Below are 57,489 nucleotides of genomic sequence, written 5' to 3' on the forward strand. Positions count from 1 at the left end.
CGAGCGCGGACCCGGCCACGGGCGCGGCGCGGGCACAGGCGCGGCGCGTTGCGCCCGGGTCGGCGCGTTGCGCCCGGGTGAGCGCTCGCGTTGCGCCCGGGTCCGAGGGCCCAGGCCCTGCGCCGACCGCGCCTCACGCCCACGCGCCTTGCATGTGCGTCGCGCCGTTTGCGTCGGGCCGTATGTCTCGTGCCGCATGCCTCGTGTCGGGTCCCCGTGCCCCATGCCCCGCGCCTCGCGCCTCGCTCCGTCTAGCGCCGTGCGCCCGCGATCCCCGCCTCGGTGTCCGGGGCTTGGACTCTCGATCCGAGCCGGTCCGGTTCATCCCCACGCCCAGGCGCCTGCGAGACCCCCTTGCCCTTGCCGCGCGCCGTCCCACGCCCCCGCTCGCCCCCATCGCCGAATGCGTCAGGCCAAGATCCGAGCAACTTCAGGGATGTAGCTACCTCCAGCGCTCGCGAGGCGACAACATCCCTGAAACTGCTGCCTTGACTGTGGGCGGGAGCGGGGCGGGGCCGATGAGCGCCGAGGCAGGGCCGGCGGGCAGAGAGCTACGGGCGGCGGGCCGCGGGCATCGCGTGGAGCCACCTCGGCACGATGTGCCCTGGCGCCAAACGCCAAACGTCCGGCGTTGACCGACGATCACACATCGGCGTCTGAGGGGCCCCGGCTTATGCGACTCGCGCCGGAACCCGGCCGCCGAGGGCCCGCCCAATCCGCCGCCCACCCCGCCGCCGCGGCCTCGTGGCCTGCCGAGCAAAGGGTGGTCCCGTCGAGTCCGGGCACCGTCCTGACGCTCGACGCCGGCACCGTCATCGCCGACGGGTGCGAGCGGGCTCGCGGGCAACGAACGACTGACCAAAAAGTTATCCACACCGGTTGTCCACAGGCACCCCCTGTTTCACGTGAAACACCGCGTGGAACCGGGTGCCAGCCTGTGGATGACGGCCCGTGTTCAGGATCTCGGCAGCCTGTGGATATCCCTTCACCGGTGCTTCGGTGGTCCACACATCGATCGACGGTGAGCGCTGATCGGGTGGACCCCGAAGGGATCAAACTGGTAGGGACAGCGGTGCCAGACTCGGTTAGGGTCAGCGTCGTGCACGACACCCCTCCCTCAGTCCCGGACTTCACCCAGTGGCCCTCGTTCCCCTTCGAGGGCGAGCTCCGTGTGAAGCAGCTCGACGATCCGGTCCCGGTCGAACCGCCACGCAAGGGCGAGGGCCTCCGGGAATGCACCGCCTGCAACGCTCCTGACGACGCCTACATCTGGGTGGGTGAGCGGTGGCGGGTACGCGCCATGGACCGGCCCACCGGCCTGCCCATGGTGCTCATCCTGGAATCGCGGACCCATCTCGACCTGGGTGACCTGCCGAACCTGCTTGCCGCCGAACTGGGCGTGATGACCGTCCGTCTGGAGCGGGCCATCCGATCCTTGGACGGCGTGGCACGGGTGCACGTCAACAGGTGGGGTGATGGCTCCGCCCATCTGCACATGTGGTTCCTCGCCCGGCCGTACGGGCGGCTTCAGCTGCGGGGCACCTTCCTGTCGCTGTGGGACTCGATCCTGCCGCCGATCTCCGAGGCGCAGTGGCGGGAGAACCTGGCGCTCGTCGCCGCCTGGCTCGCCGAGTTCGGTGGCCGGCCGCTGGCCGAGCCGCCCCGCATCCAGTGGCAGGCACCGTCCAGCCTGCTGGCGCAGTCCGCCGCTGCGGATGCCGCTGCGGCCGCGGCGGCGGCGGTCTCGGTCATCGAAGCGGCGGAGGAGATCCCCGAGCCAGCGCCCGACGCGGACGACAGCACCGACGCGGACGACAGCACCGACGCGGACGGCGACACCGACGCGGACGGCGACACCAAGACGGACGGCGACACCGACCCGGACACCGGAACCGCGCCCAGGGCCACTACCGCCGATCCGGCAACCGGAACCAACGCCGCGACCACCGACCCGGCAACCGAACCAGCTGGCGCATCAGCACCCGGTCCGGCGGACGTGGCTGGCCCCGCCGGCCGCACCGCCACGGCCGGCACCCAACCCACCAGCAACCCCAGCACCTCCGAGGACGCCCCCACCGCACGCTGACACCCGACTGGATCATGAGGTTGACGGCGACCGCAGCGCCGTGCGCACCCGCCAACCTCATGATCGATCGGTCGGGAGGGACCGCGCGGGAGCCGGGCGCGGAGTTGGGCGCGGCAGCGGGGAGCTCAGGACGTGGTAGGGCGCGCGGCGGCGCGGCTGACCAGGGAGCCGAGGAGTCGACCGAAGTCCAGGCCGGCAGCCTGCACGGCGAGCGGGAGTAGCGACGTCTCCGTCATGCCGGGCGAGACGTTGACCTCCAGCACGTGCGGCTGACCGTCGGCGTCGACGATCACGTCGACCCGGGAGAGGTCACGCAGGCCGAGCGCGGTGTGCGCGGCGAGGGCCACGTCGGCGACCTGGGCGGCTGCCTCCGGCTCCAGCCGGGCCGGGGCGTGCCAGGTGGTACGCCCGGCGGTGTAACGGGCGGCGTAGTCGTAGACCCCGTTACGCGGCACGATCTCCACCGGCGGCAGCGCCTGCGGTCCGTCGCCGAGGTCGACCACGGAGACCGCCACGTCCATGCCCGGCACGTACCGCTCCACCAGCGCCGTGGAGTCGTACGCGAAGCAGCCGACCATCGCGGCCGGCAGCGACGCGGCGTCGCGAACCACGGCGGCGCCCAGCCCCGACCCGCCCTGCGCCGGCTTGACCATCAGGGGCAGGCCCAGCCGGTCGGCGATCCGGTCGAGCACGGCCACCGCACCCAGCTCGGAGAAGCGGTCGTGTGGCAGGGCCACCCAGTCCGGCGTCGGGATGCCGGCCTCGCGGAGCACCGCTTTGGCCGAGGGCTTGTCCCAGGCGAGCCGGGAGGCGCGGGCGTCGCAGCCGACGTACGGGACGCCGCACAGGTCCAGCACTCCGCGCAGCGAGCCGTCCTCGCCGGTGGCGCCGTGCAGTGCGATCACCACGGCGTCCGGCGGGTCGACGGCGAGCGCCGGCAGCAGGGCCACGTCGGCGTCCCGCAGCTCGGCCTCCACGCCGACAGCGCGCAGCGCGTCGAGCACCCGGCGGCCGGAGCGCAGCGAGACGTCCCGCTCGTAGGAGAGCCCACCGGCGAGTACCAGCACGCGCAGGTCGGCCGCGACGGCGGATTTGGTCACGTGGAGGCGCTCGGCAGCGGTCGTACCCATGCCGGCATCATGCCAAGTCGGGTCCCGGCACGTCGGAGCCGGCCTGGCCGCGTCGTCCGGCAGCGCCACCCACGGCACCGAAGACCCGGCGCATCGAGATCTCCTGCTCCATCACTCCGGCCAGCCGGCGGACGCCCTCGCGGATCCGCTCGGGCGGCGGGAAGCTGAAGTTCAGCCGCATGGTGCCGGTGCCCGTGCCGTCGGCGTAGAAGCCGGTGCCGGGCACGTAGGCGACCCGGGCGGCGACCGCGCGCGGCATCATGGCCTTCGAGTCGAGCCCGTCGGGCAGGGTGGCCCAGACGAAGAGGCCGCCGGCCGGGGTGGTCCAGCTGGTGCCCTCGGGCATCAGGTCGGCCAGGGCGTCGAGCATGGCGTCCCGGCGCTCCCGGTAGACCTCGCGGTAGACCTTGAGTTGCTGCCGCCAGGGCATGGTGCCCAGGTAGGTGGCGACCGCGGCCTGGGCGTAGCCGCTGGGGCAGAGAATCTGCGCCTCGCTGGCGATGACCAGCTTGTCGCGGACCGCGTGCGGCGCCAGGATCCAGCCGACCCGCAGCCCGGGCGCGAAGGTCTTGGAGAAGGTGCTGAGGTAGAACACCCCGTCCCGACGACGGGCCCGCAACGGTGCCGGCGCCTCGCCCTCGAACCCCAACTGGCCGTACGGGTCGTCCTCGACCACGAGCAGGCCGGCGCGCTCACAGATGTCGAGGACGCGCTCCCTGCGCTCCTCGCTGAGCGTCACGCCGGTCGGATTCTGGTAGGTGGGGATGGTGTAGAGGAACTTCACCCGCCGGCCCGCCCGGGCCAGGTCGTCGATGGCGGCCTCCAACGCCTCCGGGATCAGCCCGTCGGCGTCCATCGGCACGTGCGCCACCTGCGCCTGGGCGGCCTGGAACACCCCGAGCGCGCCGACGTACGTCGGGCCCTCGGCGAGCACCACGTCACCCGGGTCGAGGAAGAGCCGGGCCACCAGGTCCAGCGCCTGCTGCCCGCCCACGGTGACCACCACGTCCTCCGGGGAGGCGCCGCCGCCGGCGTCGATCCCGGAGAGCGCCATCACCTCGCAGATCCGTTCGCGCAGCTCGAGGGTGCCCTGGCCGATGCCGTACTGGAGGGTGGTCACACCGTGCTCGGAGCCGAGCCGGCCGAGCATCTCGCCGACCGCGTCGAGCGGCAGGGCGGCGATGTACGGCGCCCCACCGGCGAGCGAGACGACCTCCGGCCGGCTGGCCACCGCGAAGAGCGCTCGGATCTCGGAGGCGGTCATCCCGCGTACCCGCCGGGCGTACCGGTCGGTGTAGTCGTCGAGCGTCGTGCCGGTCATGACCTCACCTCGATCGCTGCTCGGGTGGCTCCCCCGGGGTACCCCGGACGCTGGCGACCATGGCGGCGGGGACACCGATTGTCGATCCTAGTCCGCCAGCGCCGGGGCGCCGGCCTGCTGCGCCGTACCGTCCACATCCCGGACCGGTCCCCGGTGTCCCCCGCCGCGGTGAGCATCTGCGCGTCCCCTCCCGTACCGTCGATCGGCGGCGTACGATCGCTCGTCGGGGGCAGGAAGGCGGCGCTGTCGTTCCGTGCCGGTCTCACCACCGAGCCTATTGTGGGGATGCGCCATATGTCGCGACGTCTGGTCAGCCTGACCCTCGACACGTTGGAAGACCTTCCTCGCCCATGCCGACAGTGCGTCTACTGGGAGTTGGATCCGGTCTCCGCCGACCGGGCCTGCGCCGCCGGCGATCCGGGCCTGGAGAAGGAGGCGTGGGTCTCCCAGACGCTGCTGGAGTGGGGCTCGTGCGGCAAGCTCGCGTACGTCGACGGCATGCCGGCGGGCTTCGTGATGTACGCCCCGCCCGCCTACGTCCCCCGCTCGATGGCTTTTCCCACGTCGCCGGTCTCCGCCGACGCGGCGCTGTTGATGACCGCCAACGTGGTGGCCGCGTTCGCCGGTGGCGGGTTGGGCCGGATGCTGGTGCAAGGTGTCGCCCGGGACCTGACCAAGCGGGGGATCAAGGCGATCGAGGCGTTCGGCGATGCCAAGTTCGGCGACGCCGACGACCCGGCGGGTGGCTGCGTCGCACCGGCCGATTTCTTCCTCTCCGTTGGGTTCAAGACGGTCCGTCCGCATCCGCGGTTTCCCCGCCTGCGGCTGGAGCTGCGCACCGCGCTGAGCTGGAAGTCCGACGTCGAGTACGCGCTGGAGAAGCTGCTCGGCTCGATGAGCCCGGAGACCCTGCTCCGCCCGGTCCGCCCCGCCCCGGCCACCCGCGGCTGAGCGGACGTCGCCGAGCGCCCGGGCGGTCGACGAGCCGGCTCAGTCGATCACCGTCCCGGCGGTCACCACCGCCCGCAGCTCGCTGACGTCGATCGATCCGGTCGGCACGTCCCGCTCGATCGGGAAGTACATCCGCTGCACCGCGGCCACGATCGCCTCCACCACCCGGTCCCGGAACGCGGGGTCGACGATCCGGGCGCGGTCCGCCGGCGAGGTGAGGTAGCCGACCTCCACCCGGACCGCCGGCATCCGGGTCAGCCGCAGCAGGTCCCACGCCTTGGCGTGGGTGCGGCAGTCCCGCAGCCCGGTGCGCGCGACGATCTCCCGCTGCACCAGACCGGCCAGCCGCTCACCCGTCGCCGACGTCACCCCGTTGTTAGTGCCGTAGTGGTAGGTCGCCACGCCCTCCGCGTCCGGGTTGGCGTGCCCGTCCAGGTGCAGCGAGATGAACACGTCGGCGCCGAGTGAGTTGGCCAGCAGCGCGCGGTCGGTGTCCGGCAGGCAACTGTCGGGCGCCGGGCCCCGGGTGAGCTGCACCCGCACCCCGGACGCGGCGAGCCGCCCCTCCAGCCGGCTGGCGAGGTCGTGCATCAGGTCCGCCTCCGTCCAGCGCAGCGACCCGTCCGGCACCACCACCCCCGGGTCGGTGCCACCGTGGCCGGGGTCGATGACCACCGTCTTGCCGACCAGCGCCGGCCCGGACTGCCGGATCGCGTCGGACTCGCGTAGCCACTGGGGGCGGCCACCGACCACCTTGCGGCCGATCCGGCGCAGCGCGTTCATCGTGTGCGGTCCGCAGGAGCCGTCGGGGGTGAGCCCGACCTCGCGCTGGAACTGGGCCACCGCCCGGGAGGTCCGGATGCCGTAGATGGCGTCCGCCCGGCCCACGTCGTACCCCATCTCCAGGAGTCGCTCCTGGAGCGACCGGACGTCCTCGCCGGTGAGCGGATCGGGCACCGCGTGGTAGAGGGTGCGGGCGCCGAGCCGCCACCGTGCGGCGTCCAGGGCCCCCCAGGTCTCCCTCCCGACCCGGCCGTCCACGCTGAGCCCGCGGGACTGCTGGAACGCGCGGACCGCTCGCTCGGTGTCGAGGTCGAACTCGTCCGGGTGCGGGCCCGCGGCGGTGGCGAGCAGCTCGAGGCCGGTGAGGATGGTACGGATCTCCGTGACCGCGGGTCCCCGGTCACCGGGTCGAATCGGACGCACGCACGACCCCCTCTGCACGACGCTGGCTGGCCGGGCGGCCCCGGCTTGAGGCTATGCGTTCCGGCGCTGCGAGGTGGCTCGGGCGGAAAAAACGGCAGTGGCGTGGGCCCGGAAGACACCGAACCCCGCACCCGGTGACCGGGTACGGGGTCCAGTGACGTTCCTGCTGGTCAGAGTGCCGATTCGATGAGCCGGACCAGCTCGCCCTTCGGCTTGGCGCCGGCGATCGACTGCACCGGCTGGCCGTTCTTGAAGACGGTGAGCGTGGGCACCGACATCACCCGGTAGGCCCGGGCGGTCTCCGGGTTCTCGTCGATGTTGAGCTTGACGATGGTGACCTGGTCACCCATCTCGCCGGCGATCTCCTCGAGCAGCGGCGACACCTTGCGGCAGGGGCCGCACCACTCGGCCCAGAAGTCCACCAGAACCGGCTTGTCGGCCTGCAGCACGTCAGCCACGAAGCTCGCGTCGGTGACCGCCTTGGTTGTTCCCACTATGCCCCTCCTCCGGGATGTGTTCGATTATCAGCTGAGCGTCGCGATGAACCGCTCGGCGTCGAGCGCGGCGGCACAGCCGGTGCCGGCCGCGGTGATCGCCTGACGGTAGGTGTGGTCGACCACGTCGCCAGCGGCGAAGACGCCGGGCACGCTGGTCCGGGTGCTGGGGGCCTGGACCTTCACGTAGCCCTCGTCGTCCAGCTCGACCTGGTCGCGGAAGAGTTCACTGCGGGGGTCGTGACCGATGGCCACGAAGACGCCGGTCACGTCCAGCACCTTGGTCTCGCCGCTGTGCACGTTGCGGACCCGTACGCCGGTGACCTTGCCGTCGGCGCCCAGGACCTCCTCGACGGTGCTGTTCCACTCGACCTTGATCTTCTCGTTGTTCATCGCCCGGTCAGCCATGATCTTGCTGGCCCGGAACGAGTCGCGTCGGTGGATGATGGTGACCGAGTCGGCGAAGCGGGTGAGGAAGCTGGCCTCCTCCATCGCCGAGTCGCCGCCGCCGACGACCACGATGTGCTGGTTGCGGAAGAAGAATCCGTCACAGGTGGCGCACGAGGAGACGCCGTGGCCGAGGTACTCCTGCTCGCCGGGCACGCCCAGCGGGCGCCAGGCCGAACCGGTGGAGAGGATGATGGAGCGGGCCCGGTAGGCGGTCTCGCCGACCCAGACGGTGCTCACCGCGTCGGCGCCCGCATCGCCGGTGTCGACCAGCTCGACCCGGGTCACGTCGTCGGTGAGGAACTCGGCGCCGAACCGCTCGGCCTGCTTGCGCATGTTGTCCATCAGCTCGGGGCCGAGGATGCCGTCGGCGAAGCCGGGGAAGTTTTCCACCTCGGTAGTGGTCATCAGTGCGCCGCCCGACTGCACGCCCTCAATGATCAGCGGCTTCAGGTTGGCGCGTGCGGCGTAGACCGCCGCCGTGTAACCGGCCGGCCCGGAGCCGATGATGATCAGGTTGCGGACCTCGTCCACTGCCGTCTCCCGAGTTGTGTGTGTCGGCGTCGGCGCACGCACCGATGCTGATCCGAGTGCCGACGCCTGGAGGGTGCCGGCAGGTGACTTCCAGAACGTCATCGTACGAACCGGGGATTCCCGAGCCGGACCTCCGGTGGGTCAGGTCACGCGGACGCTCAGCTCGCCGGTGACCGCAGATTCACCCTACCCGCGCCGAATACCGGCTGTCCGAGCCGGACCCGGGGACGCCGCACTCCGGGCCGCTCACCCAGGCCCAGCGGGCGCCGGCAGCGTCGGTGAACCGGATGATGAGTGCCTGCTCGCCCCGGAACTCGGCGTAGTCGATCACTTCGACGACCAGCGGGGCGGATCCGTGCTCGGCCGCCACATCGGCCAGGCAGGTTTTCAGCGCGGCCTCGTCGGTCAGCCGGGCCAACTGGTCCCGCCCGCCCGACGCCGGTCGCCGGCCCTCCTCGGCGGACACCTCGGGCTGCCCGTCGGCGGAGGTGCTGGCCTGCCGCAGGGGGGAAGGACCGCCCGTCCTGTCGCCGAGGCTCTGCGGGTTGTAATCCGTGCCGCTGCGTAGGGACGGTCCGGTGGTGCGGACCACGCTGTCGGGCGCGCTGGCCGGCTGGTTCAGGGCGCTGGTGCCGGCGGTGTCCGAGGCGTCCATGGAGAGCTGGTTGAGGCCCAGCCCGCCCGCGACGACGGCGACCACCGCGACGGCCACCGGAGCGGCACGTCGGGCCCACCTGCGCCGGCGGCGACCCGGACCGGTTCGTGTGCCGCGCCCCGGCTCGGACGGGGACGGGCTGACGGCCCGGCGACCGGGACCGCTTCCGCCCTGTGCCGGCACGACCACCGGTGTGGCGACGCCGGCCTCCGGCTCCCCATCGCCGGTGCCCGCGTCGGCCGGGGTGCCGTTCGGTACCGGATCCGCCGCAGCCAACGCGGCAGCGAGACGGTCGGCGACCGCCGGCGGCAGCTCCGGGGAGGGCTCGGCCCACCGGGCCAGGTCGGCGCGGACCTCGGCCACCGCGAGGGCCAGCAGCGCGTACGCCTCGGCCCAGGCCGGGTCCGTGTCGACCAGCCGAGCGACCTCCGCCTGCTGCGGCGTGCCGTCCAACGCCCCGCCGAGGTAGTCAGCGAGCAGGTCGTCGTCGACCTCCCTGTACCCCTCGGTCGTCACGTGTCCTCCTGATTGGCGTCCCGCCGGTACCGGCCCGACCCTGATCCGACGCCCTCCGCCGGGCGTGGGTTCCCCGGCGTGACGCCGGGCACGCCCGCGACCGGTCCGGATGGCTCCGGGCGGGCCGTGGGCGTCGCCGTGCCGGCTGACGGGCGGAGGTGCCCGAGCAGCACCGCCAGCCGGGCCCGACCCCGGGCGCACCGGCTCTTCACCGTCCCCTCGGCGACGCCGAGGATGCGTGCCACCTCGGCGACCGGGTAGCCCTGCAGGTCCACCAGCACGAGGGCGGCGCGTTGTTCGACAGGTAGCGCCGCGAGCGCCTCGCGGACCACCAGCGCGGTGTCGTGGTCCTGCGCCGGTGCGGCCGGCTCCACTCCTGGCGTGCCCGACCCGTCCCCGGCGCGGTTGCCGTCGGGCAGCGGAACGGTGGGATGCGCCTGCCGGCGTCGGATCCGGTCCAGGCAGGCGTTCACCACGATGCGGTGCAGCCAGGTGGTGACGGCGGAGTCACCGCGGAACCGGGCGGCCGCCCGGTGCGCGGACAACAGCGCGTCCTGGAGGGCGTCGGCGGCCTCTTCCCGGTCGCCGAGCGTCCGCAGGGCCACCGCCCAGAGCCGGTCGCGGTGCCGGTGGAACAGTTCGGCGAAGGCGTCCCGGTCTCCGCTGGCGTGGGCGCGCAGCAGCTCCAGGTCGGTTGCGGCGTCGCGCCCGTCCATCACCACGTCCAGCGGATGCGGTGCCCTGGTGGAGGTGCCAAGCTCACGACCCCTGGACCGTGATCTCCTGCACCCCCAGCTTGAAGCCGCCCTCGGCCGGAGGCAGTTCGGTGATCCAGAACAGCAGGTACTGGTATTTCTTGTCCGCGTCGAAGCCGTTGAACGTCATGGTGGTGCCGTCGTGGTCCTCGAACGGCTGCCCGATGGCGGTCTTGTAGTTCGCCACCACCTGCTTGTCACCGTTGGAGGTCGACGGCGGGTTGCCGGTGCCGGCGAGGAGTTGGGCGGAGGCGCCGGTCGCGGAGAGCACCGCCTGCACCGACTTGACGCTGTGCGGCTCGCCCAGATCGAGCCAGACGCCCATGCCCTTCTTGAGGTTGCCGAAGTTGGGGCGGCGGTCGTAGGTGTCCGTCTCCCAGCCCTTGTCCTCGTCACCGTCAATGATCTTGTCGGCGTCGCGGAGCTCGTTGCGCTTCGTGCTGTCCGGGTCGATGATCCGGACGCCCGTCACGGTCAGCTTCCGCACCGTGGCGGCGGCCGGGGTGACCTCGCCGGCCGGGGCGCTGGCGGTGGGAGCGGCCCCCGCGCTGCCCTGCGGGTCCTCGTCATCGCCGCCCAGCGCGCTGATCCCGATCAGCAGACCGACCAGGGCGACCGCCAGCAGACCGGCGATGCCCACGGCGACCTTGCGACCGCCGGCCGCGGCCAGCGGCGACGGCTCCTCCTCGGTGTCGGCGGCGAACCGCAACGGCCCGCTGTTGTCGAGGTAGTGCTCCTCCTCGGCCGGCACGTCCAGCCGGGCCAACTCGGCGGCGAGCACGTCCGACGAGGGCGGGGCGATCTCGGCGTCGAGCAGATCCATGGTCAGGTCGTCCAGGTACGCGGGCACTCCGGCCCGAACCTGGCGGGGGGCCGCGATGCCGCCGCTGGCGTCCCGGACCGCGTCCGGGATCGCGGCACGGCCGTGCCCGGCGGTGGCGCCGTGCAGCGGAGCCTCGGCGTGCGGCCAGTAGCCGGTCAGGGCGAAGTAGAGGATCCCGCCGACCGCCCGGATGTCGTTCTCCTGGCTGTCGGCGCCGTCGGTGCGCGCGTCGGCAAGGACCACCCGGCCCTCGTCGCTGATCATCACGGTGCCGGGGTGCACGTTGCCGTGCACCATCCCGGTGGCGTGCACCGCGGCGAGCGCGCTGGCGACGGCGTTGCCGATCGCGGTGGCCCGGGCCGGGTCCAGCGGGCCCCCGGTCGCCAGGTCGCGCAGCGACTGCCCGTCCACCCACTCGCGCACCACGTACGCCCGCTCGGCCTCGTCGATCGCGTCGTAGACGCCGACCAGGTTGGGGTGGATGACCCGGCTGGCCGCGACGGCGGCCTGAAGCATCTCGGTGGCGGAGTCGCCACCCGGGTAGCGCAGCACCACCGCGACGGGACGGCGCAGGATGACGTCGATCCCACGCCAGACCAGCCGACCCGCGCTGTCGTTGTTGATGTGCTCGACCAGCTCGTACCGCTCGGCGAGGACTTCACCGGCCGTGGGAGCACCGAAGGTCATGAGCGGCGGAGCGCTCTCGTCCGCCTCCTGACCCTCGCCGACCTGGGTCACCCGTCCTCCCTCGGTGATCGTGTCGATCGATGGACCCGCACTGCTGGGCATGTGGCTTCCCGCTCTGCCGTCGAAGGAACCGGCCGACCGGTGTCGACGCGCAGCGTCGGCGCCTGCCGTACCCGTCGAGAGCGACCTTACCCGGGTTGCCCGTCTCTCCGACATGTCAACTTCCCGCCGTACCCGGCGGGGTGCCGGGAGTCGGAGAAGTCGTCCGGTTACGACCGTTGTCAGCCACGTTGCTGGCACATGTACTAGCCAATCTACGGCTTCACCGCAAGTGACCGACGCCGGGGCCGACCCAGGTTGGTGCTCCCGTCAGCGGGCGTGTTCCCGCCGATCGGATCGACACGCTCAGCCGTACGGCCAGTTATCCACAGGTGATTCGGCGGCTGACCGGCGAATCGCGGAGTTATCCACAGGTGCATCCCCAGCCTGGTGATCCGCGGTCACGATCCGTGCAGGTACGACTTTTCGTAGCTGGACGTTCGCGCTCACCGACCGATCCGGCGGCGGACCATGCCGACCACCTCGGTGATCTCCCCGATCCGCAGCAGCGTGGCCAGCCCCAGGTAGGTACCGCCGATCACCACGCCGCCGATCACGAGCTGGATAACGGCCTGGGCCCAGCTCGGCGTGTCGCCGCCAGGCAGCAGATTCACCACCAGCAGGCCGACCAGAGCGGAACCCAACGCGGCGAGCGCCACCCGGCCGAGGGTACGCAGGATCGCGCCCATCCCGATCCGGCCGATCCTGGGGCGCAGCAGCCACGCCGAGGCGAACGCCGCAGCCACATAGGAGACCGCGTTGCCGATCATCATGCCGGCCGCGGCGAAGTGAGCGGCGAAGGCGACGAAGAGCACCACCTGCACACCGATCCGCAACGCCACCACCGGAATGTTGATCAGCGCCGGGGTCCGGGTGTCGGGCAGAGCGTAGAAGGCGAAGGTGAAGAGCTGACTGATCGCGAACGGCACGAGCGCCAGCGCGGCCAGCAGCAGCACCAGGGACGTGTCCGCCGCGTTCTCGTCGCTGAACGCCCCGTAGCGGAACAGGGCCACGGCCAGCGGGGTGGCCAACACCGCGTAGCAGACCGCGATGGGTGCGAGCACCGCCGAGACGGTGCGGGTGCCGCGGGACAGGTCCGCGGCGACGTCGGCGTACCGCCCGTCGGCGGCGGCCGCGCTCATCCGGGGCATCAGCGCAGTGATGATCGAGACGGCGATGATGCCGTGCGCCATCATCAGCAGCAGGAACACGTTGTTGTAGATCAGCGGGCCGGCGGCGTTCTCCTTGCCCGCCCGGCTGAGCAGGTTGAACAGCACGATCAGGCCGACCTGGCTGACCGCGACGTAGCAGAACATCCAGCCGCCGAGCCGGCCCAGCTCGCGCAGCCCGAGGGACCGGAAGTCGAACCGGAACCGCCAGCGGAAGCCGACCTTGCGCAGCGCCGGCAGCAGGCCGATCGCCTGGATCGCCACACCGAGCAGGGTGCCGCCACCGATCAGCAGGACCCGCCCGGGGGTCATCGCCTCCGGCCGGATGATCTCGGCGCCGAAGATCGCGATGTAGAGCCCGGCGGTGGCGATCACCACGACGTTGTTCAGGATCGGCGCCCACATCGGGGCGGCGAAGTGCCCTCGGGTGTTGAGCATCGCGCTGATCAGGGCGCTGAGGCCGCTGAAGAAGATCATCGGCAGCATCAGGCGGGACAGTGCGGTCACCAGGTCCTGGTAGTCCTCGCCCGCCTTGTCACTGGCCGCCAGCGAGGTCAGCACCGGGGCGCAGACGACGGCCAACAGCGCCGCCGCGGCCAGGGTCAGCACCGCGAGGGTCAGCAACCGCTGGGCGTACGCCTGGCCAGCGTCGGCGTCGGACCGGCGACGCCGCACCAGCACCGGGATCAGCACGCTGGTGAGGATTCCGCCGAGCAGGAACTCGTAGACCATTCCGGGCAGGATCTGCGCGGTGGTGTACGCGTCACCCACCAGCGCGCCACCGAGCGCGGCGGTCAGCACCAGGGTCCGCAGGAAGCCCGTGCCCCGGCTGACCAGGCTGCCGATCGCCATGACCGCGCTGTTGGTCGCCGCGCTCGCCTCGGCCACCTGCTCCTGCGGTGGCGCGGTCGACTCCATGGCCGGCTGGTTCAGCGGCTCGGCGGAGATGAAGGTGGCGCCGTCCCCCGGGCGTGCGCCGGGCCCGCCGTCGTGCGCGGCGTTCGCGCTGCGGTAGAGCCCGCCGCTCATCTCCAGCCTCCCAGTGGGTACGTCGAGGCGGGCACCGACCCGCACGTCACAGACCTTAGTCAACCGGTGCCTGTTACCCGCGCCCGGCGGAGGGGATGCCGACCGGGCCCGATAGTCTGGCGATCCCATGTCCGAATCCTCCGCTCCACACGCCGCCGACCGCCGCGAACTCACCGGCGCCCAGCGCAACGCCGTCGCCGAACTGCTCCGGGTCTCCCCGGTCGCCGACGAGTTGGGCCGACGGTTCGTCCGTGCCGGTCACGAACTGCACCTGGTGGGCGGTTCGGTGCGGGACGCGCTGCTCGGCCGGCTCGGGGACGACCTGGACTTCTGCACCGACGCGCACCCCGACGAGACGCTGCGGATCATCAAGGGCTGGGCCGAGTCGATCTGGGAGACCGGTCGGGAGTTCGGCACCATCGGCGCACAGCGCGACGGCCTCCGGCTGGAGATCACCACCTTCCGCGCCGAGTCGTACGACCAGGTCACCCGTAACCCCGTGGTGGTCTACGGCACCAACCTCACCGAGGATCTGAGGCGGCGCGACTTCACCATCAACGCGATGGCGGTCAGCCTGCCGGAGCACCGGTTCACCGACCCGCACGGCGGGCTGGACGATCTCTCGGCCAAGGTGATCCGTACCCCCGCCGACCCCCGCGAGTCGTTCGGCGACGACCCGCTGCGGATGCTGCGGGCCGCCCGGTTCGCCGCTCAGCTGCGCTTCGCCGTGCACCCGGACGTGCACGCGGCGATGGGCCGGATGGCCGCCGACCTGGACCGGATCACCGCCGAGCGGATCCGCGACGAGTTCACCAAGCTGCTCTGCGGCGCCGACCCGATCACCGGGCTGCGGCTGCTGGTCGACAGCGGTCTGGCCGAGCGGTTCCTGCCGGAGCTGACCGGGCTGAAGCTGGAGATCGACGAGCACGCCCAGCACAAGGACGTCTACGAGCACACGCTGACGGTCGTCGAGAACGCGGTCTCCTTCGAGGAGGAGGGCTGCGACTTCATCCTGCGGATGGCAGCCCTCATGCACGACGTGGGCAAGCCGGCGACCAAGGCGATCGGCCCCGACGGCCGGGTCAGCTTCCACCACCACGAGGTGGTCGGCGCCCGGCTGACCAAGGCCCGGATGAAGGCAATGCGCTACCCGAAGGACATCACCGCGAAGGTGACCGCGCTGGTCGCGCTGCACCTGCGCTTCTACGGGTACGGCCGGGGCGAGTGGACCGACTCGGCGGTACGCCGCTACGTCGCCGACGCCGGTGACCTGCTGTCCCGGCTGCACAAACTGACCCGCTCGGACTGCACCACCCGCAACCGGCGTAAGGCCGCCCAGCTCGGCGCGGACTACGACGCGTTGGAGGACCGGATCGCCCGGATCGCGGCCGAGGAGGACCTGGCCCGGGTCCGCCCCGACCTGGACGGCAACGCGATCATGGAGCTGCTGGGCGTACCGCCGGGGCCGGTCGTGGGACGGGCGTGGAAGCACCTCAAGGAGCAGCGCCTCGAGCACGGCCCGCTGGACCGCGACGCCGCCGAGGCGGAGCTGCTGCGCTGGGCCCGCGCCGAGGGCCTGATCGACTGACCGGAGCCGACCCGCCACGACAGGCGCCGCCCCCGAACCCGGGAGCGGCGCCTGTCGGCGTACGGCGTCAGCGGGTCTCGACGGCCGTCCCGTCCACCGAAGTGGTGCCCTTGCCGGCCGAGGTGCCGTTGCTGACCGCGCTGGACGCCGAGCCGAGCCGGGCGAGCAGACCGGCCAGGTCGATCCCGGTCAGGTCGCTGCCCAGTTGGAGCCCCTGTGCCACGTTGCCGGCCACCGACTTCGTCAGCGACGACGCGCCGTCGGTGGAGATGACGGTCATTTTGTCGATCGCCCCGATCGGTGCGCTGGCCGCCTCGACAACCTGCGGCAGCACCTTGACCAGCAGGTCCAGCACCGCCGCCTCCCCGTACGCGGCGAACGCCTCCGCCTTGCGCGCCATCGCGTCCGCCTCGGCCTGACCCTTCGCCAGGATGGCCGCCGCCTCGGCCTGACCCTCCCGCTCCACCGCCTCGGCGATCGCGGAGCGCCGGCGCTGCTCGGCCTCACCCTCCTTGGCGCCCTCGATCGCGTTCGCCTCGGCGAGCGCGGCCCGCCGGGCCCGCTCGCCCTCACCGGTGAGCCGGGCCTGCTCCGCGGACGCCTGCGCGGCGGCGATGACCGCCTGCCGCTGCGCGTCCGCGTGCAGCACCGCCGCGTTGCGGGCCGCCTCGGCCTCCTGCTCCACCTTGTACCGGGCGGCGTCGGCCGGCTTGCGTACCTCGGTGTCCAGCTGGCGCTGCTTGAGCTCGGCGTTGCGCTCAGCCACCTTCTGCTGCTCGGAGAGGATCGCCTGGTCCCGCTCGGCCTGGGCGAGCGGCCCGGCCGCCGCCGACTTCGCCTTCGCCGCGTCGATCTCCGCCTGGATGCCGGCCTGCTTGAGGGACAGGTTCCGGTTAGCCTCGGCGATGGCCTCCTCGGCGAGCAGCCGCTCCTGCTCGGCCTGCTGCCGGGCCCGCGCCTCGGCGATCGCCGCGTCCTTGAGCACCCGGGCGGCCTCGGGCCGACCCAGGTCCTGCAGGTACGAGCCCTCGGCCAGGATGTCCTGGAGTTGGAACGTGTCCAGCACCAGGCCCTGGTTGGTCATCGAGTGCTCGGCCTCCTCCGCCACCGCGCTGGCGAACGCCGCCCGGTCCCGGATGACCTCCTCGACGGTGAGCCGGCCGACGATCGAGCGCAGCGCACCGGCCAGCACCTCCCGCGTGAAGTTGTCGATCTCGTCCTGCTGGTGCAGGAACCGCTGGGCGGCGGCCCGGATCGCATCCTCGGTGCCGCCGACCTTCACGATCGCCACGCCGTGCAGGTCGGCGCGGATGCCCTGCTTGCTCACCGCACCCCGGATGCCGACGTCGATCCGCCGGCTGGACAGGTCGAGCGACTGGAGCTTCTGCACCACCGGCAGCACGAAGACCGAGGCGCCCAGCACCACCTTCTGGCCGGACATGTCGGTCGACCGGCCGCCGTCGGCGGTCTGCGTGGTGCGGCCCTTGCGGCCGGTGACGATGAACGCCTCGTTCGGCCCGGCCACCTTGATCCGGGAGAGCACGAAGAACACCAGGACGAGCACGAGGAGGACCGCGCCGCCGATGGCGATTAACAGGGGCATGAAGGAGTCCCGTCTTCGAGAAGGAGTCAGTAGGTCTCGACGTGCACGCTGGTCTCGCTGAGCGCCTGCACGACGAAGACCTGGGCGCCGACCGGGATCGGCTGGTCGGCGCGGGCGTTGAGCTTGACCGGCTGGCCGGCGACCCGTACCCGGACCTCGCCGTAGCCGTCGGCGGGTACCGGGGTGACCACCAGGCCGAGCGCGCCGACCAGGTCGTCCCGGGTGGGGGTGGGGTCGGTGCGCATGTTCCGTGCCGCCCGGCTCAGCCGGGACGCCAACCACGCGGTGGGCACGGCGGCGACCAGGCCGCCGGCAGCGGCGCCCGCGATCACGCCGGGGGTACCCGCGCCGAGCAGTTCGTTCACAATGGCCCCGCCGAAGCCGAACGCCCCGGCGAAGCCGGCGACCGTCTCGGTCGAGATCGGCCCGTCCACGTCGGCGTGCCCGAAGTGCAGCAGCTCGCTGCCGAGCAGGGCGAGCGCCAGCACTCCGACACCCGCCCCGCCGATGATCAGAAAGATGAGCGTCCCCGTGGCCACGACCTGCACGGTATCGAAATCACGCAACATTTCGGCGGTCAGCGGGGCGCGAAGATGATCTCCCGATCCGGGCCGCTGGTGTTGATCGAAAAGGGGCAGCGCCGACGGACCTTGGCACGTTATCTTCTGCGCCGCCGGTTGATCGCTCCGGTCTGTCCGCAACGAGAGGGCCTGCCGTGGCTGTCGTGATCACCATCTACATCATCGGCCTGGCGCTGACCGCGGTCGTGCTGCTGGGCGTCGCGGTCACCTCCTTCGCCACCACCTCGCGGGTCGACCGGGTGCTGGCCGGTATCGGCGCTGTGCTCGCCGGCTACTACGCCTATTACCTGCTGGGCACCGGCGAGGGGCACGTCACGATCTTCTACGCGGCGTTGCTGCTGCCCTTCTTCGCCGGCCGCAAGCTGTACCTGGGCTTCCACGATCGCGACCGCGCCCGCGCCGAGCGGGCCGCTGCTGCTGCGGCGAACCGGGCAGCCGAGGAGTGGCGTTCGGCCCGACGCTGGTAGCCGGGCCGGCAAGGAAGTCCGCGACAGGGACAATGGGTGGATGCACTGGACCGTGCTCGACTCACCGATCGGCGAGTTCTCCGTGGCCACCGACGGCACGAGCGTGTGCGGCACGCACTTCGGCCGGGTGGACGCCGCGGTCGACGAACCCACCGACCCGTTGTCCTGGCAGGCCGTCACCGAGCTGCGGGCGTACTTCGCCGGTGAGCTGACTGCGTTCACCGTCCCGGTGTCGGTTCCGCGCGGCTCGGAGTTCGAGCGGGCGGTGTGGCGGGAGATGACCCGCATTCCGTACGGCGAGACGTCGACGTACGGCGAGGTGGCGCGCGTGGTCGGCGACTCCGGGGCGGCACGGGCGGTTGGTGTGGCCTGCAACCGCAACCCGGTCCCGGTGATCGTGCCGTGTCACCGGATCGTCGGCGCCGGCGGCAAACTGGTCGGGTTCGGGGGTGGCCTGCCGCGCAAGGTGCACCTGCTGGAGCTGGAGGCCCGGGTGGCCCTGCAACGCGCCTGGTCCTGACCGACCCGGCCCGTTGGTGAACGCGCCGAGGGCCGGGTCCGTACGGACCCGGCCCTCGGCGGTGCTGGTGGTCAGCGGGTCAGCGCTCGACCTCACCGGCGATGAACTCCTCGACGGCCTGGTGGGCGTCGTGGTCGGCGTACTGCACCGGCGGGGACTTCATGAAGTACGACGAGGCCGACAGGATCGGGCCGCCGATCTTCCGGTCCAGTGCGATCTTCGCGGCGCGGACCGCGTCGATGATGACGCCGGCCGAGTTCGGAGAGTCCCACACCTCGAGCTTGAGCTCGGCGTTGAGCGGGGTGTCGCCGAACGAGCGGCCCTCCAGGCGGATGTACGCCCACTTGCGGTCGTCGAGCCACGGCACGTGGTCCGACGGGCCGATGTGCACGTCGCTCTTGCTCATCTCGTGCGGGATCTGCGAGGTGACCGACTGAGTCTTCGAGATCTTCTTCGAGACCAGCCGCTTGCGCTCCAGCATGTTCATGAAGTCCATGTTGCCGCCGAAGTTGAGCTGGTACGTGCGCAGCAGCTCGACACCGCGGTCCTCGAAGAGCTTCGCCAGCGCCCGGTGCACGATGGTGGCGCCGACCTGGCTCTTGATGTCGTCACCGACGATCGGCAGGCCAGCGTCCTCGAACTTCTTCGCCCACTCCGGGTCGGAGGCGATGAAGACCGGCAGGGCGTTGACGAACGCGCAGCCGGCGTCGATCGCTGCCTGGGCGTAGAACTTGGCGGCCTGCTCGGAGCCGACCGGGAGATAGCAGACGACGACGTCGACCTGCGCGTCGCGCAGCGCCTGCGCCACGTCGACGGGGGTGGCGTCGGACTCCTCGACGATCTCGCGGTAGTACTGGCCCAGACCGTCGAAGGTCGGACCACGCTGCACGCTGATGCCGGTCGGCGGCACGTCGCAGAGCTTGATGGTGTTGTTCTCGCTGGCGACGATCGCCTCCGCGAGGTCCATGCCCACCTTCTTGGCGTCCACGTCGAACGCCGCGACGAACTCCACGGCGGAGACGTGGTAGTCGCCGAAGGCAACGTGCATGAGACCCGGGACGCGGTCGTTCGGGTCGGCATTCCGGTAGTACTCGACGCCCTGAACAAGGGACGAGGCGCAGTTACCCACACCGACGATGGCGACGCGGACGGAGCCCATAGCGTCTGCCTCCTTCTTTTCTGTCACGGCCGCTCTTTCCTGGTCTCTCCAGGCGGAGGCGGGCTGTTGTCTTCTCGTCGGCCACCGGCCGTCCCGATGTGCGGGACCGTCGGGGCTCGGCCGGAGCGCTCGTTGGCGATGAGCTCCTCCAGCCAGCGGACCTCACGCTCACAGGCGTCAAGGCCGTGGCGCTGCAGTTCCAGGGTGTAAGCGTCGAGGCGCTCGGCCGCCCGGCCCAGCACGTCACGAAGTCCTTCGCGACGTTCCTCGATCTTGCGGCGGCGACCCTCCAGGATGCGCAGTCGGGTCGCCTGGTCGGTCCGGGCGAAGAACGCGAAGTGCACTCCGAAGCCCGTGTCGTCGTACGTCTCGGGCCCGGCCTGCGCGATCAGCTGGGCGAAGCGTTCCTTGCCTTCCGCGGTGATTTTGTAGACCACCCGACCTCGTCGGCTGGTCAGCGCGGGAACCTCCTCGGCGGTGGCGGGTGTCTCGGCGGCTTCGGTGATCCATCCCGCCGCCTGCAACCTGCGTAGGGTCGGGTAGAGCGAGCCGTAGCTGATCGCCGCCCGGATCGCACCGAGTTTGGCGGTCAGCTCCTTGCGCAGCTCATAGCCGTGCATCGGAGACTCCTGCAGGAGGCCGAGGATGGCGAACTCGAGCACTGCGCCACCCTCTCTTTACCCCCGGCACGGAGTGGTAACCGCCGCGATGTATCGGACCGATACATCGCACGTTAGCGGGTCACGGATGCCAGGGCAAACCCTCATTCCGGGATGCTGTCGTCACGGATCGTTACCGTGGTCGCCTGGTCGGGCCGGACCGCGTACCCTTCTCCGCATGCGTACGCAGCGCCAGGTCGTCGACTACTCGCTCCAGAAGCGAGCGGTGCTGCGTGAGCTCCTGGCCGGCCGGGTCGGCACGTACGACGTCTGCGACGCGTCGCCGTACCTGAAGAACGCCGCTCGGTTCCACGGCGAACCGACCGACCGGCGTTGCCCGATCTGCCGCAGTGAGAACCTGACACTCGTCCACTACATTTACGGTGACGAACTCAAGCAGTCCGCCGGTCAGGCGCGGACACTGGCCGAGCTGCCCGTGCTGGCGATGACGCTGCGTGAGTTCCAGGTCTTCGTGGTGGAGGTGTGCCTCGGCTGTGACTGGAACCATCTCGTCGAGCAGTACCTGCTCGGTCGGGACGGTCTCACCGGCGAGGTCGACGGCACCAGTGAGCAGGACGCGGCGGGCGCCGGTGGCGCCGGCCGGCGGAGGCGAGAGGCGCAACGGTGATCTCAGCTGGTTCGACCGGCCCCGGGGCCGTAGACGTTACCCGGGACGGTCGACCGCTCGTTGGTCTGATTGGCCCGATTGATACTGCAATGACCCCGGTGAACCGGCACCCCCGTGCCGGCGTCCCGAGTGAAGCAACTCACGGCAACCCGGTGGCGGCGCAGTGGCGCCCCACCGCGACCGGCAGGGTGTGAGGAATGAACTCGTACGGCGATCCCAGTTCTGCGCGCGGGCGTGCCCAGTACCCGGGCCCGGACGGCGACCCCGGACCGGGCGCGGACGACGCGTACCGCCGATCCGGTGGCGACTCCCGCGGGAGCGGATGGTCCGCCCCGGAGCCGGCAGCGTCTCCCGGTCGCGCCTCGGTGACACCGCGGGCCGCCGGTGGGCGTGCCTCGGTGGGTGCCTCGGCGGCGGTGCCACCGCGCGCCGGATCCGCCTCGGTGGGTTCGGCCGCGCCGGGACGGGCCGGGCGGGCGTCGGTGCCGGTGTCGCCGGCACCCGGCGTGGCCGCCGGTCGTGCCGGCGCGGGCCGGGCCTCGGTGCCCGTGTCCCCGGCGCCGGGCGCGCCGGCCGGTCGGGCCACGGTCGGCGCCGCGTCCGTCGGCGCCGCCTCGGCGGGCCGGGCCAGTGTCGGGTCGGCATCCGTGGGTGGCCGGGCCGCGGTCGCCCGGGCGAGCGTCTCACCGGTCTCCGGCGGCCCGGGTGGCCCCGGTGGGCCTGGCGGGCCGAACGGTCCGGGTCGCGGTGGCCGGGGCGGCCGTGGTCCGGGTGACCCCGGCGCGGCGGCCCGGGCGAAGAAGCGCAAGCGGATCAACCTGCTGATCGCCGGGTTCGCGGTCTTCATCATGCTCGCCGGCGTCGGCGTGGTCGGGTTCACCTACTACTCGACCAACGTGGTGCTGCCCGACGAGATCACCCCGCCGCAGGCGACCACCCTGTACGCGTTCGACAACACGACCCCCATCGCCAAGGTGGGCGATCAGAACCGCACCCTGGTCACCATCGACCAGATTCCCGAGTGGGTGCAGAACGCGGTGGCCGCCGCCGAGGACCGGAACTTCTACCGGCACTCCGGTGTGGACTACAAGGGCATCGCCCGGGCCGGCTGGAACAACCTCTCCGGCGGCGACAAGCAGGGTGCCTCCACCATCACCCAGCAGTACGCGCGCAACGCCTACGACAACCTGAAGGACGACACCTACGCCCGGAAGGTGAAGGAGGCGATCCTCGCCTCCAAGCTCAACGACGAGTACACCAAGCCGCAGATCATGCAGCACTACCTCAACGTGATCTACTTCGGCCGAGGCGCGTACGGCATCGAGGCGGCGGCGCAGACCTACTTCGGTAAGCCGGTGAGCGCGCTCAAGCCCGACGAGGGCGCGGTGCTCGCCGCCCTGATCAAGCAGCCGGAGCCGAGCGCCACCCACCAGGGGTACGACCCGGCGATCAACCGGACCGCCGCCGAGGACCGCTGGAACTACGTGATCGACGGCATGGTCAAGGAGGGCTGGCTGGGCGTGCCCGGCAAGCCGGAGCGGCCCGCCGCGTACCCGAAGAACATCAAGGCCCCGAAGAAGGGCGGCATCGGGATCGACTTCGGCGTCAACACCCCGTACGGCAACGTGATCAACTACGTCCGGGAAGAGATGCGGGACAGGGGCATCTGCGTCGACAAGGAGACGCAGGTGACCGAGACCAAGCCGCTCTGCTCCCAGGCGCTGATGGCCGGCGGTTACCGGATCCGCACCACCATCGACACCAAAATCCAGAAGGCGGCGGTCGAGACGGCCCAGCGCAAGACCAAGGGCTCCGAGTTGGCGGGCCAGCCGAGCAACCTGATGGCCGCGGTGGTCGCTGTCGATCCGAAGAACGGTCGGGTGCTCGCCTACTACGGCGGTGACAACGGCACCGGCACGGACTACGCCGGCAAGAACACCGACTCCACCGGTGCGATCAGCGGCGGTCACTCGCCCGGATCGAGCTTCAAGATCTACACTCTGGCGGCCGCGCTCAAGGCCGACAAGGCCCTCGAGTCCCGATGGAAGGGCAAGGCCTTCACCCCGGAGGGCACCGAGTTCAAGGTCAGCAACGCCGGCACCGACGACCCGAGCTGCCACAACTCCTGCACGCTGCGAACGTCCACGCTCAAGTCGCTGAACGTGCCGTTCTACCACGTCACCGAGGAGATCGGCGCGGACAAGGTCGTCGACATGGCCAAGCAGGCCGGCGTCACCACCATGTGGCGCACCGACACCAACCCGGCGAAGGCGTACGACCTGACCAAGGCCGACCCGAAGGACATCACCCCGGAGCCGTTCTTCAACGTGGTCGGCTACGGCCAGTACCCGATCACCGTGCTGGACCACGCGAACGGCGTGGCCACCTTCGCCAACGGGGGTGTCTACAACAAGGCGCACTTCCTCTACTCCGTGGAGAAGCAGAACCCGAACACCGGCAAGTGGGAGAAGGTGGCCAAGGGCAGCGAGAAGCTCAACTCCCAGCCGCGCATCGACAAGGACGTGGTCGCCGACGTGACATCGGTTCTGAAGGACTATCCCGCCGCGGTCAACCACCGGCTCGACGACGGCCGTAAGGCCGCCTCCAAGACCGGCACCTGGGAACTCAAGGGCGACAGCTCCGACAACGGCGACGCCTGGATGATCGGCTACACGCCTCAGTTGGCCACGGCGGTCTGGGTGGGCAACGTGGGGAACCGTAAAGCACTCAAGCTCAAGGACGGCCGCCCGGTCAGCGGTGGAAACCTCCCGGGTGACATCTGGGAGCGGTTCATGAACGAGGCGCTGAAGGACAAGGACAAGGTCGACTTCCCGCCAGCGGCGAACATCGGCGATCCGGAATCCGGCAACGGTGAGGCGCCGCCTCCGCCCCCGCCCCCGACAGGCGGTCTGCCGGGCCTGCCGGGTCAGCCGGGTCAGCCCTGTGATCCGCTGACCAACCCGTTCTGCCCGCGCACCGACGGCAACAACGGTGGCAACAACCCGAACGATCCAGGCCGGCCTGGAACAGGCGGCAACGGCGGCGGGCTGTTACCCAGCCTGCCACCGACAAACCGGGACTGACCGCAGCGCTGCACGACGCCGCCGCCGGCCGGACGACCTGTCCGGCCGGCGGCGCCGTTTCCGTACCCGGATCCGCGCGCCGGGACGGGACGCGCACCCCGGTCGTACGGCAGGATGCCTCTTCATGAGCACCCAGTCGACGCCCGGCATCGACGACGCCGGAACCACCGACCACCCGTCCCGCTCCGACGGGTTCGTCCGCGGCATCTCCGGCATGATCGGTGGGCCCCTGGGCGACCACGCGACGGCACTGGACCGGCCGGCCGGTGGGGAGCGGCGGTTCTGGACCGCAGTCCGGATCGTGCTGGCACTGGTCTGCCTCACGCTCGCTCTGCACTGGGTGCAGAAGTCGCCGTGCCAGGACGGCGCCTGGCAGGACAACGAGCAGTACACCCGGTTCTGCTACACCGACGTGCTCGCCCTCTACTACGCCGAGGGGCTCAACGAGGGCAAGGTGCCCTACCGTGACCACCCGGTCGAATACCCGGTGCTGACCGGCTACTTCATGGGGGCGCTGGGCCTGCCGGTGCACGCCCTCGGCGACGGCGACCCGAGCATCAACCAGGGCCAGTGGTTCTACAACCTCAACGCCCTGGTGCTGGGCGCGCTCGCGGTGGCCACGGTGGCGGTGATCCTTGCGCTGCGCCGTCGACGACCCTGGGACGCCGCGTTGTTCGCGCTCGCCCCGGCGCTGCTGCTCACCGCAACCGTCAACTGGGACCTGCTCGCCATCGGGCTGGCCGCGTTCGGCCTGCTTGCCTGGGCCCGGAAACGACCGGCGGTAGCCGGAGTGCTGCTCGGCCTCGCCGGCGCGGCCAAGCTCTGGCCGCTGTTCCTGTTGGGGCCGATCCTCATCCTGGCGCTGCGGGCCGCCCGGCTGCGCGCCGCGCTCATCGCCGTCGGGAGCGCCCTCGCCGCCCTGGTACTGGTGAACCTGCCCCCCGCGCTGGCGTATCGGGAGAACTGGGACCGGTTCTTCGAGCTGAACAGCACCCGGCCCATCGACTGGGGCACGCTCTGGTACATCGGGCGCTACCTCGACGGCAAGGTCGGTGGCGACCCCGCCCGGCTCGGCCCGTTCGAGTGGCTGAACGCCAACATCCCGACCCTCAACACCGTCTCGTACGCCCTGTTCGGGCTGGCCTGCCTCGGCGTGGCGGTCCTGGCGCTGCGGGCGCCCCGCCGACCGCGGCTCGCCCAGCTCGCCTTCCTGGTCGTCGCCGCGTTCCTCATCTTCAGCAAGGTCTGGTCCCAGCAGTTCGTGCTCTGGCTGCTGCCACTGGTGGTGCTGGCCCGCCCGAAGTGGGGGGCCATCCTGGCCTGGCAGTTCGCCGAGGTCTGCTATTTCGTCGCCTTCTACGGCGAGCTGCTCGGCGCGGCGACCAGCCGCCCGGTCTTCCCGGAAGGGGTGTTCGTGCTGGCCTCGACGCTGCGGCTGGCCACCGTGGTGGTGCTCTGCGTACTGGTCATCCGGGAGATTCTGCATCCCGAGCGGGACGCGGTGCGGGCCACCTATGCCGACGATCCGGACGGCGGCGTGCTCGACGGCGCACCGGATGCCCCCTGGCTGGACCGCTGGCGCCGAACCACGATCAACAAGCCCGCACCCGAACCCGCGACCATCACCTGATCCACAAGCCCGACGGCCCGGTGCCGGGCGGGCTACCCGCAAACCCGCCCCAGAAGCCAGCTGCGTCAGAGCCGGTAGACCACCGCGCCGTCGATCTCCTGTCGGGTGATGCCGAGCGTGTCGACCGGGGCGTCGATCGTGATCTCCCACGGCGTCCCGGCGACCTGCCCGCGCAGCAGCACCACAGTGCGGACGCCGAACGTGCGCAGGTAGTCGACGCTGGTCTGGTCGGGGAACGACTGGGTCACCCGGCGAACGTCGTCGAGCTGGCGCGGAGTGAAGCCGCTGCCGCCGTTCACCACGTCCGGGAATCCGCTGGTGGACCAGAGCATCACGTGCTGGTCCAGGCTCTGGTTGCTGGGTAGCACCAGCAGCGGCCCCTCCACCGTGCGCAGCGCGGCCGGCTGGGTCGGCACCACCGGATGCGGGGTGGTGTTCAGGCCCTCCACGGTGACCAGCAGCAGCGGCAGCAGGGTGGCCAGGCGCAGCCACGGCCCCGGCCAGGACGGGATCCGCTGCGCGGCCAGGTCGCGGACCCGTTCGGTGAGGGCGGTGACCGCGCCCGCGGCGAGCAGGGCGAGCAGCAGCGTGGTCCAGAGCATCAAACGCCCCGGGGTACGCAACGCGTTCCAGCCGGGAGCGTGCTCGAACAGCGGAACGTAGGTGAAGGCGCCGTCGAAGAAGCGGGTGCCCATCGCGAAGGCCATCGTCAGCAGAACCCCGGCGAGGAGCAGCAGCCGGTGCCGCAGCCGCCAGACCGAGAAGAACAGCCCGCCGGCGGCCAACGCGTACAGCACGAAGCCCGGCAGCAGGGTCATCTCCGGATGCCACGGCAGCGCCGCTCGCGCTCCCTCGTGCAGCCCGCCCCAGATCCGCGACTCCGCGGGCGCGGTCACGAAGCCGGACGCCGGCGGCGAGAAGATGCTGATGTCACCGATGGTGCGCTCGGCGTACGGATGCAGCTCGGTCACCCTGAAGTACGGGATCGCCATCAGCAGACCCACCCCGGCGAAGAGCAGCCCGCCGACCACGTCGGCGACCAGCAGCCGGCGGCCGAACGGCAGGGCCTGGCCGGTGCGGAGTCGCCGCGCGTAGAACAGGACGGCCGCGACCAGCACCGCGCAGGCCAGGAAGTACGCGAACGGCAGACCGATGCCGAAGCCGAGGCTGAGTTGCCAGGCCGCCACCAGCCAGCCGGCGTAGACCCAGCCGTCGTGCCGGCGCTCGGGCCGGTAGCCGTGCCGCAGCGACCAGCCGTGCCCACGCGCCAGCATGGCCAACGCCAGCGGGATCCCGCCGTTGGAGAGCACGTGCAGGTGCCCGGCCTGGGCCAGCAACCACGGCGCGTAGGTGTAGGCGACGCCGGCGACCGCGGCGCCGATCCGGCCCGCGCCGAGCTGCCGGGCCAGCGCGTACGCCCCCAGCGTGGCGAGCGCGTGCGCCAGCACGAACATGATGTTGTAGCGCAGCACCGCGTCCTCGGGGCCGCTGCCGAGCATGCCGGCCGGGGCGTAGCCGAGCAGCGTGTCGGAGAACGCGAAGCTCCACAGCTCGGGGAAGAACGTGTTGGACTGCCACAGGCGCGCCGGCTCGGTCAGCAGGATGTGCCCGGACCAGGCCATCTGCCACGCCTGCAGGCTCGGGTCCCAGTAGTCCTGCGGGAGGGTGTAGCGCGGGTAGCGCAGCGTCGGCCAGGTCATCAGCACGGCCAGCGCCAGCGCGCCGAGGCTTGCCAGGGTCCACTCGTGGATCAGGTACCGGCCGACGGCGCGGGCCGACCGGCTGAGCCGGGAGGGCACCGGCTCCGGCGCGGAGGCGAACGCCTCCCAGCGCTCGGATCCCGCCGACTTCGCCTCACCGTCGACCTTCACCGGACCGTCTGGTTCGCCGGCCTTCCCGCCCTTGGCTGCGTCGCCGCTCTCGGCCGGATCGCCTTCGGCGGCACTGTCCTTCTCCGCGCCGTCCTTGCCCGCGCGGTCCTTGACGGCACCATCCTTCTCCGCACCGCCCGTAGCCGCGCCGGGCTTGGCCTTACTGTCCTCGGCCGCGCTGTCCTCGGCCGCGCTGTCCTCGACCGCGCTGTTCCCGGCCGAGCCGGGCTCGGGGCCGTCGTGCTTCGTGGAGCCGGGCTTCGGGTCGTCGTCCCTGGCGGTGGCGGCTTTCGTACCGTCGTTGGTGACGATGCTGGCTCTCGTACCGTCGCCGCTGACCGCATGGTCCGTGCCGGCGGCGGCGGTCGTGGTGTCGGAGGCCGTGGCGGCGCGCGCCGCCGGGGTGGGGGTGCCGGCGGCGGCCGGGATCGCGGGCCGGATCCGGGCGTCCCCGGTGGGGGTGGGCCGGGCGCTTCCGGTCCCGGGCTGGCCGGTCGTCATGCTGCCGTGCTCTCCGTCCCGAGCTGCTGGCGGAGGAAGTCGATGTCGGCGGCCTGGCCGGCGACACCGCCCGGTGTCTCGACGACCACCGGCGCGCCGGCAGCGCGGATCACCGCCACCACCAGCTCCGGGTCGATCGTCCCGCCGTCCAGGTTGTCGTGCCGGTCCTGGCCGGAGTTGAAGGCGCCCTTGGAGTTGTTGGCGTGCACCAGGTCGATCCGCCCGGTGATCGCCTTGACCCGGTCGACCAGGCCGAGCAGTTCCTCGCCGCCGGCGTACGCGTGGCAGGTGTCCAGGCAGAAGCCGACCTCGTGGTCGCCGATGGCGTCCCAGAGGCGGGCCAGCGCGTCCAGTCGACGGGCGCACGCGTTGTCGCCGCCGGCGGTGTTCTCGATCAGGACGGGGACGCCGAAGCCGCCGGAGTCGGCCGCGTACGCGAATGTCTTGCGCCAGTTGTCGAAGCCCACGGCCAGGTCGTCCCCGGCGTTGACGTGCCCGCCGTGGACGATCAGGCCCTTCGCGCCGATCGCGGCGGCCGCGTTCGCGTGCCCGAGCAGCAGCTTGCGGCTGGGGATCCGGATGCGGTTGTTGAGGGTGGCCACGTTGATGACGTACGGCGCGTGCACGTACAGGTCGACCTCGGCGGCGCGCAGCCGTTCGGCGTCCTCCCGGGGCTTGGGCGCCTTCCACCCCTGCGGGTCGGAGAGGAAGAACTGCACGGTGTCGGCGGACCGGGCGGTCGCCTCCGTCAGCGGGTCGGTCGAATCGACGTGGGCTCCGATACGCATGCGAGCGAGCCTACGTCGCGACCCCGACGGGTGGGGCGACCGGCCGGTGCGGTGTCGCCGTCGACGGCGTCACCGAACGGACCGACGATCGTTGATGGGATTGAGTCGGCGGCCAGCGCCGGTGCCGTCGACGGCGTGACCGCCGCGTACGCAACCGGTGGTCGACGGACCGACAACGAGGTCACCCCCGCCGCGCGGCCCGGCGTGGCGGGGGCGGCCCCCCGGGCACATCAGATCCGACCGATGAAGAATCTCGGAAATTTGTGCTTTTTCCCCCGACAAGGTACGAGAGCCGTTGTATCGTCAGATAACAACACGATAAAGCTCCGCGGGGCGTCTTCGGTCCAACCTCATCGGTGTGGTCGTTCCTCCCCAGGTCCCACCCAAGGAATGCGGACGGGACGCCCCGCGGCCTCGTTGACGGGGGTCCACCACCGGCCGGTGACGGTCGGACGGTGGGCCCCCGTCGGCACGTCCGGGCGCTGGCCCCACCACCACAGGCATGATCGTTCGGACCGGGTATCCTGGTCAGGTTGTCCGCGTCCGGCCGGGTTCCCCCGGTACGTGCGGGCAGCGACGCACGACCTCCTGCCACGGAAGGACCGTGGCCGCTTAGCCCACAGGAGGTGAGCACGTCTTGCGTCATTACGAAGTAATGGTGATCCTCGACCCCAGCCTCGAGGAACGCACCGTCGCCCCGTCGCTCGACACGTACCTGAACGTGATCCGGACCGCGGGTGGCTCGGTTGAGAAGACCGACGTGTGGGGCCGCCGGCGCCTCGCGTACGAGATCAACAAAAAGGCCGAGGGCATTTACGCCGTCGTCGACCTGCAGGCCACGCCTGCCGCGGTGGCCGAGCTGGACCGTCAGCTCCGGCTCAACGAGTCCGTGCTGCGCACCAAGGTCATCCGGCCGGAGATGCGCTAAGCATTCAACCCGGTTCGCCCGGATCAGCCTCCGCGGCTCTGTCATACGGCTCTGGGAGCCTGTGCGACGAGACGCTGAGTGCGCGAGGAGATGGTCATGGCAGGAGACACCACCATCACGGTCATCGGCAATCTGACCGATGACCCCGAGTTGCGGTTCACCCCCTCCGGGGCGGCGGTCGCCAAGTTCCGAGTCGCCTCGACGCCCCGTTTCATGGACAAGGCGTCGGGCGAGTGGAAGGACGGCGAGCCGCTGTTCCTCGCTTGCACCGTGTGGCGGCAGGCCGCCGAGCACGTCGCCGAGTCGCTGCAGCGTGGCGCTCGGGTGATCGTGTCGGGCCGGCTCCGGCAGCGGTCCTACGAGACCCGCGAGGGTGAGAAGCGCACCGTCATCGAGCTTGAGGTCGACGAGATCGGCCCGTCGCTGCGCTACGCCACGGCGAAGGTGCAGAAGATGTCCCGCTCCGGCGGTGGCGGCGGCGGCTTCGGTGGCGGTAGCGGCGGCGGTGGTGGTCAGGGTGGCGGCGGAGGCAACTTCGACGACCCCTGGGCTTCGGCCGCACCCTCTCCCGCGCGTGCCGGTTCGGGCGGCAACTTCGACGAGGAGCCCCCGTTCTAATGGCGCCGAGCGCCCGCGATCGCAAACCAGGAGCACGAGCAATGGCCAAGGCTGCGGCACTTCGCAAGCCGAAGAAGAAGGTGAACCCGCTCGACAAGGACGGGATCACCTACATCGATTACAAGGACACCGCGCTGCTGCGCAAGTTCATCTCCGACCGCGGCAAGATCCGCGCTCGACGGGTGACCGGCGTGACCTCGCAGCAGCAGCGGCAGATCGCCCGTGCGGTCAAGAACGCCCGTGAGATGGCGCTCCTGCCGTACACGGCTACCACCCGCTGAGAGGAGGCACCGATATGAAGATCATCCTGACTCAGGAAGTGTCCGGCCTCGGTGCCCCGGGCGACATCGTCGAGGTCAAGGACGGCTTCGGCCGTAACTACCTGCTGCCGCAGGGCTTCGCGATCGCCTGGACCAAGGGCGCGGAAAAGCAGGTCACGGTCATCAAGCGGGCCCGCTCGGCCCGCGAGATCCGCGACCTCGACCACGCGAACGAGGTCAAGGGTCAGCTCGAGGGTCTCAAGGTCAACATGAAGGCCCGCGCCGGCGACGGCGGTCGGCTCTTCGGCTCGGTCACTTCGGCCGAGATCGTCGACGCCGTCAAGGCCTCCGGTGGCCCGGTCCTCGACCGACGCCGGCTGGAGGTGCCGGGTCACATCAAGTCGACCGGCACCTACCCGGTGAAGATCAAGCTGCACCCCGAGGTGACCGCGTCGTTCAACCTGAACGTCGTTCAGGGCTGACACCAGCGACACCACCACGAGGGCCCGTGCCGAGCGATCGGTGCGGGCCCTCGTGCGTACCGTCGTCGGGCCCGCGCCCGGTCAGCCGATCGCCTGACCGGTCACCGCGCTGATCAACACCGTGGAAAGGCCCCCGCCCACCACCGCGGCGGCGAGCGCGATGGTGGCCGAGCGCCACGTCGTACCGACCCGACGCAGCAGCGCCGCCACCACCAGACTGCTCACCAGCGCCAGCCCGAAGCGGGGCGAGCCAGCGAGCAGCGACTCCAACGCACGCGACCGGGGCGAGTCGCACCCGCCTCCGCTGATGTCGGTGACGCACCCGGCCGGTGCCTGGCTGTCCAGGGTCAGCAACCAGACGAAGACCAGCACCGCCGGCAACAGGTAACAGGCGGCGGTGTACAGCAGCGGCCGGATGGACCCACCAGGATCCGGGTCCAGCAGGTCGTCCTCCAGGCGCCGCGCCCAGCCGCCCGTCGCCACGGACTCGACCCGCCGGCGCACCGAGGCCACCCCCACCGGCGGTTGGTCCACCCGACGTCGTGGCCCACCACCACGGGGTACGGGAGCACCACGCGGTACGGGAGCGCTCCGCGGGCGAGGGGCGGTGTAACCCACCACCGGTGACCGGGGTGCCGACGTCGACAGATCCATCCAGCGTGGGTCGTCACCGGCCAGCCGAGTGCCGGACCAGAACCGGTCGTCCCCGCTCGGCGGCCAACCCTCGGCCGCCACCGACCGGTCGGAGCGCGGCGCCAGCGTCCGGTCCCACTGGTCGTCCTCGACCGCGGACCGCTCCCACTGGCCGGTGCGGTCGGACCGTTCCCAACCACCGACGCTCTCCGCCTGCGCCCACTGCCCACTCAGGTCCGTGCCATCCGCCTCGGCCACCGGCGGCCACGCGTGCACGCCCGAGGCGTCCCACGGGTCCACCGCCGGCGCGTACGACGGGTCGGGCTCGGGCGCAGGGTCGGATCCGCGCTCCCACGGGTCGGCCGCCGGACGGGTCCAAGACTCCTCCGCACGACGGCTGCGCCGGGTGGGCCGGTCCGTTTCCCAGCGGGGCACCGGCTCGGCCGGGGCGGGCTCCAGGTCACCGCCGGACCAGATCACCTGCGGGCGGCCAGCGGGCGCACGCCGGGGACGGCGGTCCGGGACCGCGCCGGAGACCGGCTCCTCCTCCGTCGAGTCGGCACGCCGGCGGCCGGCGTACCCCTGCTCCTGTGGACGGTCGAGCGTCCACTCCCGGGTGTGGTCCGAGTCGGGCGCCGCGCCGAGCGCCGGTCGCTCCCGCCAACCCGTCTCACTGACCAGCCGCCGGGTGCTCGTCGTCTCGCTGGCCCGCCAGCCGGCTCCGGAACCCGGCAGCTCGGGCTCGGCCTCGTCGTCATCCGGGGCGGCGTGACGGCCACCGCCGTCCGCGTGCCGGACCCCCGACTCCAGTGCCCACCGGGGCAGGTAGGCGTCGACCGGCTCGTCCTGCCCCCGATCCAGTGCACGCCGACGGCTGGAGGTGCGAAAGCGCCCGTCCTCGTCGTACGGGTCGACCGGAAGGGGTGGCACGCGCTCACCCCACGAGGCGGTCGGCTGGCGCTCGCGCGGGCTGCCCTCCCCGCGTCCCCAGTCCCGGTAACTCACGGCCGGAGTGTGACCCTTCTGAACCGAAAGCGTAATCCGCTGTCCAGGTGTAGCCGTTCGCTGGAGATAGTACGGGACGATCGTGTCACAGGCCCGACCGAAATATTCTCCTCCACAGGCTGGGGACCGCATATCCGCAGGTCAACGAGGTATGGCCCGGAATTCCCCAAGCGTTGTCCACAGGCTGTGCACACGCTGCGCACATGCTCGTCCACGACATCCACAGGTTGTCCCGAGGCTCGTCCACCGCCGCTGTTGAGTCGCTGACCTCGCGGTCCGTATGGTTGGCCCTCGACCGCCGGCGCGATGGCCCCCGATCGACCGGCCCGGTCGGGCGGAATTGTCGTACCGAGGCGATAGAGCTGGAACCGGATCCGGCGCAGTGGAGGGGGGACCCGTGTCGGTCACCGACGACATGCGGGCGGAGCCACGCTCCGGCGGCCAGCCGCCTGCGCAGCGCGACGGCCAGTTCGACAAGACCCCGCCCCAGGATGTCGCAGCCGAGCAGTGCGTCCTCGGCGGCATGCTGCTCTCCAAGGACGCCATCGCCGACGTCGTCGAGATCCTGAAGACCAACGACTTCTACCGGCCGGTGCACGCCACCATCTTCGACATCATCCTGGACATCTACGGCCGGGGTGAGCCGGCCGACTCGATCACCGTGGCGGCGGCCCTCGCCGACTCCGGCGATCTGGTACGCATCGGCGGCGCGCCCTACCTGCACACCCTCATCGCCAGCGTGCCCACCGCCGCGAACGCCGCCTACTACGCGCGGATCGTCAGCGAGCGGGCGGTGCTGCGCCGGCTGGTCGAGGCCGGCACCAAGATCGTGCAGTTGGGTTACGGCACCGCCAACGGCGGCAGCCGCGACGTCGACGACATCGTGGACCTCGCCCAGCAGGCCGTCTACGACGTCACGGAACGTCGGGTCAGCGAGGACTTCGCGGTCCTGGCGGACATGTTGCAGCCGACGCTGGACGAGATTGAGGCGGTGGGCGCGCAGGGCGGGATGATGACCGGCGTCCCGACCGGCTTCACCGACCTGGACCGGCTGCTCAACGGCCTGCACGCCGGGCAGCTCATTATCGTGGCCGGAAGGCCTGGTTTGGGCAAATCGACCGCAAGCATGGACTTTGCCCGGAATGCCGCTATCCGCGCCAACCAGGCGGCCGCCATCTTCTCGCTGGAAATGAGCAAGGTCGAGATCGTCATGCGACTGCTCTCCGCCGAGGCGCGGGTGCCGCTGCACGTGCTGCGCAGCGGGCAGCTCTCCGACGACGACTGGACCAAGCTGGCCCGGTGCATGGGCGAGATCAGCGAGGCGCCGCTCTTCGTCGACGACACGCCGAGCATGAACCTGATGGAGATCCGGGCCAAGGCCCGCCGGCTCAAGCAGCGGCACGACCTCAAGATGATTGTGGTCGACTACCTCCAGCTGATGACCTCGCCGAAGCGCACCGAGAGTCGGCAGCAGGAGGTCGCCGACCTCTCCCGTGGCCTCAAACTGCTGGCCAAGGAGGTCGAGTGCCCGGTCATCGCGGTCAGCCAGCTCAACCGCGGCCCCGAGCAGCGCACCGACAAGCGCCCCCAGTTGTCCGACCTGCGCGAATCGGGTTGCCTGACCGCGGAGACCCGGGTGGTGCGCGCGGATAACAACGCCGAGATCACTCTCGGTGAGTTGTTGGCTGACGGCGCAAAGGACATCCCGGTCTGGGCGCTCGATGAGAGCCTGCGCTACACCCCCCGCACCATGACGCACGTCTTTCCCAGCGGCACACGTGAGGTGTTCCGGCTGACCCTCGCATCAGGTAAGCAGATCGACGCGACGGCCAACCACCCCTTCCTGGCGTTCACCGGGTGGGTGCCTCTGGGTGAACTGTCGGAGGGGGACCGCATCGCCACACCGCGCCACCTACCGCCCCCGATGACCATTCGCCCGTGGGTCGACGCGGAGCTCGTGATGTTGGCACACCTGCTGGGCGACGGTTCCTTCGTGCGGCGTCAACCGATTCGATACGCCAGTCGCGACGAACTGAACCTGCAGGCCGTCATGGAAGCGGCGAAACACTTTGGGATCTCCGCTGTCCGGGATGACTACGCGGCGGCGAGGGTTACCACCCTCCGCCTGCCCGCGCCCTATCGGCTGGCCCGCGGTCGGCGCAATCCCATCGCGGCCTGGCTGGACGAGCTCGGCCTCTTCGGCCTCAGGTCGCACGAGAAGTTCCTTCCCGCCGCCATGTTCAACCTGCCCAAGGAGCAGGTCACCACTTTCCTGCGACACCTGTGGGCCACGGATGGCTCGGTCACCGTGAACCGTTCGGGTCGCGGCGGCCGTGTCTACTTCGCGTCCACGAGCCGCCGCATGCTCGAGGACATCTCCCGACTACTCCTCAGGTACGGCATCACCGCTCGACTGAAGGTCGTGCCTGTGGTGGGGCACCGACCGCAGTACACGCTCGACATCTCCGGTCGGGACGACCAACTACGGTTCCTGCGCGAGATCGGCGTTCATGGGCAGCGGTCAGAGGGCTGCGCTGAACTACTCGCCGCGCTGGAGTCGACGGAGAGCAATACCAACGTCGACACCGTGCCGCGAGAGGTGTGGACCAGGGTGCGAGAGATCCTGGTAGAGCAGGGGATGACCCACCGTGAGTTCGCAGAGGCCATCGGCACCCAATTCTGCGGCAGCGCCCTCTGGCAGCGCGCGCCCAGCCGCTCTCGCCTGGCCAAGATCGCTACTGTCCTCGATGCGGCAGACCTGGACCTGCACGCCACCAACGACATCTTCTGGGACGCGATCGTGTCGATCGAGTCCATCGGCGAGCGAGAGGTGTTCGACGCTACCGTTCTGGGGAAGCACAACTTCATCGCGAACGGGATCGCCACCCACAACTCCATCGAGCAGGATGCCGACGTTGTCATCCTGCTGCACCGCGACGACTACTACGACAAGGAGTCGCCGCGCGCGGGCGAGGCGGATTTCATCATTGCCAAGCACCGAAATGGCCCCACCGACACGGTGACGGTCGCGGCCCAGCTGCACCTCTCGCGCTTCGTCGACATGGCCATCGTCTGACCGGCGCGAGCACCGACGCTCAGCCCAGCAGCGGGAACCAGCCGGCCGACTCGCCCAGCTCCAACCGGTCCCGGTCGGTGAGCGGGAGACGCCCGGTGGCCTTCAGCAGGAACTCCTCGTCGTCCCACGCCGTGGGGCGGACCGCGTCGTCGCTCATCAGGCCGTCCATGGTCGCCACCGCGACCCGTACCGCCAGTGGGCCGGGCGGCGGCGCGTCGGGCAGTTCCAGCGTCAGGTCCAGGTGATGCACCATGGCCTCGGTGGTCAGGGTGGCGAGGAAGTCCGGTACCCGCAGCACGTGGCCCTGCGTGGTCACGTACCCCGTCGGGTCGGCTGCGGCGGCGGCCCGGACCGCCGCCGGGGCGGTGTCCCGCCAGAGCCGGACGATGCCGGACGGCCGGTCGAACGCGGCGGCCGACCGGCGGACCCACCAGGCGTGCCGGGCGTCGTCACCGCCGCCGGAGGGAAAGCCGCGCCAGTAGCTGACGTCGTCCACGTCGGCGGGGCCGTCGGCGGGGCTGGCCAGCGCGACCAGGGCCCGCTGGGCGTCGCCGAGCACGTGGAAGAGCACGTCCGCGACGAGCCAGCCCTGGCAGCGGGTGGGTCGTTGCAGGTCCGCGTCGTCCCGGCCGTCGACCACGCCGGTGATCGCGTCGTACGCCTGGGCCAGCGCCTCGGCCGGCCGAATCGCGCTCATGCGATGCAGCCTCGCACGGACCTTCCCGCCCGCCAACCATCGGCGACAGTTGCGGTGGGCGAAGCGCCCGGGCCGACGCGCGGGTCGGCCCGGGCGGGATGCTGACCTCGGCTCAGCCGAACATCTCGTCGAGGAAGCCCTTGCGCTTCTTGTGCCGGTAGTGGCCGTGGTAGCCGTGGTGCTGCTGGCCGCCGTAAGCCGGCGCCGGCGGGTAGCCGTGGGCGGGCGGGGGCGGTGGCGGCGGGGGGACCGCACCGTAGCCGGGCTGGTGCTGCGGCGGTGGGTAGCCCCCGGGCTGCTGAGCGGGCTGCGGCGGCGTGCCGGCCTGCTGGCGGCTCCAGTTGGCCTCCGCCTCGAAGAGCTTCTCAAGCTCGCCGCGGTCGAGGAAAATGCCTCGGCACTCCCCGCACTGGTCGATGACGACGCCGCTGCGCTCGTACTGACGCATTTCTCCGTGACACTTGGGACAGGTGAGACTCATCATCCGAAGGTACCCGGTCGAGTCACGCGGTCGCCGTAAGCGCCTCGATCACCTCCTCGTCGGGGACCTCGTGGAAGTCCTCGTAGTAGACGCTGACCGCGCCGAAATCCTGCGGGCGCTGGGCGCAGACGACCTGGTCGGCCTCGGCGGCCAGTAGCTCGTACGCCTCCTGCGCGCCGACCGGCACCGCGACCACCACCCGGCGTGCGCCGAGTCGGCGGACGACCTCGACGGCGGCGCGCGCGGTCGCGCCGGTGGCCAGGCCGTCGTCGACGATCACCGTGATCCGCCCGGCGAGGTCCAGCGGAGGGCGGCCGCCCCGGTAGAGCCGCTCCCGGCGCTCCAACTCGGTCTGCTCCCGGTGGTTGACCTCGGCGATGTCGTCGCTGCTGAGCCGGCTGGCCACCGCCTCGTTGAGCACCTGCACGCCGCCCGGGCCGAGCGCGCCGAAGGCGACCTCCCGGGCCCACGGCATGCCGAGTTTGCGGACCACCAGCACGTCCAGTGGCGCGCCGAGTCGTTCGGCGACGACCCGGGCCACCGGCACGCCGCCGCGGACCAGGCCGAGGACGACGACGTCCGGCTCGCCGATGAGTGCGGTGAGCCGATCGGCGAGCACCTGGCCCGCCTCGGCCCGGTCGCGGTACGTGGTCATGCCTTCAGGTGTACGCCCTGTGGCGTCGCTCCGCCCGGCAGTTACGCCGAAGTGGCCCGACCGGACAGCTCGCCGGGCACCGGGACGGTCGACGCGTCGGTGGTGCGGTGCAGGGCGGGCGCCCAGGTGAGCAGGGCCAGCGGGTACAGCAGGTAGCCGAAGCGGGTCGAGGGCATCAGGACGATCGCGGCGAGCAGCCCGTACCCGCAGATCAGCGCGGTGGCGACGGCGGTGCGCGGCGGGCGGCGGGCGAGTCGGACGGCGATGGCCAGGCCGGCCGCGACCAGCAGCGCGGCGGCGATCAGCCGGCCGGCGGGCAGCACGCTGGCGATCAGATAGCCGGGGAACGGGGACTGCGCGGGGCTGGTGACCAGACCGTGGCCGAGCGGAAAGCGCAGCACGTTCTCGGTCAGCGCGTCGCGGTCGACCAGCAGGGCCGGGAGCAGGGTCGCCACGGGTAGCCCGATCGCGCCGGCGGCGACCCGGGTGCCGGCCCGCCGGGTCAGCCCCCACGCGATCAGGACCAGGGCGACCGGCCAGGCGAACAACTTCAGCGCGCCGGCGAGCCCGACCGCGAGGCCGGCCCGGCCGGGCCGGTCGGCGGCGGCGAGCGCGAGGGCGAGCAGGCAGAGCGCGAGTACGGGCAGGTCGTCGCCGCCGGTGGCGAGGGTGAGCGCGCAGATCGGCAGTACGGTGGCCGCCTGCACGCCCCGCAGCAGGGCGGCGCCCGGACGGTCGTCCGTGCCGGCGGGGTGTGCGCGGTGGGCGGCGCGCAGGGCGGCCACGGCCAGGGCGAGCGCCAGCGCGGTGCCCACCGCGAACCAGACCCGGGCATCGGTCCAGGCGGCGTCGACCAGGGCTCTGGGCAGGCCAAACATCGCCATGCCCGGCTGGTACGGCGTGTAGCCGAGCAGCTGCTCGGCGGGCGGCAGGGCGGCTATGGCGTCGCGTCCGAGGTACGGCGTGCCGTGCTCCAGCAGGCGCGCCCCGGCCTGCTCCACGACCAGCACCTCCTCCTGGGCCCGGTCGGTGCGTCCGGTGGCCCGCTCGACGCTCTGCCAGAGCACGGGCAGCAGGGCGGTGCTCGCCCAGACGAATCCGGTGACCGCCCACCTGGCTGGCAGGCCGACCAGCCGGGAGGCCGAGCCGCGTCGGCGAAGGAGGAGCTGGACGACCACCGCCAGTGTGGCGATCAGGTAGCCGACGGTGGCGACCGCGCCCCAGGCCCGATGCGGCAGCAGCGTCGAGGTGACCGCGGTGATCGCGGCGAAGACGGCCGAGACGGCGTAGAGACCGAGGTCGAGGGCGAGGCCCCCGGCGGCGGTGTCGAGCGTCCGCCAGCGACGGCGAAGGGCGGTCGGGTGGTCGGCGGTCACGCGCGCCAGTCTGGCAGACCCCCGGCCAGCTCGATGTTCCGCGTCGTTCAGGCGGGGAGGTGGGGAAGTCGGTCCGGGCGGGACCGGCCGCCCTGGCGGCGGTTCTGGGTCAGCCGGATCACCGCGCCGGCGTCGTGCAGCGGCGTTGCGAGGGCGCCCGGGCGGCCGCCCGAGCCGCGCTGCAACGCCGCGAGGAGAGTGCCGGCGGGCATCGGCCGGGCGAACAGGTGCCCCTGGCCGGCGGTGCAACCCAGCTCCCAGAGGGCCCGTCGCTGCGGCTCGCTCTCCACCCCCTCGGCCACCACGTCAAGGTCGAGGCTGCGGCCCAGGTCGAGGGTGGAACGGATGACGGCGGCGGCCTCCGCCGAACTCTCCATCGTCGTCACGAAGCTGCGATCGATCTTCAGCTCGTGCACGGGGATCCGGGAGAGCAGTGAGAGCGAGGAGTAGCCGGTGCCGAAGTCGTCCAGTGCCAGCCGGATGCCCTCGTCGCGCAGCCGGCTCAGCACCCGGTCCACCACGTCGAGCTGGCTGAGCGTCAGCGTCTCGGTCAACTCCAGCACCAGCCGGTCCGGCGGCAGGTCGTGGGCACGCAGGCGGGCCAGCACCGAGCCGGGGAAGCGCGCGTCGAGCAGGCTGCGCGGGGACACGTTGACCGCGACCGGCACGTCGAAGCCGGCGTCGCGCCAGCCGGCCGCCGCGATCAACGCCTGGTCGAGGATCGCCTCGGCGAACGCCGGTAGCAGCCCGGAGCGCTCCACCGCCTCCAGGAAACGCAGCGGATCGATCATGCCGTGGGTGGGGTGATGCCAGCGGGCCAGCGCCTCCGCGCTGGTCACCTCGCCGGTGCCCAGGTCGACGATCGGTTGGAAGTTGACGACGAACTCGTGGTCGGCGACCGCCCGTGGCAGGTCACCGCCGAGGGTGAGCCGGCCGAGGTCGGCGGTGTCCCGCGCCGGGGCGTACGTGGAGATCCGTTGACCGGCCCGCTTCGCCTGGTACATCGCCACGTCGGCGCGGCGCAGCAGCTCCGCCATGCCGCCACTGGCCGGGGCGACGGAGATCCCGCCGCTGGCTTCGACGCTGATCCGCATGCCGTCCAGCTCGAACGGTTCGTGCAACGCGGCGAGCAGCGTCTCCGCCCGGTGCGCGGCGACCGCCGGGGCCGGCAGCCCGCGCAGGAGTACGGCGAACTCGTCGCCGCCGAGGCGGGCCACCAGGTCACTGGCCTGGGCGGCGCCCCGCAGACGTTCGGCCACCTGCACCAGTACCTGGTCGCCGGCGGCGTGCCCGAGCGTGTCGTTGACCTCCTTGAAGTGATTGAGGTCGATCAGTACCAGCGCGGTCACCCCGTCCGCGTGCCGTCCGCTCAACTGCTCGGTGCCCTTGTCGAGCAGGTGTCGACGGTTGGCCAGGCCGGTCAGCGCGTCGTGCGCCGCGGCGTACGCGTGCTCGTCGGCCACCCGTGCCAGCTCGGCGTACGCCTGGGCGTTGCGTACCGCCGTGCAGAGCGCGGAGGCGAAGGTACGCAGGGTGTACTGCTCCCGTTCGGAGAGCTGCACGGGGCCGCGGAAGCGCAGCCGCAGCGCGCCGACATCGACGGACCGGTCGTGGCCCTCCAGCGGCGTGGCGACGACCGTGCCGTCCACGTCGGTGAGCGTGCCGGCCAGTCCGTCGAAGGTGATGCCGCTGGTGCCGCCGCGCACCGTGCGGGCTCCGTCGCGCAGCTCGATCTCGACCTCGTCGGCGGAGAACAACTCGGCGGCCTGGGTGACGGCGGTGGTGAGGACGTTGTCCAGGTCCACCACGTTGAGCGCGTCCGTGGTGCGGGCGAGCCGCTGCCACGCCTGCTGCTCGGTGCGACCCCGGATACGCGCGGAGTAGGCCAGGTGCAGGCTCAACATGAGCGGTGGGACGGCGAGCAGCAATCGCGGGTCGACCTGGAGGATGAGCAGCGTGCAGAGGGCTACGACGAAGCGCACACCGAAGCCGGCGAGCCGGAGGTCAAGGTTGTTCAGGAATTGCCGGGAGACCCGGGTGCCGGTCGCGAGCGCGATCACCGGGATCGCCAGCAGGTCGTCCAGGAGAGCGGCGACCAGGTAGATCGCGCCCAGCAGAGTGACGAGCTCTGCCATGCCCACCGGTGGCCACTGCCAGTGGACGGCCAGGGCGACGGCGCTCGCTCCACCGGCGACCAGGATGTTCTTGCTGACGCCGAACGCCGTCTTGATCGGCGGGAGCTTCATGACGGCCGATGCGATGCCGACACCGGTGCCGGTCGCCAGCACCACCCAGGCGGGTGGGGCCACCGCGAGCCCGATCACGATTGCCGTCTCGATCCAGGTGATGGCGTGCGTGGTCGAGCGGATACGGATCGGCGACTTGACGATCGTCCCGAGGGCTGTCATGAACGTCAGCGCGACGAAGGTCGCGCCGTGGCCCACCGCGTCGGGCGGGTGGGCCAGCACGTCCGTGACGGCAAGAAGTGTCGGGCCGATGGCCAGTATGACGACGAGACCGACGAGCAACAGCAGTTGTCGGTCTGTCCTAGTGGTGTTCTCTGGGGTGACCCGACTCATGAAGCTCCTGTCGTCGCCGACAGTTACATGTTGACGACGGGAGCTTACCGCTGAGTGTCACTCCGATGTCAGTGCCAGTCGCTGCCGCGCATTGCACGCTCCCTCCACCCATCCAGCCCGGGTTCGGTATCCCCCGGGGAACTTCGTGACGAGAGCCTAAAGCGACGTCGATGCAGTTAGCAGTAATAAATGTCGGTATGCGCAACATTAGCCAAGCTGGAGGGTTTTGTGACGTTGTGTCCATGGCCTGTGAGCGGAGCGCGGTCGACTTGTTCGGCCTGCAGCTCGCATGTTGCCAACCACCGTCGGAGGATGGGCGCCGGGCCTGCCCCGACGGTTCCTCCTCAGTCTGACGAGCAGACTCCCCAGCCTCATCCGGAGTTCGGGCTCAGGGTAGATCCGGTCGGATGAATCTGCGCCCCATGCCTTAGTGCCGCCGGTCCACAGTTTGCGGTGCAGGGGGCATGGGTTCAAATTCCGGACATCACCAATTCTCGCGCAGTGAGCGTCCGAACACCATCGATCCCGATCCTGGCCGCCCTGCCGTGCGGCTTGCCGAACTCAAGTTGCAGTTCGAAACGCCGAAGCAACAGACGGTGTGCGCGGCCCGCCAGTTCTGCTGCGCCCAACGTCCGCAGTCGACAGCGATTCTCCGACGTATGTTCGAAGCTGGATTCCGGGAAGGTGCCGAACCGGCAGCGAATGGTTACCCATTTGCAACTCGATTCGGTCTCACCTTGCAGGTCCGGGCTACGCGACGAGGATCTGAAGGGCCGCCGACTCCACCTGTTCCCGGTGGTCGACCGGCGACCATCTCATACATCGCCACGCATTGACCCGCTGGGTAGCCGTCCGCACCCGGATGTGTGACGGTGAGCAGGCCGCCACCATCCCAACGGACGGCACCCCGCGCCCGGCCGGCACCTCGGGGCGGCGCTCCTTCCGAGCGCCATCCGGTCGTACCGCACCGATAGGCTCACCGCCGTGACCGAACCCGCGCAGCTCAGCCACGTCGACCGCGCCGGTGCGGCCCGCATGGTCGACGTCTCCGCCAAGCCGGTGACCGGCCGGCTGGCCGTCGCCGCGGGCCGTCTTCGGACCACACCCGAGGTCGTCGACCTGCTGCACCGCGACGGCCTGCCCAAGGGTGACGCGCTGGCGGTCGGTCGGCTGGCCGGGATCATGGGCGCCAAGCGCACCCCGGAGCTGATCCCGCTCTGCCACCCGATCGCCCTGCACGGCGTCACCGTCGACCTGCGGCTCACGGTCGACACCGTCGAGATCACCGCCACCGCCCGCACCGCGGACCGGACGGGGGTCGAGATGGAGGCACTCACCGCGGTCGCCGTCGCCGGTCTCGCCCTGGTCGACATGGTCAAGGCCGTTGACCCGGCGGCCTCGGTGGAGGCGGTCCGGGTGCTTCGCAAGGAGGGCGGCAAGACCGGCGAGTGGGTCCGACCGGAGGACCGACCGTGATCCGGGCCCGGGTGATCGTCGCGTCGAACCGGGCCGCGGCCGGCGTCTACGCCGACACCAGCGGTCCCCTGCTCGCCGCCGGCCTGCGCGAGCTGGGCTGCCAGGTCGACGACCCGGTGGTGGTGCCCGACGGCGAGCCGGTCGGCGCGGCCCTGCGAGACGCCCTCTCCGACGGCATCGACGTGGTGTTGACCAGCGGGGGCACCGGGGTCACCCCGACGGACCGGACGCCGGACGTGACCCGGGGTCTGCTGGATTACGAGATCCCCGGCATCGCCGAGGCGATCCGCGCGCACAGTCGCGACCGGGTGCCCACGTCGGTGCTGTCCCGAGGCCTGGCCGGGGTGGCCGGTCGGATGCTGGTGGTCAACCTGCCCGGCTCGACCGGCGGCGCCCGGGACGGGCTGGCCGTGCTCGGGCCGATCCTCGCGCACACCGTCGACCAACTGCGCGGCGGAGACCACTGACCGGTCCGCGCCCAGGCCCGGCGGGTGTCGGTCCGCCCCGATAGGCTCGGCGGGTGAGCACGGAAACCGCACCAACCGCGGACGACCGGGTCGCCGCGCCCCCGCCGGCCGGGTGGGAGGAGGCGCGCTCCCGCGTCTACGCGATCGGCCTGGCCGCCGCACTTCCCACCCTCTCCCGGCCGCTGATCGACACTGACGGGCTGACCCTGGCCGAGCCGTTGACCGCCCGCACCGACCTTCCCGCCTTCCCCACCTCCAGCGTGGACGGCTGGGCGGTGCGCGGCGCCGGCCCGTGGCGCGTCGTCGGCCGGGTGCTGGCCGGCAACGCCCCCGCACCACTCAGCGAGGACGGCACGACCGTCGAGATCGCGACCGGCGCCATGGTGCCCGAAGGCGCGACCGCCGTGCTGCGGGTCGAGGAGTCCACCACCACCGACGGCCTGGTCAGCGGCACGCCCCGTCAGACGCCGGAGTGGCGGCGACCGGGCGAGGAGGCGTACGCCGACGAGGAGCTGCTCCCGGTCGGCACGGCGGTCGACCCGGCGGTGATCGGCCTGGCGGCGTCCTGCGGGCACGACACCCTGCGGGTCCGGCGCGCGCCGCGCGCCGCGCTCCTGGTCTTCGGCGACGAACTGCTCACCGCGGGTCCGCCCGCGGCCGGCCGGGTCCGGGACGCGCTGGGGCCGGCGGTGCCCGCGTGGCTGCGCCGGTACGGCTGCCAGATCCGTCCATCCGACGTGGTCGGCCCCGTGGCCGACACGCTGCCCGCGCACGTGGCTGCCCTGCGCGCGGCGCTGGCCAACGCCGACCTGGTCTGCACGACGGGCGGCACGATGCACGGCCCGGTCGACCACCTGCACCCGGCGCTCGAGGCGCTCGGCGCCGACTACGTGGTCAACACGGTGGCGGTCCGGCCCGGCTTCCCGATGCTGCTGGCCCGGGTGGCCGGCGCCGACGGGCGGGTCCGGTTCGTCGCCGGGCTGCCGGGCAACCCGCAGTCCGCCATCGTCGCGCTGGTGTCGCTGGTCGCCCCGCTGCTCGCCGGCCTCCAGAGTCGTCCGATGCCGGTTCTGCCGCAGGCCACCTTGGCCGAGGCGGTGCCCGGTCGTGGCGACCACACCCACCTGGCGCTGGTCCGGCTGGACCGGGCCGCCGGCACCGCGTTCCCGGTGCGGCATGTCGGCTCGGCGATGCTGCGTGGGTTGGCAGGTGCGGACGGGTTCGCGGTCATTCGGCCGGGCACCAACGGCGATCCCGGTGAACGGGTGCCGATCGTGCCACTGCCGCTGCTGACCGGGGAGCGTGCGTCGTGACGGCGCCAGCGCTCACCTTCGGCCAGGTCACCGACCAGCCGCTGGATCTGGCCGCGCACGAGGCGGCGGTTGCCGACCGGCGGGCCGGCGCGGTGGTCTCCTTCCAGGGTGTGGTCCGCGACCACGACCACGGGCGCGCCGTGGTGAGCCTGGAGTACGAGGGGCACCCGAGTGCCGAGCAGGTGCTACGCGAGGTGGCCGCCGAGATCGCGGCCGAGCCCGACGTCTACGCGGTGGCGGTCTCGCACCGGGTCGGTCCGCTGGCGATCGGTGACGTGGCGCTGGTCGCCGCCGTGAGCACCGCCCATCGTGCGGCGGCATTCGAGGCCTGCGCCCGTCTGGTGGACGAGGCCAAGGCGCGGCTGCCGATCTGGAAACGGCAGGTCTTCGGCGACGGCACCGAGGAATGGGTCAACTGCCCCTGACCGCTCAGCGTCGGCCGTTGACCAGCACGGCACGCGCCAGCCGATCGCCGTAGAACGCCGGCTCGGCGCCCGGGCGCCAGGGCAGCGCGGCGACCAGCACGATCAGCGCGAGTGCGAGCGAGTTCTCCATCAGGGCGCCGAAGAGACCGTCCTGATAGTGCGACATCTCGGGCAGCTGGTGCTCGTACGGCCAGATCGGGGAGATCAGGAAGAGCAGGTAGAGCCCGATCGCGGCGACGCCGTGCCGGAGCCCGGTCAACGTCGGGTACCAGATTGGCGGGCGGAGCCCGTTGACCCCGGGCAGGCCGCCGAACGCCAGGCCCTGACCACTGCGCTGGGTCAACCCCCGGCTCGCCTCCCGACGGCGCACCGCCGCGTCGGCCAGCACGATGATCGCCGGGATCACCCAGACCAGGTGGTGCGTCCAGGAGATCGGACTGATCACGTTGGCGGTCAGACCGACCAGCGTGAACGCGGTCAGCTCGTCACCGTCGGCGCGGGAACTGGCCGCCCGGGACAGGCCCAGCGCCAGGATCAGCACCGAGAAGGAGAACCAGAGCAGACCGGGGGTCTCGATCGAGTCGTACAGCCGGGCCAGCAGGCCGGCGAGCGACTGGTTGGGCGTCATGTCCGCCGCACCGACCCGCTCGGTCTGCCAGAGGACGCTGCCGAAGTAGGCCCGCGACTCGTCGCCGACGATCGCGAAGGACCCCACCGTCACGCCGATCGTGGTGCCGATCGCGGTGGCCGCCACCCTCCACTGGCGGGTGATCAGCAGGTAGGCGATGAACAGCGCCGGGGTGAGCTTGACCGCGGTGGCCAGGCCGATGCCCGCGCCGGCCCAGGCGCCGCCGTAGACGAAGCGCAGCAGGGGGCCGTCGGTCGCCGTGTAGTGGGTGCCCCGGCGGGAGCGCCACCGCAGCCCGATCAGGTCAGCCATGATCAGCGCGAACAGCAGGATGTTGACCTGGCCGTAGCCGAGGGTCTCCCGGCCCGGCTCGATGGCCACCGCGAGCGGCACCGCCACGGCCACGGTGAACCACAGCGGCCAGGCCAGCCGGTCCACGATGGGGCGGAGCAGCCCCGCCAGCACCAGCGCGAGCGCGGCGATGCTGGCCAGAGCGTTGACCATCCCGGCGGCGCCGATCGGCAACTGCGCCATCGGCAGCATGGCCAGCCCGGCGAACGGCGGGTAGGTGAAGCCGAGAGTTGTGCCCGGCGCGATGAACTCGTAGAGCTCATGACCGCTCGCCCACCACACCACCGCGCCGTGGTAGATCTTCATGTCGAAGAAGTTGTACGGCCGCCCGAACGCACCGATGGCCAGCCATGCGGCGTAGGCGACGGCGACCACGATGGCACCCCGTACGACTTTCGCGCGATCGATCCCGCGCGCCACGCGTTGGATTTGGGCGAGGCGGTCCGCCCGTCTACCGACAGTCGTCGGCATGGCGTGGCCACCCCCGTACCAAGATCGTCCTACCCGTCCAGGTCCTGCACGGAGCCTAGAACGGCGCCTCACGTCAGTGCCTCCCGCGTTATGCGACCGTGTCCGATCCCACACATGTTTTTGACATTTCCACCGCGTTAACGCCTACCGGGCGGTTCAGGTAATTCGTCGGCTTAGCGGGGGTGGGGGTGATGAAGGAACGGATCGAGGCAGGTCAGCCCGGAAGCCGACGCGCGGTGGAGGCGGACCGGACGGCGATCCGGGCCTCCCGTCGGGCGGTGCGGACCGCGCGCTGCATCGAACGTCGAGAGTGGCCGATGCGATGACCGGTCCGCCACCGTAGACCCGGCTTGCCTCCGGTGTCGGCCGCGGCGAGCAGCAGGCCGCCGAAGAGGCCCAGGTTCTTCAGAGCGTGAACCTGGTTGTTGTTCCGGGCCACCGGGTCGTCGTTGTTCCAGAAGGGATGCCCGGCGATGGTGACCGGCACCAGCGTGCCGGCGAGGACCAGCGCGGCGGGTCGGCTGAACCGACCGGTGGCCAGCATCAGCCCGGCGCCGACCTGCGCCGCGGCGTTGAGCCGGATCAGCGTCTTGGTGTCGGTGGGGAAGTTCGGGTGTGCCTTCTTCAGCATCGGCGCGACCTTGTCGGTCACCGGCTTGGCCGCCACCGCCAGCCGGTCCGGGTTGCGGAAGTTGCGGTACCCGCTGACCACGAAGATGCCGCTCAGCATGGCGCGGGCAAGGGAGCGTACGGGCTTCATGGATCAGTCATACCCCGTCACGGCGTTTGCTACCCCGGCAACCGCCGGATCCGAATCGGTGGCCGTACACATCCGCCACGCCGATTCGAGCGACCATCGCTGATGGAACGGCCGTCACGGGTAACGTCGCGCGGGTGACCACGCTGCGGCTACGACCCGAGGACCCGGCCGACACCGGCCCGGTGCGTCGGGTGCTGGCTGGCGCGTTCGCCCGGCCCGACGTGGCGACACCGCCGGAGGTGGGCCTGGTCGAGGAGCTGCGCGGCACCGACGCCTGGTTGCCGGAGCTGGCCATGGTCGCCGAGTACGGCGGCGAGGTGGTCGGATACGCGCTGCTCACCCGGGTGCGGGTACGACCGGAGCAGGGCAGCGACGCGTCCGCTCTCGCGTTCGGCCCGGTGGCGGTCGCTCCGCACCGGCAGCGGCTGGGGCACGGCACGGCGGTGGTGCAGGCCGCTCTGGACGCCGCCACTGAGCTGGGCGAGCGGCTGGTCGTGGTCCTGGGCGATCCCGCCTTCTACCGCCGGTTCGGCTTCGGCCCGGCCGGCGAGCTGGGCCTGACCAGCCCGTGGGCCGGTCTCGGGGAGCCGTGGCAGGCGTTGGTGCTGCCGCCGTCCACCAGCGAGGAAGGGCCGCCGCCCGCCGGCGAGGTGCTGTTTCCGGTGCCCTGGTCCCGGGTCTGACCGGGTCGGGCCAACGCGGGTGCCCGTCAGGCTGGCTGGGTGCGCAGGTACCGGCCGAAGTGCGGAACGGTGAAGGCCACCGTGCCGCGCTCACCGGAGTAGATCAGCCCCTTCTTGATGAGCGCGTCGCGCGCCGGGGAGAGGCTGGCCGGCTTGCGGCCGAGGGCCCGGGCGATCTCCGCGGTTGGCACCGCGGCGTCCATGTCGTCACGGACCGGACCTCCGGACTCGACCTCCACCAGGGACAGCGTGGCCATCGCGCGCATGTACTCGCGCTCGGCGGGCGTCGCCCGCTCGAACCGGGAGCCGAAGAAGCCGACCGCCAGCTCGGCCTCCGCCTCGGGCGCGGCGACCCGGACGTCGGCGGCGGTGATCGGCGAGCGCGGAGCATGGTCCCAGGTCGCCTTCCCGTACGCCTGGACGAAGTAGGGGTAGCCGCCGGACTTCTCGTAGAGAAGGTCGAGCGCCTTCTGCTCGTACTCCACCTCCTCGCGCTCGGCCGGCGCGCACAGCGCCTGGTCGGCGGCGATCCGGTCGAGCCGGTCGATGCGCTGGTAACGGAACAGCCGCTCGGAGTACGACTTCGCGGCGCTGAGCACGGCCGGCAGGTGCGGCAGGCCGGCGCCGACGACGATCAGCGGCGCGCCGAGCTGGGACAGCTCGTGGCAGGCGGCGCAGAGGGCTGACACGTCCTCCGGGCCGAGGTCCTGCATCTCGTCGATGAAGACGGCGATGCCGGTGCCCACGTCGCTGGCCACGGCGGCGGCGTCAGTGAGTAGCTCGACCAGGTCGATCTCGATGTCACCGGAGTCGGCCCGACCACTCGCCGCGGGCACGTCGATCCCGGGCTGCCACCGGTCGCGCAGCTTCGGGGCGGCCCCACCCCGGCCGGTCGGGGCGGACCGTTGGGCGAACGCCTTGAGGACTCCGAGGAAGGCGTCGATCCGGTCGGGCGCGCGGTGCCGGGGCGCGAGCTCCCGGACCGCCATGTGCAGCGCGGCGGCGACCGGGCGGCGCAGGGACTGATCCGGCCGTGCCTCGATCTTGCCGCTGCCCCAGAGCCGGTTGATCGCCTGCGATCGGAGGGTGTTGAGCAGGACGGTCTTGCCGACACCGCGCAGCCCGGTGAGCATCAGGCTGCGTTCGGGGCGACCTCGGGCGATGCGCTCCAGCACGATGTCGAAGACGTCCAGCTCCCGCCCCCGCCCGGCGAGTTCGGGCGGGCGCTGACCGGCGCCCGGTGCGTACGGGTTGCGGACCGGATCCACGCATCGCACAGTATCGGGCCCTCTAGCTGAGGGGCTAGACATGGATAGATGGGGCTACCGGCGTGTCGGGGCCGTCGACAACAAACTAGGGCTGTCTAGCGTCCACGCTAGATAGCCCTAGTTTTGGCTACCGGCTACCGCTTCTTCAGGCAGAGCACGTAGTCGAACAGGTCGATCGAGTTGTCGTGCACGTAGTTCGCGGTGGCCTGCGGCGCGAGCGTCTCGCACCGGTCCCCGTCGCTCGTCGCCGGAATCCGCAGCAGCACCTGGTAGGTGTTGGGGCCGCACGGCACCTTGCGCAGCTCCGCGTCGTCCTCGGTGCCGTCGTTGACCACGCAGTCACCCTTGGCGAACTCGTCCTCGCTCGGGCTGGGCGCGGCCGAGGTCGGCGCGTCGCTGGGCAGGACGGGCGGAACGACCGGCGCGCTCAACGACGGCGCGGACGCGGCGTTGCTGTCGTCGTCCACGGCACTCCAGACCGCCCAACCCGCCAGGCCGAGGCACGGGCAGAGCAGGAGCAGCACCACCAGCGCGATGATCAGGGCGACCTTCCGGCCGGTCCTGTTCACCGGTGGGGCGGGCGGCATCCCGTACCCGCCCGGCACCGGCGGGCCCCACGGCCCGCCAGGCTGCCCGGGCGGTGGACCGGCCGGCGGGAACGGACCGGGCGGAGGCGGGTAGCCCGCCCCGGGGGTGGGCGGCGGGTAGCCCGGGCCCGAGGTCGGCGGCGGAGCCCACATGGGCGCGGTGGGCGGCTCCGGCGGTGGGCCCCACTGCTGCCGGGTCGGGTCGTCCGGTGGCGGGCCGTCGGCGCCGGCCGCCGGGCGCTGGTACGGGTCGTCCGGCTGCCCGGCACCCGATGGTCCGTAGGTTGTCATGTCATCCCCAGGGTGGGTGGCCTCAGCGCTGCTTCAGGCAGAGGACGAAGTCGAGGGTGTCCAGCTCGCTGTCGAAGAAGTACCAGTTGGTGTAGCCCTCGACCTTGGCGCACTTGGCTTCGGCGTCCCGCTCACCGCTGGTCGCGCCGTCGATCCGGCGCAGCACCTCGTACGACTTCGGGGCGCAGCCGCTGATCAGCAGCTTGGGCTTGTCGCCGGCCGCGCCGTCGTTGCGGACGCACTGGCCCACCTTCACGAACCGCGGGTCGGCCGACGACTCGGGCGCTGCGGCGCTCGGTGCCGGCCCGGCCGGGTCGACGGCGTCCGCGCTGGGATCCTCGGCGACGGCCGAGCCGGTCGGAGCGGTCACCGGGGCGGGATCGCTCGGACGGCTGAGGAACCAGAACGCCCCGCCACCGGCCACCACCAGCAGCAGCACGACGGCCAGCACCGCGATCAGCGGACCTCGACCACGCCCACCCGGAGCCGGCGCGGGGTCTCCGCCGTACGGACCGTCGTCGGGCCGGTACGACTCCCCGCCGCCGTACGCCGGGGCCGGGCTGTACGACCCGCCACGATAGGCGCCCTCCGACTCGCCGTAGCGCGTCTCGGGTCCGCCACCGTAGGGCGCGGCGACCCCGCCGCCGTAGGGTGTGTCGCCGTAGGGCCCAGGTCGCCCCTGGGGCGCCGGCGGGTACGACTGCACCACCGGCGGGTAGGGCTCGTGCGAGGGCGGGTAGGACTGCTGGGGCGGCCGTCCGGGCGTCTCGTCGGGTCGTTGCCCACGCCACGGTCCCGGGACGCCACCACCCGGTGGTCCGTAGTTCGTCATGCCGCCCTCCTGCACAAGTGGTGAGAGGCCGGCCACCAATGCGCGACGCCGACTCCGTGGTCACCGTAGCGTGGTCCACCGATGAGCTCACCTCCACCGAGTGCCGCGGCCCTGGCCACCCGCCGCGCCGGCACCGCGCCGACCTTGATCTGGACCGCGTTGATCGTGGTCTACCTGCTCTGGGGCTCCACCTATCTGGGCATCCGCATCGCCGTGGAGACGCTGCCCCCGCTGACGTCGGCCGCCCTGCGGTTCGCCGTCGCCGGCGCGGTGCTGGCGGTGGTGCTGCGCCTGCGCCGAGGGCCGGGCGCGCTGCGGGTGGAGCGCCGACAGCTCGGCGGCGCCGCCCTGGTCGGGGTGCTCCTGCTCGCCGGCGGCAACGGCCTGGTGGTGCTCGCCGAATCCGGGCCGTCCGGAGTGGCGGTGCCGTCCGGGATCGCCGCGCTGCTGGTGGCGACCGTGCCGTTGCTCGTGGTGCTGCTGCGTTCCGCCACCGGGGACCGACCTCCCGTCTGGACGTTCGCCGGGGTCAGCCTCGGCTTCGTCGGTCTGGTCCTGCTGGTGCTGCCCGCCGGCAGCGCGGACGCCGTGCCGCTGGTCGGGGCGTTGACCATCGTCGCGGGGGCCGCCTCCTGGTCGGTCGGATCGTTCCTGTCCGGGCGGATCCGGATGCCCGCCGACCCGTTCGTCGCCACGGTGTACGAGATGATGGCCGGAGCGCTGGTGCTGGCCGTCGTCGCCGCCGGGCGGGGCGAGCTGCGCGACTTCCACCCGGCGGAGGTCAGCACCCGGTCCTGGCTGGCGTTGGGCTACCTCATGGTGGCCGGCTCGCTGGTGGCCTTCACCGCGTACGTCTGGCTGCTGCACAACGCGCCGATCTCGCTGGTCTCGACGTACGCCTACGTCAACCCGGCGGTCGCGGTGGCGCTCGGCGCGTTGCTGGTGGCCGAGCCGGTCACCCCGCAGGTGCTGCTCGGCGGAGCGGTCATCGTGGCCGGGGTGGCCCTGGTGGTGACCACGGAACGTCCCCGCCGGCCCCGCACGGAATCGCGATCGGGGAGCGCGGGCGAGGACGACCGGCGGTAGCCTCCGGCGCATGTGGGCCGCTGCGCTGGTGCCGGTGGCGTCGCTCGGCGTGCTGGTCGGCCTCGCCGTTCCTCCGCTGGCCCGACGAGTCACCACGTCGCCGGCACACTCCCCGTCGACGTCCCGGCCCTGCCGGTGGGCGTGGCTGAGCCCGGCGGTGTCGGGCGTGGTGTTCGGCGGGCTCGCCGTGGCACTGCGTGACGACCCGGCGCTGCCGGTCTTCCTCGCGGTGGCGTCGGTGGGGCTGGTGCTGGCCGCGGTCGACCTGGCCTGCCTGCGGCTGCCCGACCCGCTGGTCCTGGCCACCGCGCTGCTCGCCCTGGGTGGCCTGTCCGGTGCGGCACTGCTCGCCGGTGACCCCATGCGGCTGCTCGGCGCGCTGGCCGGCGCGGCGGTCGCCGGCACGGCGCACGTGCTGCTGGCCCTGCTGCCCGGCTCGCGGCTGGGTTTCGGGGACGTGAAGCTCGCCGCGGTCCTTGGCCTGCCGCTCGGCTGGCTGGGTCGGGACGCCCTGCTGACCGGGTTGCTCCTGCCGCACCTGTTGCACGGCGGCGTGGTGCTCGGCCTGCTGGCCGCGCGGCGGGTGCGCCGGGACACCCTGCTGCCACTCGGCCCGGCCCTGCTCGCGGGCACCTGGCTCGCCGTGGTCCTCGCCTGAGCCGCCCCGACAGCGCTCACCGGACCAACGCGCCCGGCGCATCGTCGCGGGACGTCCGTTGCCGCGCATCGCCGTCACCGCGGGGGGTCTCAGATGAGGCGGAGCTGGCGGTCCTTCGGCCGGCGCGGCTCGGCCTCGCCGAACCGCTCGAACAGCCCCGGGTCGATCGAGCCGAGGAATGGCGACGGCGCACAGTCGCGCTCGACCCCGTGACGGGTACGGCGGGCGGCGTGCGTGACGTACAGCCGGTCCTGCGCGCGGGTCAGGCCGACGAAGAAGAGTCGCCGCTCCTCGGCGACCGCGTCCTCATCGGGTGTCGAGCCCGGCCACCGCAGCGGCAGCAGCGCGTCCTCGGCGCCGACCAGGAAGACCACCGGGAACTCGAGGCCCTTCGCGGCGTGCAGCGTCAGCAGGGTGACCGCCTCCGCCCGCGGGTCGAGCGCGTCCACCTCGGCTCCGGTGGCCAGCTGCGACAGGAACGTCTCCAGGTCGTCACCGCAGCGTCGGGCCAGCGGGGTCAGCAGATCCACCGCCGAGCGGACGTCCTCGGGACGGCCCACGCCGGCACCGTCCAGGGTGGGCACGGCGAAGCGCTCCGCGACCACCTGGCCGGCCAGTCGCACCCGGGCGGCCAGCGAGCCGGCCAACCCGTCGGCGTGTCGCAGCTCGCGGGCGATGGCCGCCACCCCAGGTCGGTCCCGCAGCCGGTCGTGTGAGCGTTTCTGCACCGGAATGTTGGCACGGGTCAGGGCGTCCACGATCGGCGCGGCCTGCGCGTCGGTGCGGTACAGCACGGCGATGTCGGAGAACGACAGCGAGGTGGACCGCCCGTCGATCCGACCGGAGTCGAGCGACCGGTGGGACAGCCCGCCGACCAGCTCGTCCACGGTACGGACCACGAAGTCGGCCTCCTCGGCGACGGAGGCCGCGGGGTAGCGGCCGACCAGCGGTGCCTCCGGATCGAGCCGGGCCGGGTCCAGCCGTCGGCCCCGGACCAGCGAGGACGGCGCGATGGCCTGCACGGCGGCGGCGAGGATGGGAGCCGAGGAGCGGTAGTTGCGGTTGAGCCGGACCAGCCGGGCGTCGGTGAAGTCCTGGGAGAAGCGCAGGAAGTAGCCGACGTCGGCACCCCGGAACGAGTAGATCGCCTGGTCCGGGTCGCCGATCGCGCAGAGGTTGCCGTCGGCCGGGCTGAGCAACCGCAGCAGCTCGTACTGCACCGCGTCGACATCCTGGTACTCGTCGACGAAGATCCACCGCCAGCGGTCCCGGTAGCGTCCGACCAGCTCCCGGTCGGCCCGCAGCAGCTCCACCGGCAGGCTCACCAGCTCGTCCAGGTCGACCAGATCCTGCTTGCGCAGCAGCGCGGTGTAGCCGGCCTGGTCGTCGCCGGCCTCCGACCGGGCCGCCGCCCGCTCGGCGTCGTCGGCGATCCGGAAGTCCACCGGCAGGCCCGCCGCGTCGGCGTTCTCCCGCAGGATGGTCAGCCCCAACGCGTGGAAGGTGCCCACGGTGACGTCCTCGGCGACCGGGCCGAGCAGCCCGTCGAGGCGGTGCCGCAGCTCCTCGGCGGCCCGGCGGGTGAAGGTGATGGCCAGACAGTGCTCGGGAAAGACGTTCAGCTCCGCGCAGAGGTACGCGATCCGGTGCGTCAGCGTCCGGGTCTTGCCGGTGCCCGGGCCGGCCACGATCAGCAGCGGGCCGCCGGGCGCGGACGCGGCCACCCGTTGCATCGCGTCCAGCCGGTCCAGCAAGCCGGTGCCGACCTCCTCCATGCCCGCGAGCATCGGCTCGAACGGCTCGTGCGGCGACGGCGGCGATGCGATCGGGGGGGCCGGCGGCGGAGCGGTCTTGCGCTTCGGCTCCGCCTTCGCCGCCGCGGGGCGCTTGGCCGCCGCCTGAGCTGCCGGCTCCGCGCGCTTCCGCTGCGCCGGCACCGGTACGTCGAACAGCGTCTCCTGCGCCGCGCCGGTGCTGACGCCCAGCTCCGCCGGGTCGAAGAGGGTGATCACTCCGTACTCGCCGTCGTAGCCCGGCACCCGGCGTACGTCGCCGCGCCGCAGCCGTCCGATACCCTCGGCGAGCAGCTCACCGCCGGCCCGGGCGATGTCGGTCAGCGGCGTCGTGGTCAGGATCTCCAGCTCGGGGCCGAGCGCGGCGAGCAGCTCGTTGAGTCGCCCCTCGACCTTCTTCGACCGGGCACCCACCCTGTTGATCTCGCCGAGGATCTCGGCCAGCGGCACCAGATGGGTGACCTCCCGGGCGTGCGCCGGCCGGTGCCCCTCCGGGCGGTCCGCCAGCTCCTCGATCCGGCTGAGCACGCCCACGGTGAGCGGCTTGCCGCACTCGGGGCAGCGCCCGTCCGCGGCGCGGGTGCGCTCCGGCGTCCAGTTGATCCCGCACAGCCGGTGCCCGTCCGCGTGGTACTTGCCCTCCTCGGGGAAGAACTCGACGGTGCCGGCCAGGCCATCACCGGTCCGCAGCGCCTCCCGGACGGCGAAGTAGTTCCGCTCGGCGGTCAGCACGGTCGCCTCCCGGCCCAGCGCCGGCGGGGAGTGCGCGTCCGAGTTGGACACCAACTGGTAGCCGTCCAGGCTGCCGACCCGCCAGTTCATCGCCGGATCGGAGGAGAGGCCGGTTTCCACGGCGAAGATGTGCTCGGCCAGGTCGGCGTAGCAGTCGGCGATCGCGTCGAAGCCGGACTTCGAGCCCAGCGCCGAGAACCACGGCGTCCAGATGTGCGCCGGAACCAGATACCCGTCCGGGCTCGCCTCCAGGGTGATCTCCAGCAGGTCGCGGGAGTCCAGCCCGAGGATCGGCCGGCCGTCGGAGCCGAGGTTGCCGATCCGGCCGAGCGCGGCGTTGAACCGGGCCACCGCGTCCAGGTCGGGCAGGTAGATCAGGTGGTGCACCTTGCGGGTCCGGTCGTCCCGCTTGTAGATCGTGGAGATCTCCACGCTCAGCATGAACCGGACCGGGTCTGCCTCCGCCGTGCCGGCGAGTCGGGGCGGCAGCCGGCGGGCGACGTCCCGCTCCGCCTCCGGGTCGAGCCGGTAGAGCCCCGGTTCGGCCGGGCGCAGCGTCTCCCGGAGATGGTCGTACCAGGCGGGGTGGGTGAAGTCGCCGGTGCCGAGCAGGGCGATGCCCTTACGCCGGGCCCACCACGCGAGGTTCGGCGTGGTGAGGTCACGGCTGCACGCGCGCGAGTACTTCGAGTGGATGTGCAGGTCCGCGACGAATGGCGGGGGGCCACCGGGGGGTACGGCGCTGAACGGGGGCACGCCGCATCCTGTCACGCCCGCCGCGCCGGCCGCCCGCCGCCACGCGCGGACGTGACGTCCGCTATGCCGAGCGCAGCTCGACCAGGGTGATCTGCGGTTCGGCCCCGACCCGGACCGGCGGACCCCAGAAACCGGCGCCGTTGGTCACGTAGACCTTGGTGCCGTCGACCTCGCCGAGCCCACTGACCACCGGCTGTTCGAGTCGGACGGCCAGGTTGAACGGCACCACCTGCCCGCCGTGGGTGTGCCCGGACAGTTGCAGGTCGACGCCGTACCGGGCCGCCTCCTTCGCCGCCACCGGCTGGTGCGCGAGCAGCACCACCGGGCGGTTCGGGTCGCGGTCACCGAGGGCGGCGGCGAAGTCCGGCCCGGCGGCGAGGCCGGTGCCCGTGCCCGAAAGGTCGTTGACGCCGGCCAGGTCGAGTACGCCGCCCCGGGCCTGGATCTCCTGCCGCTGGTTCTGCAGCACCCGCAGGCCGAGCCGGTCCACCTCCTGGACCCACTCCTCCACGCCCGAGTAGTACTCGTGGTTGCCGGTGACGAAGAAGCTGCCGTAGCGGGAGCGCAGGTCGCGCAGCGGCGCGGCGGCCGACCCAAGCTCGGCGACCGAGCCGTCGACCAGGTCACCGACGACCGCGACCAGGTCCGCGTCGAGGCGGTTGATCGCGGCGACGATGCGCTCGGTGTGCGCCCGGCCGCGCAGCGGCCCGAGGTGGATGTCGGAGACGGTGGCGATGCGCAGGCCGTCCATGCTGCGCGGAAGCTTGCCGAGCGGGATCTGCACCCGGTCCAGCTGCGGCGGGCCGAGCGCGGTGCGTACCCCGTACCCCGTGATGCCGGTGGCGGTGAGACCGGCGAAGATGGCTGCCCCGCGGGCCAGCAGCAGCCGGCGTGCCGGGTCGTGGTCGGGCGCACGGACCGCGCTGGCGGCCGGTGGATCGGTCGGCCCGGCGGCGCCGACCAGCACCGGCGCCGGTGCGGCGGTCGTCGCATCGGCGCCGGTGACCCGGCGGCGCAGCACCAGCCGGGTGACCAGCATCGGCACTTCCAGCACGACGAGCAGGACCAGCAGGTAGAACATCAACGCGAGCCAGAGGTAGCCCGGCCAGGCGAGCCAGTAGAGCCCGGCCTGGGTCCCGACG

General features: G+C 71.9%; 47 protein-coding genes and 1 pseudogene (1 of these 48 only partly in view). 20 read left to right on the forward strand and 28 right to left on the reverse strand.

The features are described from left to right. The first annotated feature begins 1,099 nt into the window (after positions 1-1,099). Positions 1,100-2,086, forward strand: coding sequence for a hypothetical protein (locus ACWD6N_RS13500; protein WP_450004781.1), 987 nt, complete (start codon positions 1,100-1,102; stop codon positions 2,084-2,086). A 125-nt stretch (positions 2,087-2,211) separates the two neighbouring features. Here the strand turns inward: ACWD6N_RS13500 and ACWD6N_RS13505 are convergent, their stop codons facing one another. Beyond that, complete coding sequence (locus tag ACWD6N_RS13505; protein WP_450004782.1) at positions 2,212-3,216, reverse strand: D-alanine--D-alanine ligase family protein; 1,005 nt, start codon at positions 3,214-3,216, stop codon at positions 2,212-2,214. A gap of 7 nt (positions 3,217-3,223) precedes the next feature. Beyond that, a complete protein-coding gene (locus ACWD6N_RS13510) occupies positions 3,224-4,537 on the reverse strand; it encodes an aminotransferase-like domain-containing protein (protein WP_450004783.1) in 1,314 nt (437 codons plus the stop codon). Positions 4,538-4,831: 294 nt separating this feature from the next. Here ACWD6N_RS13510 and ACWD6N_RS13515 point away from each other — a divergent pair, with 294 nt between their 5' ends. Then, a complete protein-coding gene (locus ACWD6N_RS13515) occupies positions 4,832-5,488 on the forward strand; it encodes a GNAT family N-acetyltransferase (RefSeq protein WP_354967103.1) in 657 nt (218 codons plus the stop codon). Positions 5,489-5,527: 39 nt separating this feature from the next. Here the strand turns inward: ACWD6N_RS13515 and ACWD6N_RS13520 are convergent, their stop codons facing one another. From ACWD6N_RS13520 to murJ, 7 genes are all read right to left on the reverse strand, one after another. Continuing rightward, positions 5,528-6,694: an N-acetylmuramoyl-L-alanine amidase gene (locus ACWD6N_RS13520; protein ID WP_450004784.1), complete on the reverse strand. Its 1,167-nt coding sequence runs from the start codon at positions 6,692-6,694 to the stop codon at positions 5,528-5,530. A gap of 170 nt (positions 6,695-6,864) precedes the next feature. Then, positions 6,865-7,188: a thioredoxin gene (gene trxA / locus ACWD6N_RS13525; RefSeq protein ID WP_089018414.1), complete on the reverse strand. Its 324-nt coding sequence runs from the start codon at positions 7,186-7,188 to the stop codon at positions 6,865-6,867. Between the two features lie 30 nt (positions 7,189-7,218). Further along, positions 7,219-8,169, reverse strand: a complete 951-nt coding sequence (gene trxB, locus ACWD6N_RS13530; RefSeq protein ID WP_450004785.1) for a thioredoxin-disulfide reductase — start codon at positions 8,167-8,169, stop codon at positions 7,219-7,221. 181 nt (positions 8,170-8,350) lie between these two features. Then, a complete protein-coding gene (locus tag ACWD6N_RS13535) occupies positions 8,351-9,340 on the reverse strand; it encodes a hypothetical protein (RefSeq protein WP_450004786.1) in 990 nt (329 codons plus the stop codon). Then, complete coding sequence (sigM, locus tag ACWD6N_RS13540) at positions 9,337-10,056, reverse strand: RNA polymerase sigma factor SigM (RefSeq protein WP_450004787.1); 720 nt, start codon at positions 10,054-10,056, stop codon at positions 9,337-9,339. Before sigM ends, ACWD6N_RS13535 begins: the two co-directional genes overlap by 4 nt. Before the next feature lie 43 nt (positions 10,057-10,099). Further along, a complete protein-coding gene (locus ACWD6N_RS13545; RefSeq protein ID WP_450004788.1) occupies positions 10,100-11,707 on the reverse strand; it encodes a protein kinase family protein in 1,608 nt (535 codons plus the stop codon). Between the two features lie 443 nt (positions 11,708-12,150). Continuing rightward, positions 12,151-13,902 carry a murein biosynthesis integral membrane protein MurJ gene (gene murJ / locus ACWD6N_RS13550; RefSeq protein ID WP_450004818.1) on the reverse strand — a complete coding sequence of 584 codons (1,752 nt, stop codon included), beginning with the start codon at positions 13,900-13,902 and terminating at the stop codon, positions 12,151-12,153. Positions 13,903-14,029: 127 nt separating this feature from the next. Here murJ and ACWD6N_RS13555 point away from each other — a divergent pair, with 127 nt between their 5' ends. Next, the gene (locus ACWD6N_RS13555) at positions 14,030-15,490 is read left to right on the forward strand and encodes a CCA tRNA nucleotidyltransferase (protein WP_450004789.1); all 1,461 of its coding nucleotides are present in this window, start codon (positions 14,030-14,032) and stop codon (positions 15,488-15,490) included. 67 nt (positions 15,491-15,557) lie between these two features. On the opposite strand, the gene ACWD6N_RS13560 is transcribed toward ACWD6N_RS13555, so the two are convergent. Together ACWD6N_RS13560 and ACWD6N_RS13565 are read right to left on the reverse strand one after the other, a co-directional pair. Then, positions 15,558-17,093, reverse strand: coding sequence for a flotillin family protein (locus tag ACWD6N_RS13560; protein ID WP_450004790.1), 1,536 nt, complete (start codon positions 17,091-17,093; stop codon positions 15,558-15,560). 26 nt (positions 17,094-17,119) lie between these two features. Next, positions 17,120-17,662 (reverse strand): hypothetical protein, encoded by a 543-nt coding sequence (locus tag ACWD6N_RS13565; protein ID WP_449936163.1) that lies wholly within the window; start codon positions 17,660-17,662, stop codon positions 17,120-17,122. A 146-nt stretch (positions 17,663-17,808) separates the two neighbouring features. Between ACWD6N_RS13565 and ACWD6N_RS13570 the strand changes: the two genes are divergently transcribed. Next, positions 17,809-18,141 (forward strand): hypothetical protein, encoded by a 333-nt coding sequence (locus tag ACWD6N_RS13570; protein WP_354967112.1) that lies wholly within the window; start codon positions 17,809-17,811, stop codon positions 18,139-18,141. A gap of 40 nt (positions 18,142-18,181) precedes the next feature. Continuing rightward, positions 18,182-18,661, forward strand: coding sequence for a methylated-DNA--[protein]-cysteine S-methyltransferase (locus tag ACWD6N_RS13575; protein WP_450004791.1), 480 nt, complete (start codon positions 18,182-18,184; stop codon positions 18,659-18,661). Between the two features lie 79 nt (positions 18,662-18,740). Here ACWD6N_RS13575 and ACWD6N_RS13580 read toward each other — a convergent pair whose 3' ends face one another. Further along, a complete protein-coding gene (locus tag ACWD6N_RS13580) occupies positions 18,741-19,820 on the reverse strand; it encodes an inositol-3-phosphate synthase (protein ID WP_449936168.1) in 1,080 nt (359 codons plus the stop codon). 23 nt (positions 19,821-19,843) lie between these two features. Then, positions 19,844-20,482, reverse strand: a complete 639-nt coding sequence (locus ACWD6N_RS13585) for a PadR family transcriptional regulator (protein ID WP_354967115.1) — start codon at positions 20,480-20,482, stop codon at positions 19,844-19,846. Positions 20,483-20,657: 175 nt separating this feature from the next. Between ACWD6N_RS13585 and ACWD6N_RS13590 the strand changes: the two genes are divergently transcribed. The 3 genes from ACWD6N_RS13590 (at position 20,658) to ACWD6N_RS13600 (ending at position 25,820) form a co-directional block, all read left to right on the forward strand. Beyond that, positions 20,658-21,107 carry a DUF5318 domain-containing protein gene (locus ACWD6N_RS13590; protein ID WP_387324926.1) on the forward strand — a complete coding sequence of 150 codons (450 nt, stop codon included), beginning with the start codon at positions 20,658-20,660 and terminating at the stop codon, positions 21,105-21,107. 197 nt (positions 21,108-21,304) lie between these two features. Further along, positions 21,305-24,190 carry a transglycosylase domain-containing protein gene (locus ACWD6N_RS13595; protein WP_450004792.1) on the forward strand — a complete coding sequence of 962 codons (2,886 nt, stop codon included), beginning with the start codon at positions 21,305-21,307 and terminating at the stop codon, positions 24,188-24,190. A gap of 124 nt (positions 24,191-24,314) precedes the next feature. Further along, positions 24,315-25,820 carry a glycosyltransferase family 87 protein gene (locus tag ACWD6N_RS13600; protein WP_450004793.1) on the forward strand — a complete coding sequence of 502 codons (1,506 nt, stop codon included), beginning with the start codon at positions 24,315-24,317 and terminating at the stop codon, positions 25,818-25,820. A 65-nt stretch (positions 25,821-25,885) separates the two neighbouring features. Here ACWD6N_RS13600 and ACWD6N_RS13605 read toward each other — a convergent pair whose 3' ends face one another. Together ACWD6N_RS13605 and ACWD6N_RS13610 are read right to left on the reverse strand one after the other, a co-directional pair. Further along, positions 25,886-28,192, reverse strand: coding sequence for a hypothetical protein (locus tag ACWD6N_RS13605; protein ID WP_450004794.1), 2,307 nt, complete (start codon positions 28,190-28,192; stop codon positions 25,886-25,888). Beyond that, the gene (locus ACWD6N_RS13610; RefSeq protein WP_354967120.1) at positions 28,189-28,980 is read right to left on the reverse strand and encodes a deoxyribonuclease IV; all 792 of its coding nucleotides are present in this window, start codon (positions 28,978-28,980) and stop codon (positions 28,189-28,191) included. Before ACWD6N_RS13610 ends, ACWD6N_RS13605 begins: the two co-directional genes overlap by 4 nt. Positions 28,981-29,617: 637 nt before the next feature. On the opposite strand from ACWD6N_RS13610, the gene rpsF reads away from it, so the two are divergent. The 4 genes from rpsF (at position 29,618) to rplI (ending at position 31,268) form a co-directional block, all read left to right on the forward strand. Next, positions 29,618-29,908, forward strand: a complete 291-nt coding sequence (rpsF, locus tag ACWD6N_RS13615; protein WP_074315517.1) for a 30S ribosomal protein S6 — start codon at positions 29,618-29,620, stop codon at positions 29,906-29,908. A gap of 78 nt (positions 29,909-29,986) precedes the next feature. After that, positions 29,987-30,526: a single-stranded DNA-binding protein gene (locus ACWD6N_RS13620; RefSeq protein WP_172899022.1), complete on the forward strand. Its 540-nt coding sequence runs from the start codon at positions 29,987-29,989 to the stop codon at positions 30,524-30,526. A gap of 41 nt (positions 30,527-30,567) precedes the next feature. Further along, positions 30,568-30,807 (forward strand): 30S ribosomal protein S18, encoded by a 240-nt coding sequence (gene rpsR, locus ACWD6N_RS13625; RefSeq protein ID WP_013289355.1) that lies wholly within the window; start codon positions 30,568-30,570, stop codon positions 30,805-30,807. Between the two features lie 14 nt (positions 30,808-30,821). Continuing rightward, positions 30,822-31,268: a 50S ribosomal protein L9 gene (gene rplI / locus ACWD6N_RS13630; protein WP_354967121.1), complete on the forward strand. Its 447-nt coding sequence runs from the start codon at positions 30,822-30,824 to the stop codon at positions 31,266-31,268. A gap of 81 nt (positions 31,269-31,349) precedes the next feature. Here the strand turns inward: rplI and ACWD6N_RS13635 are convergent, their stop codons facing one another. Next, the gene (locus tag ACWD6N_RS13635; RefSeq protein ID WP_450004795.1) at positions 31,350-32,906 is read right to left on the reverse strand and encodes a hypothetical protein; all 1,557 of its coding nucleotides are present in this window, start codon (positions 32,904-32,906) and stop codon (positions 31,350-31,352) included. Between the two features lie 382 nt (positions 32,907-33,288). On the opposite strand from ACWD6N_RS13635, the gene ACWD6N_RS13640 reads away from it, so the two are divergent. Beyond that, a complete protein-coding gene (locus tag ACWD6N_RS13640; RefSeq protein WP_449936177.1) occupies positions 33,289-35,982 on the forward strand; it encodes a replicative DNA helicase in 2,694 nt (897 codons plus the stop codon). 19 nt (positions 35,983-36,001) lie between these two features. Here ACWD6N_RS13640 and ACWD6N_RS13645 read toward each other — a convergent pair whose 3' ends face one another. The 5 genes from ACWD6N_RS13645 to ACWD6N_RS13665 all read right to left on the reverse strand — a co-directional run bounded on the left by ACWD6N_RS13645 (position 36,002) and on the right by ACWD6N_RS13665 (position 41,770). Further along, complete coding sequence (locus ACWD6N_RS13645) at positions 36,002-36,679, reverse strand: maleylpyruvate isomerase N-terminal domain-containing protein (protein WP_450004796.1); 678 nt, start codon at positions 36,677-36,679, stop codon at positions 36,002-36,004. 112 nt (positions 36,680-36,791) lie between these two features. After that, positions 36,792-37,163, reverse strand: coding sequence for a TFIIB-type zinc ribbon-containing protein (locus tag ACWD6N_RS13650; RefSeq protein ID WP_354967126.1), 372 nt, complete (start codon positions 37,161-37,163; stop codon positions 36,792-36,794). A 19-nt stretch (positions 37,164-37,182) separates the two neighbouring features. Then, the gene (locus ACWD6N_RS13655; protein ID WP_387324950.1) at positions 37,183-37,815 is read right to left on the reverse strand and encodes a phosphoribosyltransferase; all 633 of its coding nucleotides are present in this window, start codon (positions 37,813-37,815) and stop codon (positions 37,183-37,185) included. Positions 37,816-37,856: 41 nt separating this feature from the next. After that, complete coding sequence (locus ACWD6N_RS13660) at positions 37,857-39,191, reverse strand: glycosyltransferase 87 family protein (RefSeq protein ID WP_450004797.1); 1,335 nt, start codon at positions 39,189-39,191, stop codon at positions 37,857-37,859. 47 nt (positions 39,192-39,238) lie between these two features. Continuing rightward, positions 39,239-41,770, reverse strand: a complete 2,532-nt coding sequence (locus ACWD6N_RS13665) for a putative bifunctional diguanylate cyclase/phosphodiesterase (protein ID WP_387324955.1) — start codon at positions 41,768-41,770, stop codon at positions 39,239-39,241. 984 nt (positions 41,771-42,754) lie between these two features. Between ACWD6N_RS13665 and moaC the strand changes: the two genes are divergently transcribed. Genes moaC through ACWD6N_RS13685 form a run of 4 tightly spaced genes read left to right on the forward strand, consistent with a single transcriptional unit; the run spans position 42,755 to position 45,451 of the window. Beyond that, positions 42,755-43,246: a cyclic pyranopterin monophosphate synthase MoaC gene (gene moaC, locus ACWD6N_RS13670; RefSeq protein ID WP_089018438.1), complete on the forward strand. Its 492-nt coding sequence runs from the start codon at positions 42,755-42,757 to the stop codon at positions 43,244-43,246. Beyond that, positions 43,243-43,713 carry a MogA/MoaB family molybdenum cofactor biosynthesis protein gene (locus ACWD6N_RS13675; RefSeq protein WP_387324959.1) on the forward strand — a complete coding sequence of 157 codons (471 nt, stop codon included), beginning with the start codon at positions 43,243-43,245 and terminating at the stop codon, positions 43,711-43,713. Before moaC ends, ACWD6N_RS13675 begins: the two co-directional genes overlap by 4 nt. Before the next feature lie 53 nt (positions 43,714-43,766). Continuing rightward, on the forward strand, positions 43,767-45,026 hold the full coding sequence (locus ACWD6N_RS13680; RefSeq protein WP_450004798.1) for a molybdopterin molybdotransferase MoeA: 1,260 nt from the start codon (positions 43,767-43,769) through the stop codon (positions 45,024-45,026). Then, positions 45,023-45,451, forward strand: a complete 429-nt coding sequence (locus tag ACWD6N_RS13685; RefSeq protein WP_089018440.1) for a molybdenum cofactor biosynthesis protein MoaE — start codon at positions 45,023-45,025, stop codon at positions 45,449-45,451. Before ACWD6N_RS13680 ends, ACWD6N_RS13685 begins: the two co-directional genes overlap by 4 nt. Positions 45,452-45,455: 4 nt before the next feature. On the opposite strand, the gene ACWD6N_RS13690 is transcribed toward ACWD6N_RS13685, so the two are convergent. Together ACWD6N_RS13690 and ACWD6N_RS13695 are read right to left on the reverse strand one after the other, a co-directional pair. Continuing rightward, a complete protein-coding gene (locus ACWD6N_RS13690; RefSeq protein WP_449936190.1) occupies positions 45,456-46,901 on the reverse strand; it encodes a glycosyltransferase 87 family protein in 1,446 nt (481 codons plus the stop codon). 214 nt (positions 46,902-47,115) lie between these two features. Further along, positions 47,116-47,661, reverse strand: coding sequence for a DoxX family protein (locus tag ACWD6N_RS13695; RefSeq protein WP_387324967.1), 546 nt, complete (start codon positions 47,659-47,661; stop codon positions 47,116-47,118). 134 nt (positions 47,662-47,795) lie between these two features. Here ACWD6N_RS13695 and ACWD6N_RS13700 point away from each other — a divergent pair, with 134 nt between their 5' ends. Continuing rightward, complete coding sequence (locus ACWD6N_RS13700; protein WP_354967135.1) at positions 47,796-48,344, forward strand: GNAT family N-acetyltransferase; 549 nt, start codon at positions 47,796-47,798, stop codon at positions 48,342-48,344. A gap of 26 nt (positions 48,345-48,370) precedes the next feature. Here the strand turns inward: ACWD6N_RS13700 and ACWD6N_RS13705 are convergent, their stop codons facing one another. The 3 genes and pseudogenes from ACWD6N_RS13705 to ACWD6N_RS13715 form a co-directional block, all read right to left on the reverse strand. Further along, positions 48,371-49,612 carry an AAA family ATPase gene (locus tag ACWD6N_RS13705; protein ID WP_387324970.1) on the reverse strand — a complete coding sequence of 414 codons (1,242 nt, stop codon included), beginning with the start codon at positions 49,610-49,612 and terminating at the stop codon, positions 48,371-48,373. 134 nt (positions 49,613-49,746) lie between these two features. Then, positions 49,747-50,154 carry an LppU/SCO3897 family protein gene (locus tag ACWD6N_RS13710; RefSeq protein WP_450004819.1) on the reverse strand — a complete coding sequence of 136 codons (408 nt, stop codon included), beginning with the start codon at positions 50,152-50,154 and terminating at the stop codon, positions 49,747-49,749. 358 nt (positions 50,155-50,512) lie between these two features. After that, positions 50,513-51,019 (reverse strand): annotated as a pseudogene (locus ACWD6N_RS13715) (LppU/SCO3897 family protein); the annotation flags it as partial. A gap of 384 nt (positions 51,020-51,403) precedes the next feature. On the opposite strand from ACWD6N_RS13715, the gene ACWD6N_RS13720 reads away from it, so the two are divergent. Next, on the forward strand, positions 51,404-52,408 hold the full coding sequence (locus ACWD6N_RS13720) for an EamA family transporter (RefSeq protein WP_354967137.1): 1,005 nt from the start codon (positions 51,404-51,406) through the stop codon (positions 52,406-52,408). Positions 52,409-52,418: 10 nt separating this feature from the next. After that, entirely contained in the window at positions 52,419-53,066 is a 648-nt protein-coding gene (locus ACWD6N_RS13725; RefSeq protein ID WP_387324973.1) for a prepilin peptidase, read from the forward strand. A gap of 89 nt (positions 53,067-53,155) precedes the next feature. Here the strand turns inward: ACWD6N_RS13725 and ACWD6N_RS13730 are convergent, their stop codons facing one another. Beyond that, a complete protein-coding gene (locus tag ACWD6N_RS13730) occupies positions 53,156-56,347 on the reverse strand; it encodes a UvrD-helicase domain-containing protein (protein WP_387324976.1) in 3,192 nt (1,063 codons plus the stop codon). Between the two features lie 61 nt (positions 56,348-56,408). Then, positions 56,409-57,489: the 3' portion of a metallophosphoesterase gene (locus tag ACWD6N_RS13735; protein WP_387324979.1), read on the reverse strand. 164 nt of this gene lie beyond the right edge of the window; 1,081 of the gene's 1,245 nt are visible here — the last part of the coding sequence; the start codon falls outside the window, past its right edge — the gene reads right to left on this strand; the stop codon is at positions 56,409-56,411.

This window comes from Micromonospora sp. NPDC005163 (genome assembly GCF_053599835.1).

Excerpts from the sequence above, each read along its gene's own strand:
- ACWD6N_RS13565 (WP_449936163.1), bottom strand. The coding sequence starts at position 17,662 with ATGTTGCGTGATTTCGATACCGTGCAGGTCGTGGCCACGGGGACGCTC.
- ACWD6N_RS13505 (WP_450004782.1), bottom strand. The coding sequence starts at position 3,216 with ATGGGTACGACCGCTGCCGAGCGCCTCCACGTGACCAAATCCGCCGTC.
- ACWD6N_RS13605 (WP_450004794.1), bottom strand. The coding sequence starts at position 28,192 with ATGACGACCGGCCAGCCCGGGACCGGAAGCGCCCGGCCCACCCCCACC.
- ACWD6N_RS13650 (WP_354967126.1), bottom strand. The coding sequence starts at position 37,163 with ATGATGAGTCTCACCTGTCCCAAGTGTCACGGAGAAATGCGTCAGTAC.
- sigM (WP_450004787.1), bottom strand. The coding sequence starts at position 10,056 with ATGGACGGGCGCGACGCCGCAACCGACCTGGAGCTGCTGCGCGCCCAC.
- ACWD6N_RS13595 (WP_450004792.1), top strand. The coding sequence starts at position 21,305 with ATGAACTCGTACGGCGATCCCAGTTCTGCGCGCGGGCGTGCCCAGTAC.
- ACWD6N_RS13665 (WP_387324955.1), bottom strand. The coding sequence starts at position 41,770 with ATGAGTCGGGTCACCCCAGAGAACACCACTAGGACAGACCGACAACTG.
- ACWD6N_RS13720 (WP_354967137.1), top strand. The coding sequence starts at position 51,404 with ATGAGCTCACCTCCACCGAGTGCCGCGGCCCTGGCCACCCGCCGCGCC.
- ACWD6N_RS13655 (WP_387324950.1), bottom strand. The coding sequence starts at position 37,815 with ATGACCACGTACCGCGACCGGGCCGAGGCGGGCCAGGTGCTCGCCGAT.
- ACWD6N_RS13545 (WP_450004788.1), bottom strand. The coding sequence starts at position 11,707 with ATGCCCAGCAGTGCGGGTCCATCGATCGACACGATCACCGAGGGAGGA.
- rpsR (WP_013289355.1), top strand. The coding sequence starts at position 30,568 with ATGGCCAAGGCTGCGGCACTTCGCAAGCCGAAGAAGAAGGTGAACCCG.
- ACWD6N_RS13575 (WP_450004791.1), top strand. The coding sequence starts at position 18,182 with ATGCACTGGACCGTGCTCGACTCACCGATCGGCGAGTTCTCCGTGGCC.
- ACWD6N_RS13510 (WP_450004783.1), bottom strand. The coding sequence starts at position 4,537 with ATGACCGGCACGACGCTCGACGACTACACCGACCGGTACGCCCGGCGG.
- rplI (WP_354967121.1), top strand. The coding sequence starts at position 30,822 with ATGAAGATCATCCTGACTCAGGAAGTGTCCGGCCTCGGTGCCCCGGGC.
- ACWD6N_RS13610 (WP_354967120.1), bottom strand. The coding sequence starts at position 28,980 with ATGCGTATCGGAGCCCACGTCGATTCGACCGACCCGCTGACGGAGGCG.
- murJ (WP_450004818.1), bottom strand. The coding sequence starts at position 13,902 with ATGAGCGGCGGGCTCTACCGCAGCGCGAACGCCGCGCACGACGGCGGG.
- ACWD6N_RS13515 (WP_354967103.1), top strand. The coding sequence starts at position 4,832 with ATGTCGCGACGTCTGGTCAGCCTGACCCTCGACACGTTGGAAGACCTT.
- ACWD6N_RS13695 (WP_387324967.1), bottom strand. The coding sequence starts at position 47,661 with ATGAAGCCCGTACGCTCCCTTGCCCGCGCCATGCTGAGCGGCATCTTC.
- ACWD6N_RS13600 (WP_450004793.1), top strand. The coding sequence starts at position 24,315 with ATGAGCACCCAGTCGACGCCCGGCATCGACGACGCCGGAACCACCGAC.
- ACWD6N_RS13725 (WP_387324973.1), top strand. The coding sequence starts at position 52,419 with ATGTGGGCCGCTGCGCTGGTGCCGGTGGCGTCGCTCGGCGTGCTGGTC.
- ACWD6N_RS13590 (WP_387324926.1), top strand. The coding sequence starts at position 20,658 with ATGCGTACGCAGCGCCAGGTCGTCGACTACTCGCTCCAGAAGCGAGCG.
- ACWD6N_RS13555 (WP_450004789.1), top strand. The coding sequence starts at position 14,030 with ATGTCCGAATCCTCCGCTCCACACGCCGCCGACCGCCGCGAACTCACC.
- ACWD6N_RS13690 (WP_449936190.1), bottom strand. The coding sequence starts at position 46,901 with ATGCCGACGACTGTCGGTAGACGGGCGGACCGCCTCGCCCAAATCCAA.
- ACWD6N_RS13645 (WP_450004796.1), bottom strand. The coding sequence starts at position 36,679 with ATGAGCGCGATTCGGCCGGCCGAGGCGCTGGCCCAGGCGTACGACGCG.
- ACWD6N_RS13580 (WP_449936168.1), bottom strand. The coding sequence starts at position 19,820 with ATGGGCTCCGTCCGCGTCGCCATCGTCGGTGTGGGTAACTGCGCCTCG.
- ACWD6N_RS13560 (WP_450004790.1), bottom strand. The coding sequence starts at position 17,093 with ATGCCCCTGTTAATCGCCATCGGCGGCGCGGTCCTCCTCGTGCTCGTC.